This window comes from Rhizobium sp. TRM96647 (genome assembly GCF_025780115.1).
In the GTDB taxonomy this organism is placed as follows: Bacteria; Pseudomonadota; Alphaproteobacteria; order Rhizobiales; family Rhizobiaceae; genus Mycoplana.
The window spans coordinates 1-50,296 of sequence record NZ_JAOXHF010000021.1 but is presented as its reverse complement, the minus strand read 5'-3'; the positions used below and the strand labels follow the sequence as shown (position 1 = coordinate 50,296).

General features: G+C 60.1%; 54 protein-coding genes and 7 pseudogenes. 37 read left to right on the top strand and 24 right to left on the bottom strand.

The genetic code is table 11. The annotated features are described in order from the left end of the window. Positions 1 to 59 precede the first annotated feature (59 nt). Positions 60 to 371 carry a helix-turn-helix transcriptional regulator gene (locus OCK02_RS24755; RefSeq protein ID WP_263815351.1) on the top strand — a complete coding sequence of 104 codons (312 nt, stop codon included), beginning with the start codon at positions 60 to 62 and terminating at the stop codon, positions 369 to 371. A gap of 70 nt (positions 372 to 441) precedes the next feature. Here the strand turns inward: OCK02_RS24755 and OCK02_RS24750 are convergent. The 4 genes and pseudogenes from OCK02_RS24750 to traA form a co-directional block, all read right to left on the bottom strand. Further along, positions 442 to 1,047: pseudogene (locus tag OCK02_RS24750) on the bottom strand (TraH family protein); the annotation flags it as partial. 14 nt (positions 1,048 to 1,061) lie between these two features. Then, positions 1,062 to 2,222, bottom strand: a complete 1,161-nt coding sequence (locus OCK02_RS24745) for a conjugal transfer protein TraB (protein WP_263815350.1) — start codon at positions 2,220 to 2,222, stop codon at positions 1,062 to 1,064. Next, positions 2,212 to 2,772, bottom strand: coding sequence for a conjugative transfer signal peptidase TraF (gene traF, locus OCK02_RS24740; protein ID WP_263815353.1), 561 nt, complete (start codon positions 2,770 to 2,772; stop codon positions 2,212 to 2,214). Before traF ends, OCK02_RS24745 begins: the two co-directional genes overlap by 11 nt. Positions 2,773 to 2,774: 2 nt before the next feature. Further along, positions 2,775 to 6,095 (bottom strand): Ti-type conjugative transfer relaxase TraA, encoded by a 3,321-nt coding sequence (gene traA, locus OCK02_RS24735; RefSeq protein WP_263815349.1) that lies wholly within the window; start codon positions 6,093 to 6,095, stop codon positions 2,775 to 2,777. A gap of 255 nt (positions 6,096 to 6,350) precedes the next feature. Between traA and traC the strand changes: the two genes are divergently transcribed. From traC to traG, 3 genes are read left to right on the top strand one after another with little or no spacing between them, the layout of a single operon-like run. After that, entirely contained in the window at positions 6,351 to 6,647 is a 297-nt protein-coding gene (traC, locus tag OCK02_RS24730) for a conjugal transfer protein TraC (protein ID WP_263815348.1), read from the top strand. A 4-nt stretch (positions 6,648 to 6,651) separates the two neighbouring features. Next, positions 6,652 to 6,867, top strand: a complete 216-nt coding sequence (gene traD, locus OCK02_RS24725; protein ID WP_263815347.1) for a type IV conjugative transfer system coupling protein TraD — start codon at positions 6,652 to 6,654, stop codon at positions 6,865 to 6,867. Continuing rightward, positions 6,854 to 8,779, top strand: a complete 1,926-nt coding sequence (traG, locus tag OCK02_RS24720) for a Ti-type conjugative transfer system protein TraG (RefSeq protein ID WP_263815346.1) — start codon at positions 6,854 to 6,856, stop codon at positions 8,777 to 8,779. Before traD ends, traG begins: the two co-directional genes overlap by 14 nt. A 153-nt stretch (positions 8,780 to 8,932) precedes the next feature. Here traG and OCK02_RS24715 read toward each other — a convergent pair whose 3' ends face one another. From OCK02_RS24715 to OCK02_RS24685, 7 genes and pseudogenes are all read right to left on the bottom strand, one after another. Beyond that, positions 8,933 to 9,622 (bottom strand): MOSC domain-containing protein, encoded by a 690-nt coding sequence (locus OCK02_RS24715; RefSeq protein WP_263815345.1) that lies wholly within the window; start codon positions 9,620 to 9,622, stop codon positions 8,933 to 8,935. After that, positions 9,619 to 9,867 (bottom strand): glutamine amidotransferase-related protein, encoded by a 249-nt coding sequence (locus OCK02_RS24710; protein WP_263815344.1) that lies wholly within the window; start codon positions 9,865 to 9,867, stop codon positions 9,619 to 9,621. The genes OCK02_RS24715 and OCK02_RS24710 overlap by 4 nt, the downstream gene beginning before the upstream one ends. A 10-nt stretch (positions 9,868 to 9,877) precedes the next feature. Then, positions 9,878 to 10,444 carry a TlpA disulfide reductase family protein gene (locus tag OCK02_RS24705; RefSeq protein ID WP_318530157.1) on the bottom strand — a complete coding sequence of 189 codons (567 nt, stop codon included), beginning with the start codon at positions 10,442 to 10,444 and terminating at the stop codon, positions 9,878 to 9,880. A gap of 59 nt (positions 10,445 to 10,503) precedes the next feature. Beyond that, positions 10,504 to 11,052 (bottom strand): carboxymuconolactone decarboxylase family protein, encoded by a 549-nt coding sequence (locus OCK02_RS24700; protein WP_263815343.1) that lies wholly within the window; start codon positions 11,050 to 11,052, stop codon positions 10,504 to 10,506. Positions 11,053 to 11,125: 73 nt separating this feature from the next. Then, the gene (locus tag OCK02_RS24695) at positions 11,126 to 11,842 is read right to left on the bottom strand and encodes a hypothetical protein (protein ID WP_263815342.1); all 717 of its coding nucleotides are present in this window, start codon (positions 11,840 to 11,842) and stop codon (positions 11,126 to 11,128) included. Positions 11,843 to 11,880: 38 nt separating this feature from the next. Next, complete coding sequence (locus OCK02_RS24690; RefSeq protein ID WP_263815341.1) at positions 11,881 to 12,525, bottom strand: MarR family winged helix-turn-helix transcriptional regulator; 645 nt, start codon at positions 12,523 to 12,525, stop codon at positions 11,881 to 11,883. 120 nt (positions 12,526 to 12,645) lie between these two features. Beyond that, positions 12,646 to 12,960, bottom strand: a pseudogene (locus OCK02_RS24685) (cysteine hydrolase family protein); the annotation flags it as partial. Between OCK02_RS24685 and OCK02_RS24680 the strand changes: the two are divergent. From OCK02_RS24680 to OCK02_RS24650, 7 genes and pseudogenes are all read left to right on the top strand, one after another. Beyond that, positions 12,922 to 13,481: pseudogene (locus tag OCK02_RS24680) on the top strand (tyrosine-type recombinase/integrase). The pseudogenes OCK02_RS24685 and OCK02_RS24680 sit on opposite strands and share 39 nt — an antisense overlap. 258 nt (positions 13,482 to 13,739) lie before the next feature. After that, entirely contained in the window at positions 13,740 to 14,642 is a 903-nt protein-coding gene (locus tag OCK02_RS24675) for a DMT family transporter (RefSeq protein ID WP_263815339.1), read from the top strand. A gap of 61 nt (positions 14,643 to 14,703) precedes the next feature. Further along, positions 14,704 to 15,174: a hypothetical protein gene (locus OCK02_RS24670; RefSeq protein WP_263815338.1), complete on the top strand. Its 471-nt coding sequence runs from the start codon at positions 14,704 to 14,706 to the stop codon at positions 15,172 to 15,174. Positions 15,175 to 15,359: 185 nt separating this feature from the next. Continuing rightward, entirely contained in the window at positions 15,360 to 16,463 is a 1,104-nt protein-coding gene (locus OCK02_RS24665) for an ABC transporter substrate-binding protein (protein ID WP_263815337.1), read from the top strand. Then, positions 16,460 to 17,521 (top strand): FecCD family ABC transporter permease, encoded by a 1,062-nt coding sequence (locus OCK02_RS24660; RefSeq protein WP_263815336.1) that lies wholly within the window; start codon positions 16,460 to 16,462, stop codon positions 17,519 to 17,521. The genes OCK02_RS24665 and OCK02_RS24660 overlap by 4 nt, the downstream gene beginning before the upstream one ends. Further along, positions 17,518 to 18,273 carry an ABC transporter ATP-binding protein gene (locus tag OCK02_RS24655; protein ID WP_263815335.1) on the top strand — a complete coding sequence of 252 codons (756 nt, stop codon included), beginning with the start codon at positions 17,518 to 17,520 and terminating at the stop codon, positions 18,271 to 18,273. Before OCK02_RS24660 ends, OCK02_RS24655 begins: the two co-directional genes overlap by 4 nt. Before the next feature lie 63 nt (positions 18,274 to 18,336). Further along, positions 18,337 to 18,549: pseudogene (locus OCK02_RS24650) on the top strand (LysR family transcriptional regulator); the annotation flags it as partial. 51 nt (positions 18,550 to 18,600) lie between these two features. On the opposite strand, the gene OCK02_RS24645 reads toward OCK02_RS24650, so the two are convergent. The 3 genes from OCK02_RS24645 to OCK02_RS24635 are packed head-to-tail and all read right to left on the bottom strand — an operon-like array spanning position 18,601 to position 21,039. Then, on the bottom strand, positions 18,601 to 19,920 hold the full coding sequence (locus tag OCK02_RS24645; RefSeq protein ID WP_263815334.1) for a cyanate transporter: 1,320 nt from the start codon (positions 19,918 to 19,920) through the stop codon (positions 18,601 to 18,603). Between the two features lie 5 nt (positions 19,921 to 19,925). Next, positions 19,926 to 20,399: a nucleoside deaminase gene (locus tag OCK02_RS24640; protein WP_263815333.1), complete on the bottom strand. Its 474-nt coding sequence runs from the start codon at positions 20,397 to 20,399 to the stop codon at positions 19,926 to 19,928. A 16-nt stretch (positions 20,400 to 20,415) separates the two neighbouring features. Further along, positions 20,416 to 21,039: an ankyrin repeat domain-containing protein gene (locus OCK02_RS24635; RefSeq protein WP_412178923.1), complete on the bottom strand. Its 624-nt coding sequence runs from the start codon at positions 21,037 to 21,039 to the stop codon at positions 20,416 to 20,418. A 172-nt stretch (positions 21,040 to 21,211) separates the two neighbouring features. On the opposite strand from OCK02_RS24635, the gene OCK02_RS24630 reads away from it, so the two are divergent. The 7 genes from OCK02_RS24630 (at position 21,212) to arsH (ending at position 25,968) form a co-directional block, all read left to right on the top strand. Then, on the top strand, positions 21,212 to 22,102 hold the full coding sequence (locus OCK02_RS24630) for a LysR family transcriptional regulator (protein ID WP_263815332.1): 891 nt from the start codon (positions 21,212 to 21,214) through the stop codon (positions 22,100 to 22,102). Positions 22,103 to 22,449: 347 nt separating this feature from the next. Further along, positions 22,450 to 22,803, top strand: coding sequence for an ArsR/SmtB family transcription factor (locus tag OCK02_RS24625; RefSeq protein WP_263815331.1), 354 nt, complete (start codon positions 22,450 to 22,452; stop codon positions 22,801 to 22,803). Further along, positions 22,743 to 23,237 (top strand): arsenic resistance N-acetyltransferase ArsN2, encoded by a 495-nt coding sequence (gene arsN2, locus OCK02_RS24620; protein WP_263815330.1) that lies wholly within the window; start codon positions 22,743 to 22,745, stop codon positions 23,235 to 23,237. Before OCK02_RS24625 ends, arsN2 begins: the two co-directional genes overlap by 61 nt. A gap of 14 nt (positions 23,238 to 23,251) precedes the next feature. Further along, positions 23,252 to 23,779, top strand: coding sequence for an arsenate reductase ArsC (locus OCK02_RS24615; protein ID WP_263815329.1), 528 nt, complete (start codon positions 23,252 to 23,254; stop codon positions 23,777 to 23,779). Then, positions 23,779 to 24,837, top strand: coding sequence for an ACR3 family arsenite efflux transporter (arsB, locus tag OCK02_RS24610; RefSeq protein ID WP_263815328.1), 1,059 nt, complete (start codon positions 23,779 to 23,781; stop codon positions 24,835 to 24,837). Before OCK02_RS24615 ends, arsB begins: the two co-directional genes overlap by 1 nt. A gap of 2 nt (positions 24,838 to 24,839) precedes the next feature. Next, on the top strand, positions 24,840 to 25,265 hold the full coding sequence (gene arsC, locus OCK02_RS24605) for an arsenate reductase (glutaredoxin) (protein ID WP_263815327.1): 426 nt from the start codon (positions 24,840 to 24,842) through the stop codon (positions 25,263 to 25,265). Then, positions 25,258 to 25,968, top strand: coding sequence for an arsenical resistance protein ArsH (gene arsH, locus OCK02_RS24600; RefSeq protein WP_263815326.1), 711 nt, complete (start codon positions 25,258 to 25,260; stop codon positions 25,966 to 25,968). The genes arsC and arsH overlap by 8 nt, the downstream gene beginning before the upstream one ends. Here the strand turns inward: arsH and arsK are convergent. Beyond that, positions 25,951 to 27,177 carry an arsenite efflux MFS transporter ArsK gene (arsK, locus tag OCK02_RS24595; protein WP_263815325.1) on the bottom strand — a complete coding sequence of 409 codons (1,227 nt, stop codon included), beginning with the start codon at positions 27,175 to 27,177 and terminating at the stop codon, positions 25,951 to 25,953. The genes arsH and arsK overlap by 18 nt on opposite strands. Beyond that, positions 27,170 to 27,535, bottom strand: coding sequence for an ArsR/SmtB family transcription factor (locus OCK02_RS24590; RefSeq protein WP_263815324.1), 366 nt, complete (start codon positions 27,533 to 27,535; stop codon positions 27,170 to 27,172). Before OCK02_RS24590 ends, arsK begins: the two co-directional genes overlap by 8 nt. A gap of 43 nt (positions 27,536 to 27,578) precedes the next feature. Here OCK02_RS24590 and OCK02_RS24585 point away from each other — a divergent pair, with 43 nt between their 5' ends. The 3 genes and pseudogenes from OCK02_RS24585 to OCK02_RS24575 all read left to right on the top strand — a co-directional run bounded on the left by OCK02_RS24585 (position 27,579) and on the right by OCK02_RS24575 (position 29,072). Beyond that, positions 27,579 to 28,100, top strand: coding sequence for a DUF6428 family protein (locus tag OCK02_RS24585; RefSeq protein ID WP_263815323.1), 522 nt, complete (start codon positions 27,579 to 27,581; stop codon positions 28,098 to 28,100). A 17-nt stretch (positions 28,101 to 28,117) separates the two neighbouring features. Beyond that, positions 28,118 to 28,556, top strand: a pseudogene (locus OCK02_RS24580) (DUF1214 domain-containing protein); the annotation flags it as partial. A gap of 267 nt (positions 28,557 to 28,823) precedes the next feature. Continuing rightward, the gene (locus OCK02_RS24575; protein ID WP_263815322.1) at positions 28,824 to 29,072 is read left to right on the top strand and encodes a WGR domain-containing protein; all 249 of its coding nucleotides are present in this window, start codon (positions 28,824 to 28,826) and stop codon (positions 29,070 to 29,072) included. 213 nt (positions 29,073 to 29,285) lie between these two features. On the opposite strand, the gene OCK02_RS24570 is transcribed toward OCK02_RS24575, so the two are convergent. Continuing rightward, positions 29,286 to 29,594, bottom strand: coding sequence for a DUF736 domain-containing protein (locus OCK02_RS24570; protein WP_263815321.1), 309 nt, complete (start codon positions 29,592 to 29,594; stop codon positions 29,286 to 29,288). A 461-nt stretch (positions 29,595 to 30,055) separates the two neighbouring features. Between OCK02_RS24570 and OCK02_RS24565 the strand changes: the two genes are divergently transcribed. Continuing rightward, the gene (locus OCK02_RS24565) at positions 30,056 to 30,244 is read left to right on the top strand and encodes a hypothetical protein (RefSeq protein ID WP_263815320.1); all 189 of its coding nucleotides are present in this window, start codon (positions 30,056 to 30,058) and stop codon (positions 30,242 to 30,244) included. Positions 30,245 to 30,247: 3 nt separating this feature from the next. Here OCK02_RS24565 and OCK02_RS24560 read toward each other — a convergent pair whose 3' ends face one another. The 4 genes and pseudogenes from OCK02_RS24560 to OCK02_RS24540 form a co-directional block, all read right to left on the bottom strand. After that, the gene (locus OCK02_RS24560) at positions 30,248 to 31,171 is read right to left on the bottom strand and encodes an ArdC family protein (protein ID WP_263815319.1); all 924 of its coding nucleotides are present in this window, start codon (positions 31,169 to 31,171) and stop codon (positions 30,248 to 30,250) included. Between the two features lie 278 nt (positions 31,172 to 31,449). After that, on the bottom strand, positions 31,450 to 32,034 hold the full coding sequence (locus OCK02_RS24555; protein ID WP_263815318.1) for a hypothetical protein: 585 nt from the start codon (positions 32,032 to 32,034) through the stop codon (positions 31,450 to 31,452). A gap of 387 nt (positions 32,035 to 32,421) precedes the next feature. Beyond that, positions 32,422 to 32,709 (bottom strand): hypothetical protein, encoded by a 288-nt coding sequence (locus tag OCK02_RS24550; RefSeq protein WP_263815317.1) that lies wholly within the window; start codon positions 32,707 to 32,709, stop codon positions 32,422 to 32,424. A 276-nt stretch (positions 32,710 to 32,985) separates the two neighbouring features. Further along, a pseudogene (locus OCK02_RS24540) lies at positions 32,986 to 33,496 on the bottom strand (plasmid partitioning protein); the annotation flags it as partial. Between the two features lie 518 nt (positions 33,497 to 34,014). Between OCK02_RS24540 and OCK02_RS24535 the strand changes: the two are divergent. From OCK02_RS24535 to OCK02_RS24525, 3 genes are all read left to right on the top strand, one after another. Then, complete coding sequence (locus tag OCK02_RS24535; RefSeq protein WP_263815316.1) at positions 34,015 to 34,278, top strand: hypothetical protein; 264 nt, start codon at positions 34,015 to 34,017, stop codon at positions 34,276 to 34,278. Positions 34,279 to 35,026: 748 nt separating this feature from the next. After that, on the top strand, positions 35,027 to 35,704 hold the full coding sequence (locus OCK02_RS24530; protein WP_263815315.1) for a transcriptional regulator: 678 nt from the start codon (positions 35,027 to 35,029) through the stop codon (positions 35,702 to 35,704). 205 nt (positions 35,705 to 35,909) lie between these two features. After that, positions 35,910 to 36,272 carry a hypothetical protein gene (locus OCK02_RS24525; RefSeq protein ID WP_263815314.1) on the top strand — a complete coding sequence of 121 codons (363 nt, stop codon included), beginning with the start codon at positions 35,910 to 35,912 and terminating at the stop codon, positions 36,270 to 36,272. 68 nt (positions 36,273 to 36,340) lie between these two features. On the opposite strand, the gene OCK02_RS24520 is transcribed toward OCK02_RS24525, so the two are convergent. Continuing rightward, a complete protein-coding gene (locus OCK02_RS24520; RefSeq protein WP_263815313.1) occupies positions 36,341 to 36,520 on the bottom strand; it encodes a DUF3008 family protein in 180 nt (59 codons plus the stop codon). Positions 36,521 to 36,994: 474 nt separating this feature from the next. On the opposite strand from OCK02_RS24520, the gene OCK02_RS24515 reads away from it, so the two are divergent. The 8 genes and pseudogenes from OCK02_RS24515 to tnpC all read left to right on the top strand — a co-directional run bounded on the left by OCK02_RS24515 (position 36,995) and on the right by tnpC (position 43,210). After that, on the top strand, positions 36,995 to 37,582 hold the full coding sequence (locus OCK02_RS24515) for a class I SAM-dependent methyltransferase (RefSeq protein WP_263815312.1): 588 nt from the start codon (positions 36,995 to 36,997) through the stop codon (positions 37,580 to 37,582). An 84-nt stretch (positions 37,583 to 37,666) separates the two neighbouring features. Next, positions 37,667 to 37,918, top strand: coding sequence for a DUF982 domain-containing protein (locus OCK02_RS26305; protein ID WP_412178922.1), 252 nt, complete (start codon positions 37,667 to 37,669; stop codon positions 37,916 to 37,918). A 708-nt stretch (positions 37,919 to 38,626) separates the two neighbouring features. Further along, a complete protein-coding gene (locus OCK02_RS24510) occupies positions 38,627 to 38,890 on the top strand; it encodes a DUF982 domain-containing protein (RefSeq protein WP_263815311.1) in 264 nt (87 codons plus the stop codon). A 386-nt stretch (positions 38,891 to 39,276) separates the two neighbouring features. Continuing rightward, positions 39,277 to 39,561: a hypothetical protein gene (locus OCK02_RS24505; RefSeq protein WP_263815310.1), complete on the top strand. Its 285-nt coding sequence runs from the start codon at positions 39,277 to 39,279 to the stop codon at positions 39,559 to 39,561. 79 nt (positions 39,562 to 39,640) lie between these two features. Beyond that, positions 39,641 to 40,750 carry an AI-2E family transporter gene (locus OCK02_RS24500; RefSeq protein ID WP_263815309.1) on the top strand — a complete coding sequence of 370 codons (1,110 nt, stop codon included), beginning with the start codon at positions 39,641 to 39,643 and terminating at the stop codon, positions 40,748 to 40,750. Between the two features lie 153 nt (positions 40,751 to 40,903). Further along, complete coding sequence (gene tnpA, locus OCK02_RS24495) at positions 40,904 to 41,290, top strand: IS66-like element accessory protein TnpA (RefSeq protein ID WP_263815308.1); 387 nt, start codon at positions 40,904 to 40,906, stop codon at positions 41,288 to 41,290. Next, positions 41,287 to 41,639: pseudogene (gene tnpB, locus OCK02_RS24490) on the top strand (IS66 family insertion sequence element accessory protein TnpB). Before tnpA ends, tnpB begins: the two are co-directional and overlap by 4 nt. Positions 41,640 to 41,707: 68 nt before the next feature. Continuing rightward, positions 41,708 to 43,210: an IS66 family transposase gene (tnpC, locus tag OCK02_RS24485; protein ID WP_263815307.1), complete on the top strand. Its 1,503-nt coding sequence runs from the start codon at positions 41,708 to 41,710 to the stop codon at positions 43,208 to 43,210. A gap of 28 nt (positions 43,211 to 43,238) precedes the next feature. Here the strand turns inward: tnpC and OCK02_RS24480 are convergent, their stop codons facing one another. Then, entirely contained in the window at positions 43,239 to 44,135 is an 897-nt protein-coding gene (locus OCK02_RS24480) for a DMT family transporter (RefSeq protein ID WP_263815306.1), read from the bottom strand. 158 nt (positions 44,136 to 44,293) lie between these two features. On the opposite strand from OCK02_RS24480, the gene OCK02_RS24475 reads away from it, so the two are divergent. Next, on the top strand, positions 44,294 to 45,181 hold the full coding sequence (locus tag OCK02_RS24475) for a LysR family transcriptional regulator (RefSeq protein WP_263815305.1): 888 nt from the start codon (positions 44,294 to 44,296) through the stop codon (positions 45,179 to 45,181). 598 nt (positions 45,182 to 45,779) lie between these two features. Continuing rightward, positions 45,780 to 45,989 carry a hypothetical protein gene (locus OCK02_RS24470; protein WP_263815304.1) on the top strand — a complete coding sequence of 70 codons (210 nt, stop codon included), beginning with the start codon at positions 45,780 to 45,782 and terminating at the stop codon, positions 45,987 to 45,989. 823 nt (positions 45,990 to 46,812) lie between these two features. Here OCK02_RS24470 and OCK02_RS24465 read toward each other — a convergent pair. Beyond that, a complete protein-coding gene (locus OCK02_RS24465) occupies positions 46,813 to 47,376 on the bottom strand; it encodes a sigma-70 family RNA polymerase sigma factor (protein ID WP_263815303.1) in 564 nt (187 codons plus the stop codon). 247 nt (positions 47,377 to 47,623) lie between these two features. Between OCK02_RS24465 and OCK02_RS24460 the strand changes: the two genes are divergently transcribed. Both OCK02_RS24460 and OCK02_RS24450 read left to right on the top strand, forming a co-directional pair. Further along, entirely contained in the window at positions 47,624 to 48,277 is a 654-nt protein-coding gene (locus OCK02_RS24460; protein WP_263815302.1) for a DUF6766 family protein, read from the top strand. Between the two features lie 1,081 nt (positions 48,278 to 49,358). Further along, positions 49,359 to 50,296, top strand: a 938-nt coding sequence (locus OCK02_RS24450; protein ID WP_263815301.1) for a DNA topoisomerase IB, incomplete at its 3' end; no start/stop codon positions are given.

Here is a 50,296-nt window from a genome sequence, read left to right as displayed (position 1 = left end):
TCTTCTCAGTCGCAGAATGCCGAAACTTCTTCAAAGCTGCAGGCTATGAGGCAGAATAAATGCGACATGCTTTAGACGTGGTCGTCGCGCAGATATGGGCGCAGGTCCTTGCCGGCGGGGCGTCGGTCGAGAGCGCAGCACGGGCGCTCGACACCAGCGTCCGATCACTACAGCGCACGCTCAACAGAGAAGGTACCGATTTCCGCACGCTGACGAACGTGATCCGTATTCAGCGCGCCCGCGAGCTGCTGGAAGGAACCCGGGCTTCGATCACCGAGATTTCCGCCGCGCTCGGCTATTCGGCCCCGGCCCACTTTGCTCGCACCTTTCGAAAGGCCACAGGGGTGGCACCACAGGAATTCCGACGGTAAGTCTGATGCCACGGATCGTTGCGAAGGGCCATACCTTCGTCACTAACAATGCCCGCGACTCGCAGTCTATTTTTTGGCCTCCGATCCTCGTTAGATCGATACGAATGCCAGCGGAGTCAGGCCGGGCTGGCTCCTGAGACCGGTCACCTGATGTAGCTTCAGCGTCGTCTTCAAGGTTCTCCGATGCAAGCAGTGTCGGCCGCTGCACGATCTTCCCACCCGGATCTTCGGCCTGAAACACACTCTCGCCCTCGAACTTTCCGGTCTGCCAGGCGTGAACCGCATCGTCGAAGAGATGCGGGAACACCTCTTCACTCATCGGATTGCCATACCACTTCGCAACGATGCGGAGGGTCTTGGCGAACATTGCCGTCCCCATTCGCAGGTTGGTGCAAGGGTCAACAAGATCGATCTTCAGTTCCGAAGCATCCTTCAAGCCAATGCCTGCCGGGATTTGGGTGACGCCGACCCGCACGATAGCGCCGCCAACGTTCTCGCGAACGATGTCGATCGCCTCCTCAGGCGTCTTCGGTTTGGGAACGAGGATCAGATGGCCGCCGGACTTCACTGTGATGGCCAGCGGATCATCCGAGCCCACCGCCTGTACGAATTGTTCGACGATTGCCGGCTTCAAAGCTGGGTCGGCACATTCATTAATCAGCGTAGCATACAGCATGCGAGCTCCACATCCTAGGTGTTGAACGAGATGACGAGAGGTAGATCGAACAGCCGGGCCCAAGCCTCGCTGTTCGCCCGTTGAATGTTGATGATCGACGTCCCTGTGGTCCACCAGCCGTTCCCGACAGCAACGATGGCATCGGGTCGGTGGACTGCCGATTGCAGTACCGGCCAGACAAGAAGTTGCTCGTAGCAGATCAGTGGCGCGATTTTCACATCGCCCACATCGACGACGGCGTTGGCGAAGAAATGTGCTCGGGCGCCGCCTTGATCGCCGATCCAGGCTCGCCACGGCTGCCACATCGAGCCGGGGACCGGAATCCTCTCTCGGTAGAGAACCTCGCTCCTGTCATCCGACAGTTTTACGAGCACATTGTCGTAGCCCTTCTCATCGATGATTGCCGCTCCGGCTATGACAGTGATGCCCTTACCAGTGAGAGTTTGCTGCCAGACGCGGCCAACAGTCGGCGTCCAGAAGCCGAGAGCGCTTTCCGGCAGCACGATCGTCGTGCCGGGAGGATGAGCGCGAACGATCTCGACCAGATCTTGTTGCCGCTTGAGACCCGCGTCGCGTCCAAGGGAGGCACCCATTTCAAGATCGACACCGATCCACGACGCAGGTAGGATCGGTGTCGTCCACTCAGCGGCGGACCAGAGCCATAGGCCCGTCACGGCCACGGCCGCAGCCGGCCGATATTGCGTCGTCATGACGACCAGGCCGGCTGCCATTGCTACCAAACCCCACCATCCCCAACCGGGAAACAGAACGCCTGCGGCAGTGATCGGATGCGCCCATCCCAGGATGCCGAACGGTGGAACTGCCATCGCAACGCAAGCAGCCATGTATCGGAGCGGCTTCTGCCATCTTCTACGCTCCGTCCAGGACACAGAATGGACTGCCACGAATGCGGATGAGGCGACCAGCCACAGCAGCAGACCGGGCCAGATATCCTGTTCATAGAAGTTCGCCACACCCTGCGGTAATCCTCGCGAAGCGGCGAGAAAGTATGAGGCGGAGACCGCCGACGCCTGCAGGCGCGTTCGCGCCAAGGACCAGAGGATGGGGAAGGTCGCCGCGAACGGAAGGAAGAGCACATGGCCGCTCCAAGCGATCCGTCCGACAGTCGTTGATAATGCGACAAGGACGCCCGTCCGGAAGAGCTCACGGCGCATAAGTCCAGACCTCTCGCGCGAGGCCGAGTACCCCATCCATCGGCAGAGGACCGAAGTAGCGGCTATCGAATGACCCCGGAAATTCGGAATGTAGAAAGACTGTGCCCGGCGGCACGACACCACCGTCATAAGGCACCATTTCACGCCCTTGGCCGTCCACCCGTGCAACGTGCGAGTGAAGGATCGGCCGACCATCGACAAGCACATCGTCATCGATTTCGATCACCTGTCCGGATGTCGCCACAACGGTCTTGATCAGTGGCGCGACGCGGCCGGCGCAGAGTCCGAAGCGCAGATATCCACGTGCGCGCGCCTCACGCATCTCCTCCGTGGCCGGCGGGCAGATGAAGACCAGATCGCCAACCAGGACCGGACGTTCGGATTCGACAATCCACCACAGGCCCAACGGTACGCTCGGCGTAAGATTAACCCTGAAGCCTGCGCCTCCGAGCAGCACAATGAGACCAAGCGTGATGAGGCTGGCGCAACTGATCCGGTAGAACCAGACGAGTCGGTTGAGGCGCCGGAGCATTCTTGATCGATGGCGCATGTTCATTTGAGGGTGAGCCCCTGGGATCTCGTCTGACGCAGGGCTTCAGCCTGCTTGAGTGCCGTCACACTCCGCTCATGGGCGGACAGTTGCTGCACCGTTCGCATCGTGTTCCAGGCCTGTTGCACTTCGCCTTTCTGAGCGGCATTCATGCCTGAGGTGATCCGCTGGAGGGCTTCCCCGCTGGCGTTTTTCGCCGCAAGTGGCAAGAAGGTTCGCTCCCCGAAACGCTCGTTAACCATCTTCGCAAATCCCTCGAGTTCAGCCTGCACCATTTTGTCCCCAAGGGCATATTCCAGACTTGCCGGCAGATCATTGCGGTCGATGGCGTCACGCACCCGTTCAAGCGCGCCTTTCGCATTGGACGAAAGGGCAGGGATTTCCAGAGCGACCAGCCTACGAACGGCAACTTCCTCCGCATGGTTGCGGCGCTCTGCCTCGCCTCGCTGACGCAGGTAATCGGTGATGCTGTCGGCGAGCGGCGTCACGCTCTTAAGCGCTCGGTCGCGGTCCGCTTTGTCGCTGCGGCTCGCGAGCAGCCCCGTCTTACCCTTGAGGGCGCCAAAGGCCTCGGGCTCGCTGGCAATCCTGGCGATTGTCCTTGCCGCAGCCGACTGGTCGCGCAACATCCCGTCGACATCGACGGCTTTGAAAGCGTTTTCCGGCTGCGCGTAAACGTGGTGGAAGCGCATCGACACTTCCCCCCACTGATTCTTGAGTGCCGGATCGGACGCGATCTTGTCCTCGACTGCCTGATCGATCGATTTCGGGAAAGTGGTGGTACCGGCCACCATGGGCTTCGCCTCGCTTACGGAAGTTCGGAATTTGCTGGCTGTCGAAATTGCTAAACCGAGCTTGGAGCCGATGGTCATGAGACGTCCGGCGAGATCGCCAAGCCTCGTGCTCTGCCGAACTGTCCATTCGAGGCGGTCGCGCGCAACGGTCCTGGCGACGTTGACGATGTGAAGGCCGCGGGCTTCGGCGAAGCGGAGTGCCTGCCGGTAGATGCTACCGCCGGCATAATCGAGCGTCGTTTCCTTCGAATTCTCGCGCGACAGGATCTCGACCAGACCCCCAGCCTTGGCGAAGGATCGTCGGCCGTAATAGACGCCGAGCTCTACCCGGTGGCGGGTCATCGCCACATAGGTGATGTGCCGGTCCAGCGACAGCGATGCGAGCACCATGACCCGATCGACGGTCGCGCCCTGACTCTTGTGCACGGTGGTCGCGTAACCATGATCGACATTGTTGTAGAACCACTGTTCGACAGTGATTTGGCGGCGGTTCTCGCCGTCGCCGATCTCCGCGACGATGCGTCCCGGAGCCGCTTCTATGACTTTGGCCAGCATGCCGTTCTTGACGCCGAGCGACCGTTCGTTCTTCAGGAAAACGATCTGGTCTCCGGCCGCGAAGCTGCGATTGCCGTCTGCCGTCTTGAAGTGAGAACCGGGTTCGATGATGCCACGCTCGATGAGCTTGGCACGCGCCAGGTCATTGAGCACGCGGACATCACGACGGAGGTGCGCAAGGATCAACGTGGACTTGGCCGGATCATAATCGCGGCTCCAATCGGAGATGAGGTTTGAGACCGCATCAGCCTTGAGCTCGGCGCCGATCACCCTGCCATTGGACTGATAGGCTGCGATCGCGTTACTGACATTTCCACGAGCAAAGTCGAGCGAGGCGTCACGCATCCACTGCTCACGCTGGCGATAGATGGTTTCGAGTTCCGCATATCCGATGCGATCGGCAATCGCGCGGAAGGCGGCGCCTGCCTCGATCGGCTGCAACTGCTCGGGATCGCCGACGAGAACGAGCTTGGCGCCTGATCTGGTGACGGTCTCCACGAACAGCGCCATCTGCCGGGACGACACCATGCCGGCCTCGTCGAGAACGAAAATCGCCTTGTCGTCGAGCTGGTCGCGGCCTTGGGCCCAGCGCAGTTCCCAGGACGACAGGGTGCGGGAGGTTATTCCCGCTTCCTTTTCCAGGCCTTCGGCCGCCTTGCCAGCCAGTGCCGCGCCGACGACCCGGTAGCCGGCGGCTTCCCAGACCTCGCGCGCGGCCTTCATCATCGTTGTCTTGCCAGCGCCGGCGCGACCGATCACGGCTGCGATGCGCGCTTTGCCGGAGACATGCTCGATAGCCGTACGCTGCTCGTCGGACAGCCGGTCGTGGCGCGCCAAAATCGTCTCGAGCATGGGCTTCTGGACGCCATGCGACGAGCGCTGTGAAAGCCAGGTCGCCCTATTCGCCATCTCAGCCTCGAGCCGGATCAGCTCGCGTGTCGTGTACTTTGACGGCGCCCGGACCCCGGTCGCGAGGTCCAGCCGTTCGCGATCGAGGCGGAGGGTCTCGGGACTCTGCATGATGCGCGCCATCAGGTTCTGGAAGAGGCCGGCTTCGTCGATGTAGCGATGCAGGATCTTGGCGACATCCCGCTCGTCGAACACGCTTTTTCCCCGCGTGATCAGGTCGAGCACGACCTCCGGATTACGCTGGATCCTGCGGGCATTCTCCGCCCGCCGCTCCTCTTGCAATTCCAGCCGTTCGAGCGCTACTTTCTCGTCTGCCGAGTCATCACCGCTGGCAGCCTTCCTCTCGATCGCCTTCGTGCCAACGCCGAGATGGATGGTCGGCGTCAGCTCGATGCCCTGTTTCTCGAAGGAGCGACCATCGATCCTGATATCGAGGCCGGCAAGCGCCAGATGCTGGTTCTGGCAGGCGAACCAACCGTCGCGAAACGCATTGAACTCATCGAGCCCACCGGCCCAAAGTTCGTAAACGATCTTGCCGCTTTCGTTGCGCAACACATTGCCGTCAGGTCCAGTGACCGCGATCCTTTTGGAGCCAAAACCATCCTCGGTCAGCGGCCGTAACGTCGTCATCAGATGGATGTGCGGATTTCCCGGTGCATCATGGAAAACCCAGTCGGCCATCATGCCTTGACCCGTGAGGTGCCTGGCCACGAAATCCCGCACGAGCTCGATATTTTGCTCGGCCGACAGTTCCACTGGAAGTGCAATTGTTACGTCCTTGGCAATCTGGGCGTCCGATCGCTTCTCGAAACTCTCGGCCCGGTTCCAGAAGGCCTCCGATGCGCTGGCGACGGACCTGTCAGCAATCAAAGATTGCAGCCATTCCGGTGCGTCGGCTGGTACGACAAACTCCTCATGCAGCAGGCCCTGCTTGCGCGTGTAGTTGATCGTGCGGGCTTCCCGCTCGTAGTCCATTTTTGCGCAGTGCCTATACGCAGCGGACAGCACCGCACTGCGGCCGGAGCCGCGTGCAACGATGCTGACTGAGAAATGCGGAACGGCCATTGCCCGACAAGCTCCGTCTATCGAACACAATCAACGTGTTCGCGAGGAGCAGTCGGCCCCGCCAGGGGGCAAAAGCAGAGCGTCGCATCAGCGACGTATAATTGCGCCCTTCGGATCCGTCCTTACGAACGGTCGGGATGATGCTCAAAAGCGTAGGCTCCGCCTACTCGCATTTCTGTTAGTAGATCAGCACGCCGATCTGAACGACTCTGGCTGCGTGAACCACGACATGCAACATCAGAGGACAATCCAGAGGTGAAAAAACCATCCTCCAAAATTCGCGAGGAAATCGCCAAGCTTCAGGAACAGCTCAAGCACGCGGAGACGAGAGAGGCCGAGCGTATCGGTCGCATCGCACTGCGGGCGGGCCTTGGCGAGATCGCAATCGAGGAGACTAAGCTTCAGGCGGCATTCGAGGAATTGGTGAAACGCTTTCGCGGAGGCAAGTCCGGCACGAGCGGACGGAAAGGGGCAGGCGACAGCAGCACGGGCAGCCGGCAGTCCGAGGCGCTCGCGTCTGGCGCGGCTGCGGGCGGGCCTGGTGAGGCTTGAGCGGATGAGCAGGAACGCAACGTCTGACGCCCGGAAGAAGGACACGCGCGACAAGATCGAGCTCGGCGGCCTGATCGTCAAAGCCGGCCTTCGCTTCGAGAAGCGGGCACTTTTGCTGGGCGCGCTTCTTGAGCTGCGAGAGCGGCTGAAGTCCGACGACAGCGAGCGAACACGATTAACTGCGATCGGAGCGGAGGCGTTCGGCAATGAAGGTGAATAGGATCGTTCTCATCATCCTTCCCGCGGCCATGATGGCAGCGACCGTGTTTGCGATGACCGGCATCGAGACGTGGCTTGCCGGGTTCGGAATAACCGAGGCGGCAAAGCTTACCTTGGGACGGGCAGGGGTCACAGCACCATACATGGCGGCGGCTGCGCTCGGCCTGATTTTTCTGTTCGCAACAGCCGGATCGGCGAACATTCGCACCGCAGGCATTGGTGCTGCGATCGGAAACGCCACCATCATCCTAACGGCTTGCGCGCGGGAAGGCACGCGGCTTGTAGAGCTTTCCTCCCAGGTGCCGATGGGGAAATCCGCGCTATTCTATCTGGATCCATCGACCATGATCGGCACGGCCGCTGCATTTATGTCCGGCTGCTTCGCTATGCGCGCAGCGATCGTCGGCAACGCCGCCTTCGCGCGGCCTGCGCCGAAACGCATCATCGGCAAGCGCGCCCTGCACGGCGAGGCAGACTGGATGACACTTGCCGAAGCCGACAAGCTGTTCCCGGGTACCGGCGGCATCGTGGTCGGCGAGCGGTATCGCGTCGATTGCGATAGTGTCGCTGGCGTTTCGTTCCGTGCCGATGCCAGCGAGACTTGGGGCGCTGGTGGCAAGTCCCCGCTGCTCTGCTTCGATGGCTCCTTCGGCTCCTCGCATGGCATCGTCTTTGCTGGATCGGGCGGTTTCAAGACGACCTCCGTGACGATCCCGACAGCGCTGAAGTGGGGCGGATCGCTCATCGTGCTCGACCCCTCGAACGAGGTCGCACCCATGGTCTCGAAACATCGTGAAGAGGCGGGCCGGCGGGTCAGGATCCTCGATCCGCGCAAGCCCGCTACCGGCTTCAACGCCCTCGACTGGGTCGGCCAGTATGGCGGCACGAAGGAGGAGGACATTACCTCGGTCGCGTCATGGATCATGAGCGATAGCGGTCGCGGGAGCGGGGTCCGCGACGATTTCTTCCGCGCCTCCGGCTTGCAGCTTCTGACAGCGATCATCGCCGATGTCTGCCTCTCCGGTCATACGCCGAAGGAACGCCAGACACTGCGCCAGGTGCGCAGCAACCTGTCAGAGCCAGAGCCGAAGCTTCGACAGCGCCTGCAGGATATCTACGACAATTCGGAATCGGATTTTGTAAAGGAGAACGTCGCCGCGTTCGTCAACATGACGCCGGAAACCTTCTCCGGTGTCTATGCCAATGCCATCAAGGAGACGCACTGGCTCTCGTACCAGAACTACGCGGCACTGGTCTCGGGTTCGACGTTCCGGACCGAGGATATCGCCTCGGGAAAGACCGATGTGTTCATCAATATCGATCTCAAGACACTGGAGACCCACGCCGGGCTGGCGCGCGTCGTGATCGGCTCGTTTCTAAACGCGATTTACAATCGCGACGGCGCAATGGAGGCGCGCGCCCTGTTCCTGCTCGATGAGATCGCCCGCCTTGGCTACATGCGTATTCTGGAGACTGCACGAGATGCCGGTCGTAAGTATGGCATCACGCTGACGATGATCTATCAGTCGATCGGCCAGTTGCGCGAAACCTATGGCGGACGCGACGCTTCGAGCAAGTGGTTTGAGAGCGCGAGCTGGATCAGCTTTGCCGCCATCAACGACCCGGAGACCGCCGAATACATCTCTCGTCGCTGTGGCATGACGACGGTCGAGATCGACCAGGTCAGTCGCAGCTTCCAGTCACGCGGGTCATCACGGACGCGGTCAAAGCAGTTGGCCGCCCGGCCGCTCATCCAGCCGCATGAAGTGTTGCGAATGAGAGCCGATGAGCAAATCGTATTTACGGCAGGCAACCCGCCACTCAGATGCGGGCGCGCCATTTGGTTCCGCCGCGCAGATATGACAAGGTGTGTGCAGGAGAGGCGGTTCCGCATGGGTACCACGACGTCGTAGTGCATAGATTTCCAGAAGGCAGTATCGTCCGCTTGTGCCCTAACCGGACACTCCGACCCGAAGCTCTGAAGTCAGCTTTGCGCCCGCATAATGGTCATCGAGCCCGCGGTCGCTGTTGCTCCAAAGCGGACATCGCACGTTTCCGCCCGCACCTTAAACGCTTCCCGTTAGGCGCTTCGTCCAGTCCTCAACGGAATTGGTTTCCAACCTGCGGGTGGCATGAGCGCGCCAGCCCGCGGCGAGGCGGTGCAGGGCGGCAATGCCGGCAAGCTCGGTGCGGTTCAGCGGATCAATGTAGAAGGCGCGCCAGATGCGTGCAACAGTCCAATCCGCGGAAGCCCGGTCGACCAGGATCAATTTATCTCCCGCGGTGACGACGCCGGGCCTGAGAACACGGTAGTACCAACCAGTGCGACCGCTCGACTGGACTTCGCGCGCCATCGTCGGCCGGCCAAACCGCTCGTTCAGCTTCCAGCAGGGCTGCCGACCCTGACTGACCTCGACAATGGCCGTCCCGATCTCGAAGACATCGCCGATCGCCACGACCTCTTCAGTCATTCCGATCGTGGCGACGTTTTCTCCGAACGCGCCGGGGCCTACCAGGAGGGGATGCGAACCAAGGTCATCCGACCACGCGGAGTAATGGTCGAAGGGGTAGTGGTGAACGGCCTTCTCGGGTCCGCCGTGCCGTGTTGGGTCACCCTGCACGTCACCGCTCAAGCCCGTTTCAGAGAGCACAAGCGAACCAGGAACGGGCGACTTGGCAATGCCGCTCGGGACACCGCGCGGCCCTAGAGGGGCTGCCGGGCCGACGAGGAGACCGATAAGAGGGAAGGAAGTCATCGGTCGATTTCCTTGAGGCCGGTGGAATACATCCTTGCTCCAAGGGCGGCCGCAATCAGTTGCGCTCCGAGGCAGACACCGAGCATCGGCAATCGGGAGGCAAGGCGCATGGCCATGAAAGCGCGCTCGGCGGCAACGAAAGGATAGGCTTCTTCCTCGTAACTGTAACCGGCCTCTTGCAAGGGTTCCACGAAGGATCCGAGATCCTCGAAGTGAACGTGCCGCATCACGAGCGCAGTTTTCATCATCTCGACCTCACGCAGCGTCTTTCGACGAAGGGACTTCGCATATTCCGTTAACGCAAGCGCCATCCTGCTCAGTCACCGGGGCGGGGTCCATCTCAGGGACACCTGCCGATAGTGCGCTAGCGATCCTGGCCCCAACCGCGATGTCGTCCTCGACGCCAAATGCGTGGTGAAGGATGGAACCATCGCGTCCGATCAGAACTGACGAGGGGGTGCCACGCAAGCCGAACCGCCGCATCGTCACGGGGATGTCGGATCCGTCCTCGGCCAGGTCGACGCCGACGGGCGATTTTAGCCGATACTCCTGCAGGAATGCCTGCAGCGTTACCGGTGACATTGCCGCATGATGTTCGAAAACCGTGTGGATGCCGATGATCTGCAGGTCGGTGTTACCGAAGACGCGTTCGATTCGTTTGATCTGCGGGATGGCGTCCGCAACGCAACCAGGGCAGAGGATCTGGAAAGTGTGCAGGAAGACCGGACGCCCGCGAAGGGCTGCGAGCGTCAATGGGATTGTAGTATTGAACCATTCACTCACGGCCAGTTCGGGTGCGAGTGGTGCTTTGGAATTGAGCATGCTTTCGATCCTTTAGCTATGGGCGGGCGGGAGGGGAGGACGGCCCGCCCCCAGGAGGCTTATGCGGCGGCCCGCGTCAGCTTCACCCCTGGAAAATCAACCGGGACGTCGAGTGCGACATTCAGGTAGTTGGTGAACAGGTTGAGCGCGATGTGGGCAATGATCTCGACGATCTCTTCTTCGTCGAATCCTGCCGCCCTGAGGGCATCGACGTCCGAAGCCTCGACACCCGCCCGATTGTCGACGACCTTGATCGCAAACTGAAGGGCGGCTGCGGTGCGGGGATCTGCCGAGCGGCCGGCCTGGGCTTCCGCCATTTCCTGCACGCTGGCACCAGCCTTGCGGCCAAGGCCCGTATGGGCAGCAAGGCAATAGTTGCAATTGTTACGGTCGGCGATCGCCACCGCGATCTGTTCGCTCAACTTGGTACCGAGGCGGCCACTGCCGAGCGCTCCGAATGAGCCCCACATGCTGGCGAGTGCTGCCGGCGAATTCGCCGCGGCCTTGAACATGTTCGGCACCATGCCGAATGCCGACTTGATCTGTGCGAGTTGCTCGCTGGTGGTTCCCGTTGCATTGGACGGGTCGGCAAGGGTAATCCTTGACATGTTCTTTCCTTTCATTGCCTGGAGGGGAGGAATTGTCGGTCCGGTGATGGCAGTCGCCGGGCCGACGCTTGTTTCAGTCTGCGGCCAGGACCTTGCCAGGCAGGCTGAGATTGCCGGACGCCACCTTGAAGACGTTGTCGACGCAGAGCAGCGGCGCGTGCAGGTTGCCATTGACCTTCAGGCCGGCCGTCACCCCGTCAAACGATGCGCCCTTGATGCCGCCGATCAGCGACAGTGGGATTTCTACGTCTACTGTTTCGCCCTTGAAGGTGGTCGGATACTCAGGGCTGTCGATCAAAAGCGGAACACCGGGCCAGGTAGCTGGCACCTTTGGCTTGGCGCCTTCCGGAATGTCGATGACCTTGAGACTACCACCACAGGCCTTGTCTTCGGCCAGTACAACCCAGTGAGGATGCCAGATGTGGCGGTTCTTGCCGCCATAGGCCGCATCGTCGAAATCCGGGTGCAAGGTGACGGCCAGCGCGACGATGCCCTGATCCTTTTCGAAGCCGATCTCGCCGCTATTGAGGCTGGTTGGCCAGACATAGGCGTAGACGCTTGAGCCCTCAAATTTGCCGGTCGCGTCGGGCTTGTCCTTGCCCGCTTCACCGCGGACGCGGGTGGTGAACACCGCCGTGTCGCCCTTGGTGACGATGGTGGTCTCGATAATGTCGAAAGCGGCCTGGATCGCTTGTGTGGGCTCAGCCTTAATGGAGTGGGCTGCGGCGGCCGTCAACCATAGCGCTGCCGTTCCGGCGACGAGAGCGCCGGCTGCGAATTTCCGAAACATTTGATTTCCTTCCGTCTCTGTTTGCCTGGAGGGTTGATCTATCCTTCGACGAAGGCGTTCCAGGTGGCAGCCCGGAGCGCTGGGTCGGCGGTTTCATGGTCGCGGCAATCGATGCGGAGTTCCCGCTGGCCGAAGGCCGCGTCGACGAAATTGCAATGGTGCGGCGCTGCCGCATCGGCATGGACGAAGGGCGCGAAATACCGACAGCTCGCGCACATGCGCTGGATCGGTATGGCCTCGCGTTCCTGCAGGATCCGGATCATCTTGACGAGCGTGAGCAGGAATTCCTCCTGCTCTTGCTCGCCCAGCATCTCGGTCGCCTGTTCGGCATCGCCTTCGACCGCACCGCCCGCCTGCAGGGCGGAGCGACCTTGGGACGTCAGGCCCACTCTCACGGCCCGCTTGTCATTCTTTATCGGCCGCTTTTCAACGTAACCCTTGCGCTCGAGGGCCGCGATTGAGTCCGTAGCCGTTGGCTGCGACACCGCCAAGTGGAAGGCGACGTCCTTGACGCTCAGGCCGCCCTCGCGCCCCTCGAGCAGTTCGAGGATCGAAAGCTGCGTCGGATTGACGCCGGAGAGCTTCGCCCGGGTCCAATCATCGGCGCGCATTACCATCGCGACCCGCGAAAGGCCCTCGCGGATGCGGTGTTGAATGGCAGTTGGGTTCTTCGGCGTTTCCATGATTGCAATATAGATAGGACTCCTATGCAATGCAAGGGTATAATTCCGAGGATATTCTGGAAGCCTCCAATTTTCCTGTTCAATGAAGCGGTCCACAGGACTGCGGTTCGTGACAATGGCCTATGTCGATGACCCTTCGAGTGCAGCGATCACCTCTCCGGTGGAGAGAATGGCCGACGCATAGGCCGGCGCATTCAGTTCGACCGCGGCGGTGACCTCCTGTGAATTGAAGGCTGCGATGGCATCGGTGACGGCCGTGACGTGGTATCCGAGTTCGGCGGCGTGCCGCATGGTTGAATCGATGCAGGTGTTGGCCCGCAAACCGATGATGATCACCTTTTCGACACCGCTCTGCCGCAGCATCGAGGTCGGTGTCTGGAAGCCGCTGGACAGCCAGTGCTGCTGTGCCACCGCGTCGCCTGGCTGCGGCTGGAAGTCCGGATGGAAGGCGCCGCCCCATGTGCCTTCCGCAAAAGCCTTGGCGCGGTTCGCTCCCGCCTGCGCCGGTGGCTACGTGGTTGCGATCTCGTTAAACTGAAAATCGCAAGCCTTGTGACTGGAACGGAAATTCGAACCCGCGCCATGGTCATTCGGCACAAGACCGGCCGTCCGGTTCAGTTCGAGATCACGGCAGACGTGCGGGTAAGGTTGCTTGCAAGGCTTGAGCGTCGAGGTGGAACAGTTGACGACTACGCCTTCCCCAGTCGGATCGACCATGCCGACCATCTGAGCACTCGGCAGTATGCCCGACTGGTCGATGAATGTGTGACCGCAATTGGGCTACGACGCGAGGACTCTCGCTTCGGCGCACCAAAGCCGCAATGATCTACAAAGCGACAGGCAATCTTCGTGCGATCCAGATTCTGTTGGGGCACACCAAGATCGAAAATACGATCAAGTGCCTTGGCGTGGACATTGAGGATGCACTGGAACTCGCTGAGCACACTGAGATCTGAGCGCGTGCAGCCCCGCTCAGTGGAGCTGCACGTGTCGACAACGCATTCTCAATTCCCAGATTGCGATTGAGCGCGGCTATGCGGCCGTAGAGGTCAGGTTGGCGGCGGCCCGAAAGCAACCGCATGGACAATGCGGCGGCATGCGGTCCATTGTGCGCGGCTCTACGCCGGAGAGCCCTCTGCGCAGCCACTTGACGCGTCGCGAAGAGGTGTTGAGGGGCTTGCAGCCCAAGAAGCATCGCCAACGATTGGAACAACGTGTTCGCCCCCATTGAACGTCCTCGCCTCGGAATTTTGCTCCGCATCCTTTCCGGTCTCCTGTTTGCCGCCATGGCGGCCTGCGTGAAGGTCGTGGCTGATGAGGTTCCCGTAGGTGAGATGGTCTTCTTTCGTTCAGCCTTCGCCTTGATCCCGCTCGTGGTCTTCCTCTGGCTGCGGTCGGAATTCCCGCAGGGGCTAGCTACCCGTCGACCTCTCGGTCACTTGCTGCGATCCAGCCTCGGTGCGGCGGCCATGTTTGCGTCCTTCGCGTCGATCGCGAGGCTATCGCTCGCAGAGGCAACGCTCCTCAGCTATCTGTCGCCCGCGTTCACCAGTCTCGCCGGCGTGATGCTGCTTTCGGAACGGGTGACGATTTGGCGCATCGGGGGTGTCGCGCTCGGATTGGCGGGCGTGCTCGTTTTAGTCTGGCCGGAAATAGGTCAGGGCGGTGTCGATGCCGAACGGCTATGGGGTTACGCCTTCGGCCTGCTTATGGGAGTGCTCACCGCCTGCGCCCTGATCATGGTTCGTAGCCTGAGTCGTACGGAAAGTCCCGGTGCAATCGCCTTCTATTTCGTCATAGCCTCGATGATTGGCGGTGTGTTCACCCTGCCTATGGGCTGGGTGGCGCCGGATTTGAGCGCCCTCCTGTTTCTGGTGCTGGCCGGCCTCTTCGGCGGCTTCGCCCATATCGCGATGACGCTCGCTTTCCGCCATGCGGAGGCGTCGTTGCTCGCGCCATTCGAATACCTGGCGATCCTGTGGCCAGTCCTCGCCGATATCTTCCTCTTCGACATGCGCTTGTCGCCTGCCTTCATTGCGGCGCTGCCTCTCGTCCTTGCCGGAGCGGCCCTGGCAGCCGCCGAAGGACGGCGTAACAACCGCGCCAAAGCCGGGTGAGAACTGGAACGATTTGTCACATCGCTGGTGGCCAGAGGGGCCTACCCAGCGTAACAAACCTATGATCAAAAGCCACCGGGATTTGTCCGATATCAAATTGCTGGTTGCTTCGTGTGCTATCAACACGATGTCGGAGAGATACCGAGTAGGGATTGAACCCGTGAAGGCATTGGTCAGAATATTGTGCGCGATGGCACTGCTGCTCGTGGGCTTTGCCTACCAGCCGCCCGCATCCGCCATGATTGGCGACCAAAGCTTCGCCTCTGCGGCCTACGTCCTTCCGGACGGAACAATACCGGATCTATGCTTGTCCGGCGACGGCAGCCATGACGAAAAGCCGATGGCCGCGATGGTCTGCGACGCCTGCCTCATCGCTTCGGCGATCCTTCTCCCTGCGGCGGTGGATGTTGTCGGCGAGCCACTTGCAGTCCCACTGGAAGGGCTCGCCCTTCCACAAGGGGATGCTTCCAATCGTAGGGCATTCCCGCCGAATGCCGCGCCCCGGGCGCCACCTGTCCTGCCCCTGGCCTGAACGCGAATCGCTAACCGATCGCATGTTCGACAGCATTCAAGCATCTTCCTGAACCACCAAAGACAAGCCCCGAGCATCTAAAGCTGGGCGCGTGCTTGCCGACCATGGGACTTCAAGGATCTCGCGAACAAATGCCGTCGGTGTGGCCCCCCGATGCCACCCCAACTTCTTTGATAGGACAGACCATGACGAAATTCCTCATCTCCACCGCTATCGCACTCATCGGGCTGGCCAACCCGGCCTTTGCCGACATCACGCTGACCGATGCCAAGGGGCGCACGGTCACCTTGCCGAAGCCGGCGGCAAGGGTTGTGCTGGGCTTCTACTACGAAGACTACCTAGCCGTTGCGGGCCCCGGCTCCATCGACAAGGTCGTAGCCCTCTCGCTCTCCACCTGGAAGGACTGGCGGCCCAACCAGTTTGCTGCGTATGAGAAGGCGCTTCCCGGCCTCACCGCCATCCCGGACGTTGGCAATACCGAAGACAGTACATTCTCGATCGAGAAGGTGATCGCGGCAAAGCCCGATCTGCTGATCCTGGCGGCATGGTCCTACGATGCACTCGGCGAAAGCATCAAGCAGATCGAAGCGGCCGGCATCCCGATCGTCACCCTGGATTACAACGCCCAGACCGTTGAGAAGCACGTTGCTTCGACACTCGCTCTCGGCAAGGCAATGGGAGCGGAAGAACGGGCTGAGAAGCTCGCTGCCGACTTTCAGGGTGCGATGGCTGATATCGACCGGCGCATCAAGAACGCCGGCCCGACGGCGAAGAAGGTCTATATCGAGCTGGCCCAGAAGGGACCGGCCGAGATCGGCAATTCCTACGGCGACAGCATGTGGGGCGCGCTGATCGACAGACTCGGTGGCGATAACATCGCCAAGGGGCAGATCGGCAACTGGGGGCCGCTCAACCCGGAGTATGTTCTGGTCCAGAAGCCGGACCTGATCTTCCTCTCCGGTTCCGAATGGGTCAACAAGCCGCAATCAGTGCAGGTGGGCTTTGGAGCTGACCCGGCGGTGACGGAAGAGCGCATCGCCGCCTACCTCACGCGTCCGGGTTGGTCGGATCTTCCTGCCGTCAAGAATGGTGGCGTTCACGCAATCTACCACGGTGGCTCCCGGACCATCTCCGACTATGTCTACGCGCAGTACATTGCCAAGCAGCTATATCCGGACGTGTTTCAGGACGTCGATCCGGCGAAGAATCTGGCCGACTTCTATCGCACCTGGCTGCCAATCGAGGCGAAGGGCGTCTTCGTCACCCGCTACAGGGGCGTGGGTCAATGACCTCTGGAGCCTCCGCTCACCTTGCAGGGATGCGTGACGACTATCGTCGCGCGTCCCTGCGCAAGGCGGCTGGCCTCGCCACCGCCCTGGGACTGCTTGCCGTGCTGATGCTGCTGGATCTTACAACCGGTCCTTCCGGATTACCGCTGGCGGATGTATGGACCGGCCTTGCGGCGGGTCCGGCCGGTGAGGACCGCATGGTCGCGACCATCCTGTGGCAGTTGCGCATGCCGCAGACCGTCATGGGCATGTTGGTCGGCGCGTGCCTTGGGCTTGCTGGACTGCAGATGCAGACCATTCTCGACAACCCGCTCGCCAGCTCGTTCACCCTCGGCTTTTCGGCCGCGGCCGGCTTCGGGGCGGCGCTGGCGATCATGTTCGGAGGATTCCTGCCGCTGCCCGGCTTCCTCGGTATTCCGGCCGCCGCCTTCGCCATGACACTCGTCGCTTCCGCACTCGTCTACCTGCTCGCGAAGCTCCGCGGTGCCTCTCCGGAAATTCTTGTCCTCGGCGGTATCGCCGTTTCCTTCTTCTTTCAGTCCCTGCAGTCGCTGATGCAGTTTCTCGCCTCGCCGGAAGTGCTGCAACAGATCGTCTTCTGGCTGTTTGGCAGCCTGCTGAAGGCGACATGGACCAGCGTCCAGGTAACTGCGGCCCTGCTTCTGCTCTGCCTTCCCTTCGTGCTGCGCAATGCTTGGGCGCTCACCGTGTTGAAGCTCGGCGACGCCAATGCCCGCAGCCTCGGTCTTACGGTTGACCGCATTCGCCGCCAGACGTTCCTGCTGGTTGCCCTTCTGACCGCCGCGGCCGTCTCCTTCGTCGGGACCATCGGGTTCGTCGGCCTTATCGCCCCGCACGCCTGCCGAATGGTCGTTGGCGAGGACCATCGTTTTGCCTTGCCACTGTCCGCCGTCATGGGCGCCATCATCCTGGTGGGCGCCTCCGTCATCGGCAAGGTCATCTCTCCTGCTGCCGCCATTCCCGTCGGCATCGTTACCGCCATTGCCGGCATTCCGATGCTCTTTGCGGTCATCATTCACAAAGGAAGCCGCCCATGAACGATTCCCTCTTACTTGAAGACGTCTCCATCCGATACGGCCGCCACCTCATCCTCGAAGGGGTTAATTCGAGGCTCAACACCGGTCAGATTGTCGGCCTCGTCGGGCCCAACGGGACCGGCAAGTCCAGCCTGATGGGCGCCATCACCGGTCTGATCCATTGCGAGGGCGAGATCACCTTCGCCGACCGACCGATCGATCCACGGCTCGTCGGTTACATGCCACAGCATGCTGCGGTCCGCGCGCAACTGAGCGTCCTCGAGGTCGTGCTTCTCGGGCGCCATGAGCGCCTTGGCTTGCGGGTAGACCAGAGACTTCTCGCCGCCGCCATCAACATCTTGGATAGCTTCGGCATCGCCGAGCTTGCCCAGCGGCCGATCCACACGCTTTCGGGCGGCCAGCAGCAGATGGTGCTCCTGGCCCAGCGCATGCTGCGCGAGCCGCGACTGCTGCTGTTGGACGAGGCGACCAGCGCCCTCGATCTCGCACATCAGATGAAGGTCTTCGATCTTCTGAAAGCCTATGTCCGGCGAACGGGTGCACTTGTCATGATCGCGATCCACGACTTGAATCTCGCCGCCCGCCACGCCGACAGCGTCCTGATGCTCAAGCACGGCGGGCTGGCCGGCTCCGGCCGATTCGATGACGTCGTGACGTCCTCGGCCCTGAGGTCAGTCTACGGCGTCGAAGCGGAGTTCCTCACGGGCTCGGCGTCAGGCACGGTGGTGCTGCCGGTCTGCGCGGTTGCTTGAACCGCGCAGCGGGAGTCACGATGTGTGCGTTCCGAGCCCGCTGACCTTGCAACGCTCCCGAGCATGGCATGGGAGCCGTCCAGCCACGATCATGCCTGGAGTTTGGAAGGAGCGAATGGCGCGACTGCCGTCATCCGCCACGATCCCCGATATGTCACCGAGGACTTGGCGGCGCTTCGCTTGGCTGCATTACAAGGCGTGGGCGTCTGTCAGTTTCCGTCATTCATTGTTGCGGATGACATCCGAGATTGCAGTCTGATCGATATCCTGCCGCAGTGGCGACCCCGGGCGGGCATCATTCACGCGGTCTTTCCGTCGCAGAGGGGATTACTGCCCCCGTCCGCAGTTTGCTCGATTTCCTGGCAGCAGAATACGCGGTATTGGACGCGAAATAGCAACTTCGCATTCATAAGGTGTCGCCGGCGCAACGGCGGCGCAGGCCGCTTCAGGTCGAGATTTGGGTGCCGTCAGTCGAAATGCTCGCGCGTAGCTTGCCGGCGAAATCCGCCAATAGAGGATCGTAACGACGGCAACGCAGCCTAGGTGAAGCATCCAGCCGGCGGTGAAGCTCCCGGTGAGATCATGCAGGATGGCGATGACCCATGGCGGCAGCGCCGCGATCAGGAAGCCACCGCCCTGCATGAGCGCGGAAAGTGCGCCGGCCTCGGCCGGATCAGGCAGATGGTCGAGCGCCACAATCATGGAGAGCGCAAAACAGCCGCCGAGTCCCACGCCAAGAACGGCCGCCCACAACAAGGGCGCGGCTTCTGGCATCACGCCCAGCGCCGTGAAGCCAGAAGCCTGCATGGCAAGCGTCAGCCACAGCCACGGCCGGCGATCTTCCCAGCTGTCGGCCAGAACCGGCAGGACCAGAGCGGCAACGGCCTGGCACACGGCCATCACCGCCAGCAGGCTGCCGCTGGCGGCGGCAGTCCAGCCAAGCCCCTGATAGAACGGCGCGAGCCATGCCACGATCGTCGAATAACCGCCATTGACGAGGCCGAAACAGGCCATCAGCAGCCATGTCCGCGGCCGCGTGAGAATGGAGGCGGCCTTGTTCATTCCTGCCTTCCGCTGTGTGTCCCTCGGCAGGTTGCGCGCGACCAGCCAAAGCGCGAGCACAGTGGGCAATGCCATCCAGGCAAGTCCGCCATGCCAGTCTCCAGCGGCAGTGGCGACCAGCGGCGCCAATTGCGCCCCTATGGCGCCGCCCCCCATCAGCATGGCGGAATAGAGCCCCATCACCACGCCGACATGACGAGGGAAATACTGCTTGATGACGCCGGGCAACATGGCCTGCACGACCGCCGCCGCGAGCCCGAGCAGAGCTGCCGTCGCCACCATCTGCCAGCCGGCCGATACGAACAGGCGCAGCAGCGAAGCGAGCGCCAGAATAGCCAGCGCGGTGATGATCGATCGCCGCGCTCCTACCCTGAACTGAAGCGACGGGCCGGCAAATGCCAGGACACCCATCAGAAGCATCGGCACCAGCGTCAGCAGCGCGATGCCTTGCATGCCGAGCCCGGTTTGCGCCCCGATGTCCGATGCAAGCGGGCCGATGCCGGTGATGAAGGGCCGAAGATTGAGCCCAACCAGCACGATGGCCGCAAGCAGCGGCAAGCGATCGGATTCCGAGGCACGCTCCACTGTTTCTAGCTCCGACTGTCGCGGATTTGCGCCCAGTGTTGGTAAAGATGCTGGCCGGCCTCAGCCTGCACCGGCACATGGCTAATCGTCATCGACTGTTCGGCAAACGGCCGCTTGAGTTCGGCGTAGATATCCGCCGTCGACAGCCCGAACGGCGCGCCGTCCTCGTTTGAAAAGGCATAGGCGACATCGCCCACCCCGGCCAGCCGCATTGCGGCCAAGCACATGGGACAGGGATGGCCGCTGGCATAGACCGCGCTGCCCTTCAGCGCCGTCGGACCGTGTGCCCGGGCTGCCGCGCGGATGGCCAGCAGCTCGGCATGATCGGTGGCGTCGTGGCTGAGATGCATCTCATTGACCCCGCTCGAGATAACCTCGCCATTGCTGACCACGACTGCCCCAAACGGACGGCCGCCCGCTTCGACATTGGCCTGCGCAAGCTCGATCGCCTGGCGCAGATAACGCTTTGTGTCATTCACGAAGGCCTCCATTTGTTTATCTGGCGCCGGCGGCGGAGAGGCTTTTCTCGATTTCGAGATAGCCGGCGCTACGGGCGTGCTGGAGCGCCGTCACACCGTTCCCATCCGGCAGATTGACGTCGGCACCCGCCTTGACGAGGAGGTCGACGATCTGCTGGTGGCGGGGACCGCCATTGCCGAGGATGACCGCCTCCAGCAGCGCGGTCCAGTTGAGATTGTTGACGTGATCAACGTCGACGCCGGCTTCGATCAGCGTGCGTACCGTCTCGACATGGCCACGCTCCGCGGCCGGAATGAGCGCCGTGCCGCCGTAGCGGTTGGTGCTTTTCAGATCGGCGCCATGCGCCAGCGTCAGCTTGAGGATTTCGAGATGCCCGCGCGCCCCGGCATAAAGATAAGGGCTGTCGTCGATTCGGTCCTTGGCGTTGACGTCGGCGCCGGCTTCGATGAGGACGCGGGCCGCATCGACAGCATTGGCATGAGTGGCAACCAGAAGCGCCGTCGCTCCATTACTATTGCGCGCGTCGATCTCCACGCCCTCGGCAAGAAGCCGGCTGACGAGGGTGGCAGCATTGTTCGCGACTGCCCGGTGCAATCGTGTTTCGCCCATGGCCTCTCCTGCAACCAGGGGAACGCTCATCAGCAGCAGGCCGACAGCGCCTGTCAGGGTCGAACGACGAAGCATTTTGGATTCCCTGATCAAGGACAGCGGCGGCGGCCTGCGTGAGTTGCGTGGATCTTATGGTGCTCCCCAGATAAGGAAGGCAAAAGGTATTTGAAAATTAAATATCATGATGGTTTAGATCGTCATTGTGAATGTCTCTTCCGTTGAGGTCCCAGGAGATATGCTCGATCCACGTCTGCTTCGTGCTTTCACCGCCATCGTCGATGCGGGAAGCTTCACGCTTGCGGCCGAAAGGCTACATATGACCCAGTCCACCATCAGCCAGCAGCTTGCGCCGCTGGAAGATGCCGTGGGCTCGGCGCTGATCGAACGCTCGGCGCGGCCGGTCGAGCCCACCGCGGCCGGAGAACGGCTCCTCGGCTATGCCCGCAGGCTGCTTGCGCTGCAGCGGGAGGCGCAGGCGGCCCTGGGCGACCCGGCGGGGACCGCCTCCATCCGAATCGGCATACCAGAAGACATCGTCAGCGCTGCGATGGCCGAAACTTTCGCCGACTTCACCCACAGGCATCGCGAAATCCGGTTGGATGTCACGGCCGGGCTGAGCCGCGATCTGACAAGGCGCTATCGCAGCGGCGAATTCGACATCGTCATCGTCAAGGAGAACGTTCCGGCCGCCGATTGCCGGGCAGCCTTTCGAGAACCCATGGCTTGGTTCGAAGGTGCTGATGCATCGGGCGATTGGCCCGATCCCCTTCCGTTGGTCGCCTTTCCGCCGGGCGGCCTCTACCGCGAAACGATGTTCCAACGTATCGAGCGCGAGCAGCGTCGCTGGTATGTCGCCTTCGCAGGTAGCGGCCTCCACAACGTCCTCGTCGCCGTGGAGGCCGGGCTCGGCCTGACGCTCCTGCCTGTTCGTGCAGTGCAGAAACATCGCGTTCGGCAATATGCTCCTTTCGGCGCGGAAACGGCCATGGCCGTCTCACTCTATGCGTGGGAAAACGCCGGGCCCGTCTCGGAACTGGTTGGGTCGATGCAGGCGGTACTCTCCGTCAGATCCACGCCACGCGGTGAGGACTAGGCTAGGATCTCCAAGTAGATACTGCAGAGTGGATTTCCGTCGCGCACAAGCGAAAGGCCGAACGTCTGCTCTGATCGCCCAATTGCAGACATTCTGCCGGCTCCGGAGCCGTCGGAACGCTCTTGGCATGAACTGTCGGTTAGCAAAGCGCCCTCATAGTGGTCATCGCCCCACTGGTCGCCGCTGCTGCAAAGCGGACATGTCGCAAGTGACGAACCAAGGCGCAGGCGCGCCAACAGCGGACATCGGTCTTCCTTGGTCGATCGCTGCTTTCGGACTTCAGTTTGAAAGGCGTGATGATCGGGCAGATAGGTTGACTTGATCATCATTTCCATTATTCTGGATATATGGAAAATACAATCGCGATTACAGCGCTTGGCGCATTGGCTCAAACGACAAGGCTCGAAACGTTTCGTGCGCTGGTGAGGCACGAGCCGGAGGGTGTCCCTGCCGGGGAGTTGGCGCGGATGCTCGATGTCCCGCAAAACACGATGTCATCGCATCTCGCCGCACTCTCGAGAGCGGGCTTGGTGAAGAGCGAGAGGCAGAGCCGTTCGATTATCTACCGCGCTGACCTCGATGGCCTTCGGGAACTGACGTTGTTCCTTCTCAAAGACTGTTGCGGAGGCTCCTCCGAGCTATGCGCGCCTTTGATCGCCGAACTGACGCCATGCTGTGCACCCGAGGTGAAGGCATCGTGATTGTTCGGCTGGAAACGATTGAAGGCAGCGACCCCGGTCTCCGTAAAGCACTCACGGACGCCGCCCTCCCGGTTGAGGACCTGGAGGGCGACGGCCGTTCGTTTTTCAGGGCTGTCGGCGCGGGCGGGAAGACGCTCGGTTACGCAGGGATCGAGCATTGCGCGGGTGCCGCTCTCCTTCGTTCCGTTGTCGTTCTGCCCGAGGCCCGAGGACAGGGAATCGGGAAGAGCGTCACGGATGCCACGCTTCGAAGACTGGACCCGGGCATGGCGGCTTACCTGGCTACCACTAGCGCGGCATCCTTCTTCGCGAGCTTGGGCTTCGCGGTCGTCAACCGCACCGAGGTCCCTGCGTCCATCCTATCCACCCGCCAGCTTTCGGACATCTGCCCGGCCTCGGCGACGATCATGATGCTTAACAAGCCTCCGACCTAACACGGACAACGACCATGACCGACAAGACCTACAACGTGCTCTTCCTGTGCACGGGCAATTCCGCTCGTTCTATTCTCGCCGAATCCATCCTGAACAAGGAAGGCAGAGGCCGCTTCAGGGCATTTTCCGCAGGCAGCCAGCCCAAGGGCCAGGTGAACCCGCACGCCCTGAAAGAACTCGAAGCCCTCGGCTATCCCTCGACGGGTTTCTCCTCGAAAAGCTGGGATGTCTTCTCGAAAGAGGAAGCTCCGGAAATGGACTTCATCTTCACCGTCTGCGACAGCGCGGCCGGGGAGGCCTGCCCTGTATGGATCGGACACCCGATGACCGCTCACTGGGGTGTCGAAGACCCGGCGGCAGTCTCTGGCTCGGAGGTCGACATCCAGCGCGCCTTCGCCCAGGCGGCACGGTTTCTCAAGAACCGCATCATGGCCTTCCTGAGCCTTCCGCTCAATTCCATCGACCGCATGGCGCTGGAAACCAGGCTACGCCAGATCGGCGCGATGGAAGGGGCTTCAGCCACCGGGGAGAGGAGCGTCTGATGTCGGCTTTCGAACGCTATCTTACCGTCTGGGTATTCCTGTGCATCGTCGTTGGTGTTGCCCTTGGCCATTTGATGCCGGGCGTATTCCAGACCATCGGCGCAGCCGAGATCGCTAAGGTGAACATCCCCGTCGCCATCCTCATCTGGTTGATGATCATTCCGATGTTGCTGAAGATCGACTTCCGCTCCCTGGCGCAGGTCGGCACATACTGGCGCGGGATCGGGGTGACGCTGTTCATCAACTGGGCCGTTAAGCCGTTCTCCATGGCTATCCTTGGATGGCTCTTCATCGGATACCTGTTCAGGCCGTACCTGCCGGCCGACCAGATCGACTCCTACATCGCGGGCCTGATCATCCTCGCGGCCGCACCCTGCACGGCGATGGTCTTTGTCTGGTCCAACCTGACGCGCGGCGAACCCCTGTTCACGCTTTCGCAGGTCGCTCTCAACGACGCGATCATGATCGTCGCCTTCGCGCCGATCGTGGGTCTGCTCCTCGGGCTGTCCGCGATCACCGTGCCATGGGACACGCTGGTCATCTCGGTCGGTCTCTATATCGTCATGCCCGTGATCATCGCCCAGATGCTGCGCAGCAGGCTCACCTTCGACGGCAGCACTGCCAGGCTGGACAGGATGCTGGAAAGGCTTCAGCCGATCTCGCTCCTTTCCCTGCTGGCGACGCTTGTCCTGCTGTTCGGATTTCAGGGAGAGCAGATCATCACCCAGCCGACGATCATCGCACTGCTCGCCGTCCCGATCCTGATCCAGGTCTACTTCAACTCTGGCCTGGCTTACCTCCTCAACCGCATGTCGGGCGAGCGGCACTGCGTTGCGGGTCCCTCGGCATTGATCGGGGCGTCCAATTTCTTCGAGCTGGCCGTCGCCGCAGCCATCAGCCTCTTTGGCTTCCAATCGGGTGCAGCGTTGGCAACCGTCGTCGGTGTCCTCATCGAAGTCCCGGTCATGCTCTCGGTCGTCTGGATCGTGAACCGCTCGAAGGGCTGGTACGAGGCCGCGCCGGCCGTATCCCGAAACACCGTCTCCGAAAGGACCTGACCATGGACGTTACCATCTATCACAACCCCGCCTGTGGGACTTCGCGGAACACCCTTGATCTGATCCGGCTCGCTGGGATCGAGCCTGATGTCATCGAGTATCTCAAGACACCGCCGACACGCGAGCAACTCGCGATGATGATCTCCGATGCAGGCCTTACGGTTCGCCAGGCTATCCGCGAGAAAGGCACGCCCTATGCCGAGCTCGGCCTCGATAACCCGGAGCTGACGGATGACCAGCTTCTTGATGCGATGCTCAAGGACCCCATCCTGATCAACCGTCCGTTCGTCATCACCTCGATGGGGACGCGGCTATCGCGCCCGTCAGAGGTGGTGCTCGACATCCTCCCGGCCGACGCATTCAGCGGTCCGTTTACGAAGGAAGACGGCGAGCGGATTCTCGACGACGAAGGAAAGCGCATTGTCTGATACATTCCCTGCCGCATCGCCTGAACATTTCCGCTTGCCGGACCTTGAGGCACTGCGTCCGGCGTTCTCGACGCACAAGCCGCGCATCGTGATCCTCTACGGATCGCTTAGGGAGGTATCGTACAGCAGACTGCTCGCCTTCGAGGCCCAGCGTCTGCTGGAGCATTTCGGATGCGAGGTCCGCGTCTTCGATCCCAAGGGGCTTCCGCTGCCTGACGAGGCTCCTGTCAGCCACCCCAAGGTTCAGGAACTGCGCGAGCTTTCCGAATGGTCTGAGAGCCAGGTATGGGTCAGCCCCGAGCGCCATGGTGCGATGACGGGCGTCATGAAGTCTCAGATCGACTGGATTCCGCTGGCCGTGGGATCGGTTCGGCCAACCCAAGGGAAGACCCTGGCGGTCATGCAGGTCTCGGGCGGATCGCAGTCGTTTAACGCGGTCAGTCAGCTCCGTATCCTCGGCCGCTGGATGCGGATGATCACCATCCCGAACCAGTCGTCCGTCGCTCAGGCTTACAACGAGTTCGACGCCGAGGGCCGGATGAAGCCTTCCTCGTATTACGACAGGGTGGTCGATGTCTGCGAGGAACTGGTCAAGTTCACCTTCCTGACCAGGGATGCGTCGTCCTACCTCACCGATCGTTACAGCGAGCGGAAGGAAGATGCCGCAAAGCTGGAGCAGCGCGTCTCACTGAAGTCGATCTGACACCTCGGAGGCGGATACCACTGGTCGTCGCGTAGACGTCGCGACGACCCCGAACGCGACGACCCCGACGAGCCCGAGCGCCGCGTTTATCGCCAGCGAGGTACCAATACCGAGGTTCTGCATGGCAGTCGCAAAGACGAACGGCGCGGCAGCTCCGACGGCGAGCCGGGCCGCTGCCATCTTGCCTGTCACCGCGCCGTAGCCGTCCGAGCCGAACAGATACAGCGGCAGGCTACCCTGCGCGATGCTGTTGATGCCCGAACCAAGGCCCAGGCAGATAGCAAAGGCCACCGCGCCCGGTAGCCAGTTGCCCGACAGCCCCAGGATGATGACGCCGAGGACCATGAGCAGCCCCGAGATCACCGCGAGCATGGGTGGCGAAAGCTTCGTGCCGAAGATCATGTTGATCAGGCGGCTGGCGACCTGTGCGGGACCGAAGATCGATCCAACTACGACTGCCATAGTGCCGAGGCCAAGCGTCCCGAGCATCGGCACCATGTGGGCGAGGATCGCCGCAAGGGTGAAGCCGAGGACGGCAAACGCGAAGGACACCAGGATCATGCCCCGTCGGCGGGCTTCGGGAGGCAGAGCACCGACGACGACATTCGGCAACCTGTTCGGATCGAGACGAGAAGCGGCCTTGCCTGCACGCATGATCCAGAAGTGCAGCGGCATGCAAACGAGCAGGTTCAGGGCGGCGAAGACGAGGTAGATTTCACGCCATGTGAGATAGCCGCTGAGCGCAGCCGAGATCGGCCAGAAGATCGTCGATGCGAACCCGCCGATCAGGGTCAGATAGGTGATGCTTCGGGATGCGGTCCTGGGCTCGTTTTCGACGAGCGCCGCGAACGCGGCCTGGTACTGCACCATGCCCGAGGATATCTCGAGAATAACGATCGAAAGGACGAACCCTGCGACGGAGGGCGACCACGCGCATAGCGCCAGCGTCGCCGCCGCGATGGCTGACCCGGCCGTCATCACCGTCGCGGCACCGACCTTGTCCATGTGCCGCCCGATAAACGGCGCGGACATGCCTCCTACGAATAGCGACAGCGAGAACACGCCGAAGACCCATTCGAGGCTGAGGCCAAGGTCCTTGGCTATGGCGGGCGACAGGATCGAGAACGAGTAGTAGAGAGTGCCGTAACCGATGATCTGCGTCAGGCCGAGCGCCGACACGATGCCCGCGGGGCTTTTGACGTCACGCAACGGTCGCTTCCCCGTCAGTCTTCGCTCCGTCGCAACACTCCTCGGATCGCTCGAGTGAAGCCCGGATGCCGGGGTGACCCGAGCAGCAGTCTTCCATCAGGAACTTCACGAGGTCAGCGAGAGCGTCATAGCTTGCGCTGTAGACGATGGATCGCGACTCACGCCGCTGACTGATCAGTCCCGCATGATCCAGTTCCTTGAGATGAAAGCTGAGGTTCGATGGCGATACGCCCATCCGCTCCGCGATCGAACCTGCGGCAAGACCATCAGGCCCAGCGACAACGAGGGTGCGAACGACCTGGAGGCGGGTTTCCTGCGACAGTGCCGCAAACGACGCGAGGGCTTGACGGTCATCCATTATTCAACGATCCTTGAAACATTGAAATCAAGGAGTAGCGCAGATGGATAGGATCGACAAGAGTCTATCCCCTGAAGGCGACATTACTCTCGGAAGGCTGCTCGAACTGAGCGCCGCCCGGCCGGACCTTCCCCTGGTGTTCAGCTATGAGGGGCGAGCGATCAAGCCTGGTTACCATGTCACCGAGGTCAAGGCAGGTCACTTTTCCGCTCTTGATTGCGGAGCCAATCCGGAAGCATGGTCCGAAATCTTTGTCCAGCTCTGGGACGTCGACGAGGGCGGACGCACGCATATGACGGCGGGCAAGTTTGCCGTGATAGTCAGGAAGGTATCCGAGCATGTCAGGTTGGATGACACTGCTAAGCTGACCTTCGAAGTCAGTGACGGAGTCCGACCGATGCAGTTGTTTTATGCCGAGAAACCTCTCGCGCGTGATGGCGTTCTGGCCGTGAGACTGGTGCCAAGACCTGCCAGTTGTAAGCCCCGTGACCGTCGGTTAGCCGAGAAATCAGCGAATGAGGCGCAGTGCTGTGGCGCTTCGGCCAGGAATAGTTGTTGCGAGTAGTGTGCCAAGTTGTCCGCTTTGGGCCGATCCCAGTCATCGGCGGCAAGAGCCCTGATGTCCGCTTTTCGTGTTGTGTGTCCTGGCAGCGCACGGACGTGGGTTCTCAGTACCTGATGGGTTTCCTCAACGTCGAGGGAGCTCCTTTCGACGGCGCAAAGACCTACAAGGTGACGCTGCCCAAGGATGTGCCAGCCCGGGCGTTCTGGTCGTTCACGCTCTACGACAACCGGACCCGCTCAATGCTGCAGACGCCGCAGAAATATCCACGCGCCGGCAGCCAGAGCTATCCCTCGCCCTCCGCCGAAGCCGCGGCGGACGGTACGACGACGGTGTATTTCGGCCCGACGCAGCCGCGACCCCAAGAAGGGCTGGTTCACGATCCTGCGCCTCTACAGCCCGCTGCCCTCATTCTTCGACAAGACCTGGCGGCCAAGCGAAATCGAAGTGGTGAAGTGAACGCATCAGCCACTCGAAAAATGGCGTGGAGCGCGTTTTTGAAACCAGACCGTCTGTGCCCGGCCCCAAATCGGACAGTGCGTCGACTGAAGCAAATGGGGCGAAGACCGCACGCGGTCTTCGTTTGCGCCAGCGAATAGAGCCGTACGCCGACGGCGGACCGTTCTGACCAGGCAGCCCCTCCACATCACCAACATGAATCGATTGCGCCCGAACGATTCAAAACTCTTGTTGGACGGGGGATCTTAGAAGCACGATCATGTCGGCATGATCACTCAGCCCTACCACCTCTATGTCGAGAGGACGGACATCAAGAAAAACATGGCCCGCTTTTATGCGATGTCGATCGAGCCCAACCTGTTCGGAGACGCCTGCCTGACGCGGTGTTGGGGACGTATAGGCACGACGGGGCAGACAAAGAGCCACCATTTCGAAACCGAGCGAGAGGCCGTGGCCCTTTTCCTCGACGTCCTCCGACAGAAGAAGCGTCGCGGCTACTCAGCCGCCGTTCGTTGATCATGCACCGATATCTGATAGGTGGCACTAGAATTTGAGGGACAGGCATGACGGGCTCGATCGGCAACAAAGCCTACGCGAGCAACGCCAGATGAAAGATAAGCCTGCCGTTCCAAAAGTGCACCATGGGCCGGGTCTGACTCAATGCTAGATCCGGCTTTGATTTTCCGAAGAGGAGAAGGCTCCGCCGATGGCGGAGCCTCGTGATGTCAATCAGTCCCGGTTCGTACGGGACCAGATGAGCTGGAGACCATCCTCGCCTTCGACCTCGGCGAGCGTAGCGTAGATCGGGGCCGGGAAGCTCGGATCGTCGAGCTTGACCGAGAGGTAGTCGCGGCCCTGCTCGGAGGTCTTCTGCCAGGCCGCGCCGAGTTCAACGCTACCGGCGTAGACGCGGAACTGCGGGCCCTTGTCTGAGGGGTTTTCCACCCGCGCGATGCGGGCTTTGACGTTCAATGCGAGAGTGCGAATGGAGCCGGTGAAACCGTTTTCGGTGGAGGTGAAGGTGCCGATGGTAGCCATTGTCGTATTCCTTTCGTGGTTCGGGCCGCGCCCATCGCGGCCTCGATGGCTGTCGACAAGACCGGTGACGATCGGGCCGCACCTGATAAGGCCGCAATGAAATGGAGGGCGACAAGTCGCAGATTTGTTAGTGGGAGAGGAGGAGCCCGTAAGGGAGCCGGGGTAAGAAATCTGAGCCTTGTCGTTGCGGGAAGACGATCGAGGCGATGCCGGTCTCCGGTCAGACATGCCTCATCGAGCCCGCAGATGGGTGCCGGAGACTCAGGCGTGAAGGGATATGGCAATGGCGGTCCGCCGCAATTGCCCTCGGCACGAATGGGCATCCGGCCCCATGATCCGCCTGTCCTGTCGTCGCTGCATGATTCGATTTGGGGAAGGGAGACTCTCGCGAACATTGGCCGGCTTGCCCGCCACGCCTCGTGCGATATCGTTGTGCTCGCGAATCGCAGCCTGGAGGATCAATGCGTCAGCAGACCAAACCGTTCATCGTCGAACGCAAACCGTCCCGCAAACCCAAGCCCGACGCTGCAAAACCGTCGATCTGGGGAGGGCTGGATGTAGACATTGCGCACGGTCTCCAAGAGCAATTCGATAGGGACCAACCGAATATGGATGACGCGGCCGCCGCCGGTGGTGACGGCCGCGCCTGAACGTCAGGCCGCAACCTTCACATCCTCATCCGGCTGCAAGGAATGCAGGAAGCTTACCGCGCGCTGCGCATGCGCCGCGGCCTGGAAGATCGCCCGCTTGTCGTTGGCAAGGACCGATAGCCAAGACTGCAGGTAGGACGCATGATCCGGCCTCGGCTCGAGCTCCGGCGCGATGCCGAGATCGGCGCAGAGGAAGCAACTGCCGAGCTCGGCAATGAGCTCTTCGCGCGCGCGTTCCGTCCGGCCCTTCGCATAGCGCGACAGGTCACGTCCGACGCGATGTTCCGGTGCTGTCCAGTGCGTCGCTTCATGACTGAGGACGGCCGCGTAGCCGGCAGCATCGCGAAACGCCTCGAACGGCGGCATCTGGATGTAGTCCATGACCGGTGAATAGTAGGCCTGGTTGCCGCCATGCCGGATCACTGCACCGGTGGCGCGAAAGAAACGTTCAGCGCTTTCAATTCGCTCGACGGGATTCGGCACCTCGGTCTGCGGGGCATAATAGGTATCGGGCAAACCATCGATCTGCTCGATATTGAACACCGAGTAGGCCTTCAGGAATGGGATCTCGCGATCGACATCATTTCCGTTTCCGTCGGCCACTGACTTGGTGAAGCGGCTGGCAAAGACGACCATCGAACCTGTCTCGCCCTTCCGCACGGCTCCGCCCAGTTCGAGGGCCTGCTTGAAGGTCATCCACATCGAGGAGGCGAAGCCGCGTGACATCTGCTCCGACCACAGGAGCAGCACGTTCATGCCCGAATAGGGAAGGCCGTTGTGGCGCACCGGCCGGGTGATGCGGCCATTGGTGTTAGCGGCGCTCCATGGCTTCATCCAGGGGCGCACACCCTGTTCGATATCCTCGACGATCCGATCGGTGATCCGGGTGTAGATGTCCGCACGGTCTGATGCTGATTTCCTTGTCATGATTTATCTCCCCTTCTCAGGGACCGCGCCTATCGCGGTCCGTCACGGAGGTCCGACGTCAGGGGCCGACGGTGAGACCATGCACTGGAACGGCCGCAACGGCGTGGAGGACGGCGAAGCCGTTGCATGGGGGCCTGGCTCCTGCAGGACCGCCGAGCGGGACGGGCCGGGATAGACGCGTCTTCAACCTTGGCGCTCGATATGAGAAAAGGCCGGCGCTTGTAGGCGCCAGCCTCAGAGCAAGGGAAGAAGAGCGGGATGCGCCCCCGCCGATTGTGTCATCCGAAAGCGGCCATCTGTGCTTCGGTCGCCTTGCGGTCAAGGGTGCTACCCAGATTTTCGACCGGCCGGTCGAAGGGCTTCCAGGTCTCGCCGACGACCTGTTCATAGGCGGCCACTGCGCCCTCGGCTGCCATCCGCAGCGCGTGGGACTGGACAGCCATGTCGGCCGCGAATTCCCGCTTGCGCTGGGCGGCGCTGTCATAGCCGACCGGACCATCGAGATCCTCATCGCGGGCATCATTCGATGCCTTGGCGGTTGCGTCGCGCGCCTCGGTGACGGCGCGGGAGTAGAACTGCCCGGCGCCATGCGCCGATCCGACGAAGGCCCCTACGATCCGCTGCAGATGGATCTGCATGGCCCTCTCACCGAGCCCATCTGAAAGGCTGTCGGCGGTCTCGACGATCAGCCGCTCGTGGAGGCTGCGGATGCCACCGCTGTCGACGACTGCCGTGCCGAAGCTCTCGGCGATCTTGAATGCCTCGGCGGCATCAGGGCAGGAGAGGCGGACCATTTCGAGGGTGGTGCCGCGGCGAGATTGCGACGACCTTGCGTTGGAGTTGGGAGTGGAGGGCTTGGCCATGTCTGTTCCTTCCTTGGCTGCCGAAGCGGCTCCGACCCGTGCCGGTCTGCCCTTCGATGCGGACGACCAGAACCGGCAAGGGACGGACGGCTTCACAGGTCCAATCCGGCCGAACCAGCAGGTCAGGCTTGGCGGGCCAGCAGGTTTTGACCTGCGCAGACCGCACGCTTGCCCTCGCGCAGAGAGGCTGGGTCGGCCGCCCCGCGGCGCCACAGCGGCCTTGAAACGACCGGCCGCCGGTTCAGACCGCAGCGAACAAGAACGGCAGTCCGGTACGGGTCCGAAATCAGATGCAAGCCGTAAGCGGGCGGCATGGTCGCGCCGCCGCCCGGGAGGAGACCGGTCCTATGTCGAGATATCAAGCAGGCCAGCCGATCTCAGGCCGACCTATCGCGCGCGAGGTCGAACAGGTGGGTCACCGCTGCGCTGGAGCTCATCGATGACCTGCTCTTGCGCCGCCAACCTGCAGGCGATCATGTCGCGTTCGCTCCATCGTTCGAAGGTGAGGCTGTCGATGAACTTATGACGGTTAAGGCGGACATCGGATCGGCGGCTCACCGTTGTCGCCTGTCTTCCGGCGCGCGCCGCGATCTGCCGTGTCAGACAATCGAGATGGATTTCACGCCGGGTGCCGATCGCCGTCGCCAGCAGTCTCAAAGCGCAGACGTCGATCATGCCCCATCCTCCCGGCATCGCCAGCCGATGAAAGAGGATGGTCCGTGATACTCGGCGTGACGGACGGGATCAATGACAAAGCCGAACCGGCCGCGCCCGGCATATTCGTCGCTTGCCACCAGAAAGTGGCGTTCTTCGCCGTCGCGGATACGGCCTCCGCCGACCTTTGCCACGCCTCGGTCATGCCAGGGTGTTGGTCTGACAGGATCGCTGACGTGACGATGTAGTCGGCCGCATGACGCCGATCGAACGCCCGGTGATCCTTGACCCGGCTCTCACCTCTTTCTGGTCGACCTGACCGGCGGCTGCGATCACCCGCAGCTGCTGCTCGGACGGCACGTCGCCCAGCGCCATCTGCTCGAGCATGGCCGGCAGCACATTGGCGAGGAGACGCAGCTTGCGGATCTGGCGACCGGGGAGGGCGAGTGCGACGGCAATCGCTTCCTCAGTCCAGCCAAGCGCAATGAGCCGTTCGACGCCGCGCCATTGATCGACGAGGTAAGCGCCTCGCGGACGCTGTTCTCGACCATCGAGCGCATCGCGCCGTTGTCGTTGGCCGCATCCACGACGAGGATCGCGATTTCTTCGAAATCTGCGGCGATGCTTGGTGTCGATGATGTAGCCGGTGCCACCATCCGTTTCAGGAGCGACCACCGGCGGCTGGACGATGCCGACGGCCTTGATCGTGGTCAGCATCAGCGCATCGGCCTGCAGTGACGACTTCGACTAGCGCATCCGATCAGGGGTTGTCCTTCAGAGCGCGCGGGTCAACATTCATGATCTGCATGGGGTTTTTCCTTTCAGGAGATTTTGCCAGCCCTTCCTGTCTTCGTCTCTGCTCGAAGACACCTCCCGGACCGCTGAGCGGCCGGACTGACGCACCTGCGACCGAGCATCCCTGCTGCGACGGACTAGCGGGGCTGACAGCCCTGCGAAGGACGAGTGGCCGGGATGGCGCAGGGGCGGTTGAGCCACTGCGTCGGCAGGAGGACCGATCGGCGACGGATCCTGTCCTTCCTTCTTTTCTTCTTCTCTATTGGAAGACATGATCGCGCACGGCCGGTTATGATGGACAAGAACAGCCTTTCTGGAAACTGAAACGCCAAAAGGGCGCTCGACCCGCGTGGGGACCGCCCTTTTGCTGATCCCGGACGGCTTCGAAAGCCAGCGCAATTGCTGCGGTGGGACATCATCGGAACGGGAAGTGATTCTCAGATATTGTTGATGGCGCGAAATTTCAAGTCGCGACCTCCAAAGGCCCCTGATAGATGTCGCCGCCCATCCAAGAGCGCGAGTTGAGGAACAATGAGCACAAATCTCGAAACCCGGAGGGCAATCGCGCAACGCGCCATCGATCGCGCAAAGTCCCGTGGTGCACCGATCGATGAAGACCCAGTCTTCGTCGATCTGCTGGAGTCATGGATCAATGGCGACCTCGACATGAAGACAATGCGAAAGCGCTATCTCGATAATCTCGCGCTTGGGAGGGAGGAGCGCCATGTTCGCCAGTTCGATCAAGCGCAGGTACCGTTGGACGGTGAAAACAAGAAAAAAGGGCCGACGGAGTAAACCGCGGCCCATGAAGTGTGGAGATCTTTGACCTCCAGAGGGGAACAGCAAATGCGGCGGAACTGGGAGGCGACCGCCATCTGCATCAGCTGCAGGCGTTATGCCTGGTTTTTGACCATTCGGAAAACATTTATTGTGCAAGGCAGCTATGCGGCCAGTGCGTTGGTCTCATTGCATAGGTCCGCTGCCAACTGAGTTTCGTGTCACGTAGCTCACGCTTCTTCTCCTTCAGGTCGTCAGCGAACGTGAAAGCGCCTCCGTCTCGCGAACAATAGGAGAATAGCTGACGCTTCGACTGTGCGAGGGAGAGATCGTGGCACATGTTAGGCTCCATGAGGGAGCGGGCCAATTCCCGCTGATGGTTACTCAAAGGAACAGGGACGGTCGCGATCACCGCGAAGGCGAAGACGGAGCGGCGGCAGCTTGCTAGCCGACCTTTCATGGGTTGATCGACGGAGATCCGGACCTGGTCCAGGACGCCATCAGAAGAAGCGGGATTGGGTTGCTTTCGTTGCCGCGCGTCCTGGGCTGGATTTGCCGGCCGAGCAGGCAGATCTGATTCTATGCCGAAGAGTCCATGTCTAACGAACGGCGTGAAGCGGCTCGTAGAGCGACGTAGCAATTGCGACTTGACGTCAACATTTGTATGAGTGAAATGGAGCTCAGAATATACCCGTCTGCACCATCAAAAATGTACACCGGAAAAGGCGCGGGACATCTACTGTTCAGCCGAACGCGAGGCCAGCCCATGAAGCGATTACATAAAAACTTCGTGGTTGAGTACAAAGGCCGGCGGCAAGCACAGAAACCGACGTCCATCTGGGGAAACGTCGATCTGAAATCCATCTCCCGCGACGTGGAAGCTGAGGCGCCGTCCGTTGACATTGCTCCGTCCGTTGACATCACTCCGGCGGCACAGAGTATTAATGACCGTGAAACACCGCATACTGAGGCGATGCTGTTGACACCTGCACTGGGTCAGCGAAAAACTTCATCGCCACCACAGGAGGGACATATGGCCGAAGAAACCACCACAGTCGTTAGCACGGACAGCGTAAGCACGGATACCGCACCATTTACCCCTGAAAAGAAACGTCGGGGTCCCCGTCCGAAGAGTGCATCGCTCGACGCGGCAACAGGCGACACTTCGGCCAAGATGCCCGATAGCAAGAAGGCGACGCGGAAAACGCGTGTAAAACGGGTGAAGTCTGCGCAACCTTCCTTGGCAGGAGGGGGCGCTGCAAAGAAGCCCCGCAAGATGCGGGCGCCGACGGCAATTGCCGAAACGAAATCGGCTGCTGATGCAGGCGACGAAATGGCCGACCTTCTCCAGTTGGAACTCGAAAATCGAAACCTCCGAAAGCTTCTGGCCGAAAAACTGCGCGCCGAAAACGCCGATCTTCGCAAGCGCCTCGGCCATTCTTAGTCCGGGCAAGACTAGTTCCTCCGAGTCGTGAACTCCGGATCCGCGTTTAGCTGACATTCCCGGCGATGAGCGATCGTTGCCGGGACGGTTGTCCTCAGTGACGCCTGCGAGGTTAAGCAACGAAGATGAAATCCCCGTGGCAATTTCTCGTTGGCCTTGCAAGGCGACACGACAAGCAAGGCGCGCGCCATCAGAAGCCGATGCGATGGTCACGCCCCCGTCCGAGGCGCCGACCAATCCACACGTAAACGTTGCTAACCCTTCAGCGGAGAAAGAACCCGAGCGCGTTGACGCTTTGGCTGCGCTTGTCGCGATGCCCACGGCAGCGGCAAAAGACAAGGTGAAGAAGCCAGTCACCACTCGCGGGACGGTCGCTGAAAAACCTCGCCGTCGCGCCCCTGGGAACAAGCGGACAAGTGTTGTTTTGGTGCCGGCGCAGTTGGTTGCGCCCGGTGATCCTACTCGGGAGCTTGACGATGAGATCCATCAATTGAGATCGCAACTGGCGCAGAAATTGGAACTGCAGAACGCACAGCTACGACGAATGCTGGCACGGTTTGAGAAGTAATTACGCAAAAAGCCGCCCTTATCGACGCATCTCCAATTCAGCCGGCAACGGGATTTGTGCGTGCCAGATTATTTACGTTCAGCTTTCCCCTTTTGACTGCCTGACGCGAATTCGCGAAGCTCCCTCTCAGTCATGGATTTTTCCATTTCCTTGGAAGCGCCCTTCAGTTCGCTTTTCTTCGTTTCGCCGCGCTTTGCGGAAAGGGCAGCTCCTGCGGCTTTCTGCTGAGCTTTTGATTTAGCAGGCATGTGGCATCTCCTTCCATGGAAATGATGAAAGTCTTCCCGCCTGGATTTGTTCCTGTGTAGCGCGCCAACTTGGGGCGTCAGGCGGTCGAACTGCATCCTCGAGAATCGAGCGCCCCGCCACTTGGAGAAGCCATGTAGGTCGAGGAGTTCGTCATGCGGCTGAATTCCATTGCGGCTGGGGAGTTGGTGACTTCCGCGCCATAACCTCGCATGTAGGGTTCCCGCCTTCCGCTCCTATCCAATGATGCGCGGCCCCCGAACCGGCGTTGGACTGGACAGTTCCAACGAAACCTTGGGCTCTAATCTTTGCTTGCGGCTTATAATTCGCTCACAATCCAACGTGGCAAAAGCCTCCTTTAAGGCGGCAGATTTCACCCAATGTCGTAATTATGAGCGTGCAGAAACCATGACATGATCGCCTCATGTTGGTCACGCTGCCGAGTCGTACTTCATCGTAAACGAAGGATAGCGACAATGTTTCTGAATAACCTGGGACGCAGTCTGAAAAGCCGTGCCAACGATTTACGGTTGAACATCACCACGGGGGGAACCGCGCCAGCCGAATCGTCCGGACACGTATACTATGCTACGATCAGCTATCGCTGCATTCAATCTCTGTTGGACCTTCTTGACCTAACTCATGAGGACAGGTTTGTTGACGTAGGCTGTGGCAAAGGACGTGTCGTCTGTCTTGCCGCAAGGCGTCGTCTCTCCCAAGTCATTGGCGTCGAGTACTCGACGGCCTTGGCAAGCGAAGCGAAACGGAACTGTGAGAGGATGAGAGGGCGAAAATCGCCTGTTCAAATCTATTGCATGCCAGCTGAGGATTTTGACTATTCCGATTCTTCCGTCCTTTACTTCTTCAATCCTTTCGAAGCATCGCTGCTAGACAGCGTCCTGCAAAAAGCTCGAGCCGACAGACGGAACGGCCCCCTCCGCATGGCCTTCGTGATGGAATCTCCCGCTCAAAGAGATGTATTCGCCCGACATTCCTGGCTCTCCTGTTACAACCGCTTTGAAGACATCGACCATCATATTGTGGCCTTCTATCAGACCACCTGACTGCCGGTTAGTTCCTACGGCGGCGTGCTCCGGGAACTATTCTGTTTTTCAGATGTTTCTCCACCGAGGGGTGGAGCTACAAAGATGGACGACCCCAGATATTGGACAAAGTACGTGGAACTGGAACTTGGCGGTCCCGGTCGTTTTCTACGCGTCAGAAGCACCCGGGATGCTCTCGCGTGCTTGGAGCATTGGCCACCTGAGAGAGGGGCCGCCTACTCCGAAGCCGTGCGCGTCTGCCGCGCCGTCCTCACGCGTGGAGTGCCGCGGAAGGTAGCGCGCGATGCCTTCATATATGCAGCCAGAGAGGCCGGCATTCAAATTCGCCAGCGTTAAAAGAGCCGCCGTCGTTACGCTCTGCAACCAACAGACTGGCGGCAGCGCACGGCGTGTGGGCCAAGCCAACGCCCTCCTGCAGCAGCGCGCCGGAAGAAACCGTGCAGATGTTGGTTGCTCAGCCAGCCTCGAAACGCCTTCCTGCCCATGATGTTTAACATCCGGCCAGAATCGCCCACGAAAATGACGAAGCCGCCACTGGACCGCAGCAAGGGTCCTAAGGGTTGGTTCTCCCCTTGAGCATCGCCCAGTCAAGGGTAGCAGGTCTCCGCAGTGCGCATTACCGTGGGAAGATATCCGGGTAGCCGACCACCCCGTCGGCATGTCAATGGGCATGTCGCCTGAAACTGGCAACCAGAATCGACCGCATAGCCACTGGACTATGCCCCCCTCGCGAGTAGAGGCGGATAAGTGCTCGTCCAAGTGAACGGGCATGCTCACTTTCAAACGGAAAGCCACAGTCACGGCGGCAATCGTCGAATACTGACTCGAGAGTATTCAATTCCCTGGGGCTGAGCGTCCCGGAAAGGTCGCCACCTGGGAATGTCGGGTAGCCTGCAGCGTCGTAGTGCATGACAATTGTCCTCTTGTGTTCCTTTCCAACGACGTCCGACGATGTATGTTCCCCGATAAATGCTTGCTCCCAGCACCGTGTGGAACACCCGCTCCCCTATTGCGTTTCATCCCGGCGACTGTGGGAGAACTCAGATGTCGAAATGGAAGATGCCGGTGGACCTAATGCTCGACGGCACCAATCACCAGACGGTGCACGGGCCCTATGCCGCAGCGATGCTTCTCATGATCTCTTGGCCTGCAGGAGACGCTCCAGAGCGCGAGCGAGCCGAGCGAATGTGCCTTGAGGCCGTCGAGGGACGGATTGAAGTAGAGGACGCGCGAAAGGCCTTTCTCGCAGCGGTTGACGAGGCAGGCCTCACGATCGGCAGTTCGAACGGTAATTCGGCTGCCGCTTAAGCCAGAAATCCGCTCTTGCGGTTGAACGCGAGAACACACCGCATGGTACTGACCTGAGCCCCTTGTTCCCTTTAGTTTTCGGGGATCAGAGCATCTGTCAGTTTCATCCGGCCAAAAGTCCCAAACTCACCGAGCGAACAACTGGGTTTTGGAAACCGCAAAAGTTGAAGGCACCGCTTAAGAGTAGAAACTTTTGCTCGACCGCGGCCGAAAGTAACGAATTCAGACGTAATGAATGCCCCCCGGATCCCTGAGGCAGCCGTCTCATTCGACCCGCGTAGTTCAGATACGCCGGCGGGTAGGTCTAATAGGAATTTTCAGCAAGAGTGTCCTCGCAATGGAACCTTTGGGCGCCTCCGACGGTTCTTGGCAAATTGGAGATGCACATGACGCCCGATCTCATGGCCTTGGAAGGCAGGATAAACGCACATAGAAGGCTTTTGGTCTCGCTTGTTGCCCTTCTAAAGACCGCACCAGAGGCGCAGGATGTTTTGCGGCGCTTGCAGGTGGAACAAGAAACCCATCGCGATCACGAAGAAGATCCGGGCATCGAGCCTGACGAGACCTACGCGGTGCAACGAATCGCAGCCGAGGAAGTCATGAATATAATCGGAGCCGGGATGACAAGAAACGCTTCTGTAAAAGGGAGGAACAGGCAGGCGCACAAGTGAGCAAGTTATTGCCTGGCTGCATGGATCCACGTCCCGAACCCTGGCCGCGACCGGGGAGGAACCTTTTGAAGGAGGGGACATGCTCATTCAGCGTATCGCCTTCTTCGCCATCCTGGCGCTCGTCACTATTGCTTTCATCGCGATCACTTTACCGTTCTACTCGGCAATACTCTGGGCCGCCATTTTTGCAATCGTGTTCTTCCCGCTCCACAACCGAATTGAAACGATTCTTCGCGGGCACCAAAATATTGCGGCGGGGATTTCTGTCCTGACATGCCTCTGCCTCGTGATTGCCCCGAGTCTCATGGTCTTGACCTTACTATTGCAGCAGGGGAGTGAGCTTTATCAGCACATGGAGAGCGGCGACGTTAACATCACCGATGCCCTCCATAGGTTCCATGACATCCTCCCCAATTTCATCCAGAAGCGCACAGCCGAGATAGATCTTCAATGGCTAGGCCATCTGCGCGAGCGCTTTTCGCCGGCCCTTGTCGAAGGCGGCAGTTTCTTTGCCGCCCGAGCCCTTAGCTTCGGCCAATCGACACTAGAGTTCGTCCTCGCCTTCGGCGTCATGCTGTACCTCCTATTCTTTCTCTTTCGGGATGGTCGGGCGCTGGCACGTACGATCCGACTTGCCATCCCGCTTAGCGAGGATCACACTCGCCAGTTCGCCTCGAAATTCACCTCCGTCGTGCGCGCCACCATTCGAGGCAACGTAATTGTTGCGATCGTCCAGGGCTCGATCGGAGGCGTTGCGTTCTGGGCGCTTGGCCTTAGGTCGGCCATGCTTCTGGGCGTAGGGATGAGTATCCTGTCATTGATGCCCGTCGTCGGCGCGGCGATCATCTGGATTCCCGCTGCAGCCTACCTGGCTCTTTCTGGAATGTGGGGGAAGGCGGTCACTCTGACCCTGATCGGCGTATTCGTAATTGGCGTAGTAGACAATCTGCTGCGCCCGCCTCTTGTGGGCCAAGAAACAAGACTACCCGATTATGTCGTACTGCTTTCGACGGTCGGTGGAATCGCACTAGTCGGTATAAATGGCTTTGTGATCGGCCCACTCGTAGCGGCTCTCTTCCTCGCTGCCTGGTCGATCTTCATGGCGGAACGGCGTCTTCCGGATGATGAGCCGGCATCCGAAAAGCGTGGCATTGCTGAAGCACCTCTCTGTTCTCGCAATGACAATTGATCGCAACACTCGCTCCGTTACGCAGTCTGCGACACGCGGCCGGATCGTACGAGGCTCAGTGCGTTTGTACGTAACCGGTGTTCCGCCCCCACGTTGTCCTCGCCGCCCTGATCTGTGATCGGCTTTCCATGGACGAGCAACGGGAGTTTCTCCATGGAGAGTACATTGGAGGTTCTCACGACCAGGAAGTCTGGACGTGAGCCGCATCGACATTGGCCGGACGAGGTCAAGGCGCAGATCGTTTCTGAGAGCCTTCGGCCAGGTGCCTTGGTCAATGAAGTTGCAGAGCGACACGGCCTGAAGCCGAACCACCTGTCGACTTGGCGTACGATGGCACGTCAGGGCAAACTGGTTCTGCCAGCACCCGAAGATGCCGTAGAGTTCGCAGCGGTGATTGTCGAACGACCCGTCGCGGAGCCGCCCGTCAAAAAGTCCAACCGCCCTGAGATCATCGTCGGCGCTGTTACGATCCGTTTGGAAGAAGGCGCATCTGCCGCCCGGATCGCCGCTGTCGCGCGTGCTTGCGCGGTTACGGCATGATCTTTCCATCGAACCGTGTGCGGATCATGGTGGCGACCAAGCCCGTCGACCCCGCAAAGGCCATGATGGATTGGCAGCTTTAGTCAAGAACGAGCTACATAAGGACCCGTTTACGGGGACGGTGTTCGTATTCCGGTCACGCAAGGCGGATCGCCTGAAGCTGATCTACTGGGATGGCAGCGGTCTAGTGATGGCCTACAAGCGACTGGAGGAGCATACGTTCACTTGGCCAGATATCCGCGACGGGCTGATGACCCTTGGGCATGCTCAGTTCGAGGCGCTGTTTGCCGGGCTCGACTGGCGGCGAGTCCGCTCCGTTGAGGCAAGAGCGCCAGCGGCAATCGAGTAGGTGCGTCACGATGACTCGGTTCGCAAATTCCGGCGGTGGGACGACACGTAATTTGATAGACTTTCTCCATGTTGGACGCGGTCGATCTTCCAGACGATATTGCTGCCCTGAAGGCGATGCTGATCGCGTCGCAGGTTCGTGAAGTTCGTAAGGATGAGCGGATCGAACGGCTGGAGAAGTTGGTCGCTGCTTTTAAGCAGGCACCCGAGCAATTCGATCTTGCATTGGAGGACCTGGAAACAGCCATAGCGGCGATCCATGCCGAAGACGAGGACAGCACTCCGGGTAAGCCGCAGCCAAAACCACGGGCAGCCAATCGCGGCTCACTTCCCGCCCATCTTCCTCATGTCGAAGAGATCATCGAGCCGGAAAGCCTGATCTGCAACTGTGGCGGCCGCCTGCATTGCATCGGGGAGGACGTGTCCGAGCGACTCGATATCATCCCGGCACAGTTCCGCGTCATCGTCACCCGTCGTCCCAAACATGCCTGCCGTGCCTGCACCGATGGCGTATCTCAGGCTCCAGCCCCCGCTCGATTGATCCAGGCCGGGTTGCCGACAGAGGCGACCATCGCGCATGTGCTGGTCTCCAAGTACGCTGATCATCTGCCGCTGTACCGACAGGCCCAGATCATGAACCGCCAGGGTCTCGATCTTGACCGTTCGACGCTTGCCGATTGGGTCGGCAGGGCGGCCTTCGAACTTCGTCCGGTCTTCGACGCTCTGATCACCGATTTGAAGCGCTCGACCAAGCTGTTCATGGATGAGACCCGTGCGCCGGTGCTCGATCTCGGCTCCCGCAAAACTAAGACCGGATACTTCTGGGCGCTTGCCCGTGATGACCGACCTTGGCTCGGAGGAGCGCCGCCGGGCGTCGCCTTTACCTATGCTCCTGGTCGCAGTGGGCACCATGCCGAACGGATATTGCAAGAGTTCACAGGCGTCCTTCAGGTCGACGGCTACACGGGATATAACCGCTTGATCGCACCGGACCGCACCTGTCCCTACATCCGACTAGCATATTGCTGGGCGCATGCCCGGCGTAAGCTGGTCGAGATCACCCGGAACGGATCAGCGCCGATTGCCGAGGAAGGCGTGACGCGGATCGGCGAACTGTATCGCATCGAAGCAGAGCTGCGCGGTCTCGATGCCGACGCCCGCCTTGCTGGGAGGAAGGCACGGTCAGCGCCATTGGTCGCGGACCTGCGGACCTGGCTCACGCATCATCGTGCCCGCGTCGCTGGCAAGTCGCCGCTCGGCGAAGCACTCTCGTATATCTCCCAATACTGGGATGGGCTCTGCGTCTACTTGACCGACGGTCGCATCGAGATCGACAACAACACGGTCGAGCGGACCATCAGGCCGATTGCGTTGAACCGAAAGAATGCTCTCTTCGCTGGACACGAGGCCGGAGCGGAGAACTGGGCCACCATCGCCTCGTTGATCGAAACCTGTAAGCTAAATACCGTCGATCCGCTTGCCTATCTGTGCAGCACACTCACCGCCATCGTCAACGGCCACAAGCAGAGCCGGATCGATGAACTGCTTCCTTGGAATCATCCGGTCGCATAACGGTTTGTAGCCGCCGTTTGCGCAGTGCTCAGCCCCGTGAAGTCATCCATACGCCAACCAAGGTAACCGCCAGCCCGGCGAACATTGCAAGGGTCAGAGGCTCCGAGAACAACATCCAGGCCCATATCATTGTCACGGGTGGGCTGAGGTAGATGGCAGCGCTCACCTTGGCAACCGGGAACAGCCGAAGACTGGTATAGTAGACCGCATAGGCTAGAAACGTTGCGATCACGACCAGCCACACCATCCCGATTGCAAAGTCTCGGGTCATTGGCGGGGCAAGACTACCTTGCGTTAATGCGCACAGCCCGAAGAGAACCGAACCTATCAACGTCTGGATACAAAGGCTCTGATGGACCGGCATGTGCTCCGTCTTGCGTCTCCTGTGCAGGACCGAGGCGACGGCGAACACCAGCATCGAACCGACTGTTAGACCGTATGCCCAGATCGGAGCGGTGCCGAAACTGAGGTTGTCGAAGGATACGATCAAGACGCCGACGACTGCAATCGCGGTGCCTATCCATTGCCTTGCCGTTAGTCGTTCACGAAGGACGGGCTGGGAAAGGGCGGCGATGGCGAGCGGAAGAAGATCGGCGATCAGGGCAACCAAGCCGGTTGGCACCTTTTGCTCTATGGCAAGCGCGAAACCTCCCAGATAAAGGAAGACCGCCATGATGCCGAATAGCGCCTGATCCCTGACCGCACGCATCGATATCCGTGGACCGATGGCCAACGCAAAAGGCAGAAGGATCAGTCCTGAAAGCAAAGTCCGCCAGAAGAGCAGAAGCATGACGCTCGCCTCCTGGTTGGCATATCGAATACCGACAAACCCGGAACTCCATCCGATGATGAGAAGCGTGGCAAGCAATGGCCATAACAGCGGATGGCGTCTGGCAGAGACGGAAGGTAGCGAGGTGTCGGTCATTGGGGCTCTATCGCGAGGAACACAATCTAGCGGTATGGGGAAAGCGTCGAAATCGCACATGACAAATATCGATGCACGCATGACATTCCTTAAATCCCTGTCATGAGCTGCGAGGTTCGTGATAAGTTCGTTCCACCGACAATTAGACGGATATGGCCATGAACGAACTGAACAGTCGCCGCCTCGAAATCGACGCTCTGCGGGCGCTTTCTGCAATCCGCCAACACGGCGGCATTACCAAAGCAGCCGCCGCACTCGGTCTTTCGCAGTCAGCGGTGAGCCATAAAATCAAAAGGCTCGAAGTTAGCCTCGACTGTGAGCTGCTCGGACGGAAATCGGGAGGACCGATGTTCACGGCTGCTGGCGAAGACCTGCTGGACTACGCTGGCCGCATCCTTGGACTGCACGACGAGGCGCTGATAAGTCTGTCCAAGACACCGCTCGCCGGAAGACTTCTACTGGGCCTCACCGAAGACACGGCATGCACTGATCTCGCTCGCGTCTTTGGCCGCTTCAAGCGGCTTCATCCAAACGTTGCGGTCCGAACCAAGGTCCGCATGAGCTTGGTTCTCCGCGTTATGATGGAGCGCGGAGAACTTGATGCTGCAATCGTCCAGGTCTTCAGCCACGAGGTGCGTCCTAACGACGTAGTCCTTTACAGAGAAGGCCTTCACTGGGTGAAGCATCCAGAGTTGCTGATACGGCAGGATGAACCGATACCCTTTTTGTCGTTCGACGATGAATGCTTCTATCGACAATGGGCTCTCGACATCGGCCAGGAGAACACGGTTCTCGAAACCGTGTTTGAATGCTCAAGCGCTGCTGGGATCGTGGCCGCCGTCAACGCGACGATGGGCGTTGCGTTGCTGAGTGACCGCCACATCCGGGGAGAAATGCAGATAATGACCGACCGTCTGCCTCTGCCTCCGTCCTTGGCATACGTTATCCGGAGGGCTCGCAAATCGAGAAATCCAGCACTCGACAGCTTGGTCAGAGAAATTGAGACGGACATAGGTCGTCACGGAGGATTGGCACTGGCTGGCTGACACGACCACGTCGACTATGATTTATATTTGCCGCCCTCATCGACGCCGAGATTCAAGGCACTGAAACTCAAATCTTAGTCAAGGTGCGAGCGCACCACCGGTTACGTTTGTACGGCGAACGCGCTTCGGTATCCGTCAACGGAGCGCCTGCGGTTGATCTGCCTGCCGTGGGGGAGGGGGGGCGGCGCCGCGTTGTCTCCCCTGTCGGTTGAGCGCGCCACTTCTGGAATTTCGTTTGTATTTCGGTCAACGTCACTTGCACAAGTCCGAGTAGAAGGACACATGCAAACATATTAAAATCATCGTTTTGGCGCGGAAATTCTAAGTATCACGAGAAAATCGGCCAACTTAAGAACTCACGGAAATATCCTTCGCAAAACTGTGGTGCAAAATCGGTGTTCAGCCACCAATCTATGCGACGAACCGGAAGACCGTTGGCCTAAGAGAAAAGTTCGGCGCATTGCCGCTTGGCGTTCACGATCTGATCTGTCTTGGCGTTGGGTTAGCGGGTTAGCGGGAAAGCCGCGCGATGTCTGATTGGGAACTTCGATGGCGGTTCCCCGTTGAGATCTCTACTCAACATGTAAAGGAGAAAGATATGGGCTACTCGCTCAAGGATCTGGACGCCGAGGAAATCGTGTGGCTTCGCCGACTGGCTGATGGTCGCGTTCACGTTCTCCCGACGGCGATGGCCGAGCGTCTCCAATCTCTCGGCATCGCAATCCAGGATTCTCCCGATGTGGCAGAGGATGAGGGCCTCGGCACCAGGATTAATGATGACGGATTGAGGCTGCTCGCGGAAGACTAAGGGAAAACACCAATCTGGCAGCCGGCCATTCGCGCAACCATTGCCGCTGAGTGTCATTCTGCTTCACAAACAGAAGGCAGCCAACGATATCCTCGACAACCACAGTCCAAAAGCAACATTCAATGCAGAAACAGGTCGCGAAAGCTGACCGTCACGGCAAGCCGAAGAAGATCGGGAAGCCATGCAAGCCGGCGGACGAATATACCCGGTTCCACCGCCTACCTGAAGTGCATCAACAGAAGCCCGGATCGGAGCGGCCCTTCCGTCGCAACCTATGCGCTATACTCCGTTCAATCTGGTATCCGGGAAGCTCCCGTACAGGTGCCGCTGATCACCGGTGGTGACCCCGTCGTCGGTCGCTCCGGGGCTACCCTGAATGCAAGGCAAGGCGCGAATATTGCAATCACTCATTTGGGCGAAGGCGAGGATGCGGAACTTACTCAGAAGACGGTGGAGAATGAAGGCAGAAAATGTGTGTAATGAAGGGCGAGGTCAAGGATGCCAAGCTTTTGCAGGCGAGCGGTTGAGTCCTGTTCGGGCTCTGGGGCCACTCGTCGTGTTGGTCAACCATGCAGCCTTTCAACTGCGTACCATCGACATGATGATGTTTTGGACGAGCATTCCGACGAGACACTAAAGAAAATTTCTATGGGTATTTCGAGATGGCGAAGGCCGCTGTGCCGCATATGGACAATGGTGCCGCGATCATAAATATCGGGTCCGTGACCGGCTCAAGGGGTCTAAAGCACTGCAACCGATTGGTGCGGCAAGAACGCCATTGTGATGCCTTCGCCGACCTTGGATTGCGTCCTCCGTCCCGATCTCAGCCCTCGATCTTCCAGTTGAACTTCGGGTGGGACCTGCGGCGAGCTGGAACGACGCCATCATTTGCCCGTTTGGGAGCTCCCATCTCGATCGCAGGTCTCTGGCGCGCGCGATTGAGGCGGCTTTTGACAGTTCCGATAGCGCAGCCCAAGTGGATCGCCGCCTCGTCATAGGCCATTCCATCGATGGTCACGAGGGCGATGACCTCTTGGCCTTGCCGACTGATGCGACCTATCGCTTCCTCTAGTTCGCGGCCGATAACGTGCCACTCCTGGTCCGGCGCAGTCGGTCTGGAGTTGGTGCTATCCTCATCCATGCCAACTTGCTCCCGCTTTGCGAACCTGAGATTTGTCAAGAAAGTGTTGCGCATGATGAAAAGCCAGGACTTCAGGTGCGTACCTGACTGGTACTGGTTCACGTTAGAGAGGGCCTTGAGCAGTGTGTCCTGGACGAGATCGTCTGCATCGCTAGAGGTGCGGGCGAAGGTGCGGCTGAATCGTCTCAATGCCGGTATGAGAATGGTGATTTCTGTTACCGTCTGATCCTGTTGGGGACTACGCATAACCGATCCTCTTCATCAGGAAATGTGCCTTACCGCCTTTGGTTCCGCTCTGCGGGACAATTGAGAACGTTGGCAACCCGATGGGAACATGATTCGGTCCCCGGGGTTTTCTGCTATCGAAAGAGGAATGAATCGGGAAACGTGCAAAGCCGATTGCCATCGCGGGCTGGGAACCGGCACTCGGCACGGCTGGCGCGCAAGAAATCCACGGATCCCAACAGCGAACCATGCGAGGTGGAGAAAGATCATGCGGGCATTTCGCGACAACAGCCTGACGATCATTCTGGTTGCGGCAACCTTATTGGCGACCTTAGGTATGTCGATGGCCGGATGGTTCGCGTCCCGCGCGGAAATTGCAGAGCACGGCGCACAGCAATTGTCGTACGCCAACTATCTCGGATCTGGTCATTTCCTATCCGCGCTCTTCGAGAACTGGGAAAGCGAGTTCTTACAGATGGCCACCTATGTGTGCTTGACAGCCTATTTCTTCCAGCGTGGCTCGGCGGAATCCAGGGACCCAGACAGCCGGCATCCCAGCGACGAGGACCCGTCTTTCTCCGACCACAAGGATGCACCGTGGCCGGTGCAAAAAGGCGGCGTCATTCTGGCACTTTACTCCTATTCCCTTGGGATCGCATTCTTATTCCTGTTCTGCTTATCCTTCGCCCTGCACCTTTGGCAAAGCGCAGGCGAGGCGAACACGGAAGCTCTTCGGCACGGTAGAACGCCAATTGCCGTTGCGGAGCACCTCCTCAGCGCCCAGTTCTGGTTCGAATCTTTACAGAACTGGCAGTCCGAGTTTCTGTCGACAGCACTCGTAGTCGTTTTCTCTATCTTCCTCAGATATCGCGGATCGCCTGAGTCGAAACCCGTCGCGGCGCCGCATAGGCAGACCGGCTAACGCGTGGATCAGTTCGGCGCTGCACACATTGCCGCGACATATGGCAACGAGAATCCGAATTCGCGCCTGAGGCGGCGCGAATTCGTTGGCGGCTTAATTGCCGGCATGATATCCGGACATGACCCGAACAACGGAAGAAAGTGCAACGCTAACGAGCCGTAAAAAACGGCCGTCGTCCAATGCTCCACCTATGCGGCGCCAAGCGTATTCCGCCCATCAGGCCTTCCTTGGTGCGCTGCCCAATCGCGATCGCTTCAGATCAGCAAGATCACCAGCAGTACGAACAGCACAGCAATTCCGAATACCGATAGCTCCACAAACCCATCATACACAGCGATATCCTCGGTGGGCGATATCGCTTAACGCCGTCATATAATTGAGGTTCCGAAACTCGGTAAAGAATATTGGCCTATGGGAACCGAAGGCGGTCGCGAACTGAAAACGCAAAAGGGGCCGGGGGAACGGCGCTCAACGCTCATTCTGACAAGTCGCGATCCGTCCTCCTCTACAAGGCTGGCGCCATCGATCGCCATACCTAGTTCTCGCCCGTACCGAACGACATCGGGATTGCGTCTAACGAACAAGTATTCCTTTCAAGCGAGGAAAGATCCACCACGAGGGTGCAAACGGAGTAGGTGCGATCCGGACACGTTTGTGGCGCCTGACCGGTTCGGCTGCCGCGATCTGAGACGCTCGGCAAACGCCGGATCGGTCATGCCCGGCATCACCCTGGGCCGGGACGATCGATGAATCGTGCCTGCGCGCGCCTCAGCCTTGAAGCGTTCGACCCAGCGCGACAAGATCTTCGCCGACGCAACGGCGTCAGACGCTAAGGTGCCTTTGCGATGGCTCCGCCTCTCAGCCATTGCCGGAGATCTCCGTGCGGCTGCAAAGCGCGTTGTCTCAATTGCTTCAGCATCTGTGGAATTCAATGCGCCTCTCACGTCGAATCTGCGAAAGAATCACTTGGATACGTTGGAGCCGGCGATGTGTGGCAATCATGGTATCTCGCGCACTCGAACTACCAAGGAACTCGCTCCTTGAAATCGCGTTGAAGCAGTAGGAGATGCATCCAGTCGCTATGACCCCATCAAAACTCATTTACATATCTGGGCTTAGTGCCGGCATTTCGCGAAAGCAGGGGCGGCGGCGCTTTCTCTACTATGGAGAGGACGGTCGTCGCATAGTGGACAACGCAGAGATCGCGCGTCTCGATGGTTTGGCGATACCGCCCGCTTATGCCGACGTTGTCATCTCCCCCAGTGCCGATACACATATTCAGGCGGTTGGCCGCGATGCACGCGGACGCAAACAGTATCTTTACCATCCCGACTGGCGATCAGAGAAAGAGCGCGCAAAATTTGACCAACTTGCCGATTTCGGCAGGCGTCTTCCCGATCTCCGAGAGCGGGTTGATGCGGATCTGCGCCTGCGGCACCTGACGATGGACAAGGCGTTGGCCGTTGTCGTTTGGATGTTGGACAACCTGTTCATCAGGGTGGGAAACGCCAGTTATGCTGAGGAAAATGGCTCATTTGGGCTTACTACGCTTCGCAATCGTCATGTCAAAATTGAAGGAAGCAGCGTTCGCTTTCGCTTTGTCGGCAAGTCGGGAAAGCAATGGAATCTTGTCCATTCAGACAGACGCATAGCCAGCGCAGTTCGCAAACTGCAGGAACTGCCGGGTCAGCAACTTTTCCAGTACATATGCGACAATGGCGACTGTCGTCCGATATCATCGCAAGACGTGAATGCCTACATTCGCGATGTCGCTGGCGGCGAGTTCAGTTCGCGTCAGTTTCGGACTTGGGGAGCCACCTGCCTGGCAGCATCCGCATTGGCCTCTGTCGAGGTGGCTGATTCAGAAAGAGCCATTGCGATTCAACTCAATGAAGCAATCGATGGAGTGGCCCATAGACTTGTAAATACGCGTTCCGTCTGTGATGATGTCCCAGGGAGTGGTGTAGCTTCGGCGCTCGCCGTGCCTTCCGGACAGAGCCGGGAATGGGTCAGCCCGCC

Excerpts from the sequence above, each read along its gene's own strand:
- OCK02_RS24755 (WP_263815351.1), top strand. The coding sequence starts at position 60 with ATGCGACATGCTTTAGACGTGGTCGTCGCGCAGATATGGGCGCAGGTC.
- OCK02_RS24745 (WP_263815350.1), bottom strand. The coding sequence starts at position 2,222 with ATGCGCCGTGAGCTCTTCCGGACGGGCGTCCTTGTCGCATTATCAACG.
- traF (WP_263815353.1), bottom strand. The coding sequence starts at position 2,772 with ATGCGCCATCGATCAAGAATGCTCCGGCGCCTCAACCGACTCGTCTGG.
- traA (WP_263815349.1), bottom strand. The coding sequence starts at position 6,095 with ATGGCCGTTCCGCATTTCTCAGTCAGCATCGTTGCACGCGGCTCCGGC.
- traD (WP_263815347.1), top strand. The coding sequence starts at position 6,652 with ATGAGCAGGAACGCAACGTCTGACGCCCGGAAGAAGGACACGCGCGAC.
- traG (WP_263815346.1), top strand. The coding sequence starts at position 6,854 with ATGAAGGTGAATAGGATCGTTCTCATCATCCTTCCCGCGGCCATGATG.
- OCK02_RS24715 (WP_263815345.1), bottom strand. The coding sequence starts at position 9,622 with ATGACTTCCTTCCCTCTTATCGGTCTCCTCGTCGGCCCGGCAGCCCCT.
- OCK02_RS24710 (WP_263815344.1), bottom strand. The coding sequence starts at position 9,867 with ATGAAAACTGCGCTCGTGATGCGGCACGTTCACTTCGAGGATCTCGGA.
- OCK02_RS24705 (WP_318530157.1), bottom strand. The coding sequence starts at position 10,444 with ATGCTCAATTCCAAAGCACCACTCGCACCCGAACTGGCCGTGAGTGAA.
- OCK02_RS24700 (WP_263815343.1), bottom strand. The coding sequence starts at position 11,052 with ATGTCAAGGATTACCCTTGCCGACCCGTCCAATGCAACGGGAACCACC.
- OCK02_RS24695 (WP_263815342.1), bottom strand. The coding sequence starts at position 11,842 with ATGTTTCGGAAATTCGCAGCCGGCGCTCTCGTCGCCGGAACGGCAGCG.
- OCK02_RS24690 (WP_263815341.1), bottom strand. The coding sequence starts at position 12,525 with ATGGAAACGCCGAAGAACCCAACTGCCATTCAACACCGCATCCGCGAG.
- OCK02_RS24670 (WP_263815338.1), top strand. The coding sequence starts at position 14,704 with ATGATCAAAAGCCACCGGGATTTGTCCGATATCAAATTGCTGGTTGCT.
- OCK02_RS24665 (WP_263815337.1), top strand. The coding sequence starts at position 15,360 with ATGACGAAATTCCTCATCTCCACCGCTATCGCACTCATCGGGCTGGCC.
- OCK02_RS24660 (WP_263815336.1), top strand. The coding sequence starts at position 16,460 with ATGACCTCTGGAGCCTCCGCTCACCTTGCAGGGATGCGTGACGACTAT.
- OCK02_RS24655 (WP_263815335.1), top strand. The coding sequence starts at position 17,518 with ATGAACGATTCCCTCTTACTTGAAGACGTCTCCATCCGATACGGCCGC.
- OCK02_RS24635 (WP_412178923.1), bottom strand. The coding sequence starts at position 21,039 with ATGAGCGTTCCCCTGGTTGCAGGAGAGGCCATGGGCGAAACACGATTG.
- OCK02_RS24625 (WP_263815331.1), top strand. The coding sequence starts at position 22,450 with ATGGAAAATACAATCGCGATTACAGCGCTTGGCGCATTGGCTCAAACG.
- arsN2 (WP_263815330.1), top strand. The coding sequence starts at position 22,743 with ATGCGCGCCTTTGATCGCCGAACTGACGCCATGCTGTGCACCCGAGGT.
- OCK02_RS24615 (WP_263815329.1), top strand. The coding sequence starts at position 23,252 with ATGACCGACAAGACCTACAACGTGCTCTTCCTGTGCACGGGCAATTCC.
- arsB (WP_263815328.1), top strand. The coding sequence starts at position 23,779 with ATGTCGGCTTTCGAACGCTATCTTACCGTCTGGGTATTCCTGTGCATC.
- arsC (WP_263815327.1), top strand. The coding sequence starts at position 24,840 with ATGGACGTTACCATCTATCACAACCCCGCCTGTGGGACTTCGCGGAAC.
- OCK02_RS24590 (WP_263815324.1), bottom strand. The coding sequence starts at position 27,535 with ATGGATGACCGTCAAGCCCTCGCGTCGTTTGCGGCACTGTCGCAGGAA.
- OCK02_RS24585 (WP_263815323.1), top strand. The coding sequence starts at position 27,579 with ATGGATAGGATCGACAAGAGTCTATCCCCTGAAGGCGACATTACTCTC.
- OCK02_RS24575 (WP_263815322.1), top strand. The coding sequence starts at position 28,824 with ATGATCACTCAGCCCTACCACCTCTATGTCGAGAGGACGGACATCAAG.
- OCK02_RS24570 (WP_263815321.1), bottom strand. The coding sequence starts at position 29,594 with ATGGCTACCATCGGCACCTTCACCTCCACCGAAAACGGTTTCACCGGC.
- OCK02_RS24565 (WP_263815320.1), top strand. The coding sequence starts at position 30,056 with ATGCGTCAGCAGACCAAACCGTTCATCGTCGAACGCAAACCGTCCCGC.
- OCK02_RS24560 (WP_263815319.1), bottom strand. The coding sequence starts at position 31,171 with ATGACAAGGAAATCAGCATCAGACCGTGCGGACATCTACACCCGGATC.
- OCK02_RS24555 (WP_263815318.1), bottom strand. The coding sequence starts at position 32,034 with ATGGCCAAGCCCTCCACTCCCAACTCCAACGCAAGGTCGTCGCAATCT.
- OCK02_RS24550 (WP_263815317.1), bottom strand. The coding sequence starts at position 32,709 with ATGATCGACGTCTGCGCTTTGAGACTGCTGGCGACGGCGATCGGCACC.
- OCK02_RS24535 (WP_263815316.1), top strand. The coding sequence starts at position 34,015 with ATGAGCACAAATCTCGAAACCCGGAGGGCAATCGCGCAACGCGCCATC.
- OCK02_RS24530 (WP_263815315.1), top strand. The coding sequence starts at position 35,027 with ATGAAGCGATTACATAAAAACTTCGTGGTTGAGTACAAAGGCCGGCGG.
- OCK02_RS24525 (WP_263815314.1), top strand. The coding sequence starts at position 35,910 with ATGGTCACGCCCCCGTCCGAGGCGCCGACCAATCCACACGTAAACGTT.
- OCK02_RS24520 (WP_263815313.1), bottom strand. The coding sequence starts at position 36,520 with ATGCCTGCTAAATCAAAAGCTCAGCAGAAAGCCGCAGGAGCTGCCCTT.
- OCK02_RS24515 (WP_263815312.1), top strand. The coding sequence starts at position 36,995 with ATGTTTCTGAATAACCTGGGACGCAGTCTGAAAAGCCGTGCCAACGAT.
- OCK02_RS26305 (WP_412178922.1), top strand. The coding sequence starts at position 37,667 with ATGGACGACCCCAGATATTGGACAAAGTACGTGGAACTGGAACTTGGC.
- OCK02_RS24510 (WP_263815311.1), top strand. The coding sequence starts at position 38,627 with ATGTCGAAATGGAAGATGCCGGTGGACCTAATGCTCGACGGCACCAAT.
- OCK02_RS24505 (WP_263815310.1), top strand. The coding sequence starts at position 39,277 with ATGACGCCCGATCTCATGGCCTTGGAAGGCAGGATAAACGCACATAGA.
- OCK02_RS24500 (WP_263815309.1), top strand. The coding sequence starts at position 39,641 with ATGCTCATTCAGCGTATCGCCTTCTTCGCCATCCTGGCGCTCGTCACT.
- tnpA (WP_263815308.1), top strand. The coding sequence starts at position 40,904 with ATGGAGAGTACATTGGAGGTTCTCACGACCAGGAAGTCTGGACGTGAG.
- tnpC (WP_263815307.1), top strand. The coding sequence starts at position 41,708 with ATGTTGGACGCGGTCGATCTTCCAGACGATATTGCTGCCCTGAAGGCG.
- OCK02_RS24480 (WP_263815306.1), bottom strand. The coding sequence starts at position 44,135 with ATGACCGACACCTCGCTACCTTCCGTCTCTGCCAGACGCCATCCGCTG.
- OCK02_RS24475 (WP_263815305.1), top strand. The coding sequence starts at position 44,294 with ATGAACGAACTGAACAGTCGCCGCCTCGAAATCGACGCTCTGCGGGCG.
- OCK02_RS24470 (WP_263815304.1), top strand. The coding sequence starts at position 45,780 with ATGGGCTACTCGCTCAAGGATCTGGACGCCGAGGAAATCGTGTGGCTT.
- OCK02_RS24465 (WP_263815303.1), bottom strand. The coding sequence starts at position 47,376 with ATGCGTAGTCCCCAACAGGATCAGACGGTAACAGAAATCACCATTCTC.
- OCK02_RS24460 (WP_263815302.1), top strand. The coding sequence starts at position 47,624 with ATGCGGGCATTTCGCGACAACAGCCTGACGATCATTCTGGTTGCGGCA.